The following is a 57,331-nucleotide window of genomic DNA, read 5'->3' as shown; positions in this document are numbered from 1 at the left end:
CCCGACCAACCGACGTTGTTCAGCGCGTCGTTCATCCCGACGATGATGCCGGTCATGAACTCGTCGACAACGTGAGTGACGAACACCATCTCCCGCTCTTCATTGCTCGGATTGGAGAGATCCATCGAATCGGCTGTGGGCGGCGCAACGAGTGGAACTCGAAGTGCAGTCGGGAGTTCATCCGACCCCCCGCCCCCGTTCTGTCCATTTCCGCCATCATCTTGTTCCCCAGGTGTTTCCGTATTTTCAGTTGAACGTAGCCCCCCACACCCAGCTAGACCTGATAGGCCTCCTGCGAGCCCAACCGCGCTGAGCTGTTTCATTAAATTTCGTCGTGAGACGCCAAGCTCAATCGAAGTAACACCATCTCCACGATCTTGATTGCTGTCTGCTGTCATGCGTCTCAACACTTTCGGGAACACGTATATAAAAGTTATCATGCAAATATTACATATTCTGATTCACCTTTGATAGAGGTCCTTCTATACTATGGGATGTTCGCAACATACGAACAGTAATTCCACGCTCCATCCCGTGAGATGTTGATTTAGTCCGAAACGGATGTTCAGTCTGGAAGGCCGTTCGTTAGAAACGAACCATTGTCTGTTAATCGCATAGCGCGTGAGTCGAACTCTGTTCAGTTCACTCTATAACACCGGTACTTCTGTTATGCCACTTCTAGAATTGGCTCTTGTCGGCCTCGGCAATACATTGGACAGCTACGCCAGCTATTGAGTCTCCCTGAGAATACTTGACTGTTTCAAGTTCTAACGATAATTCTTCTTATAATACTGTTCGCAAGAGACGAACAAATTTGCGGAAGTTATGGCAGATAGTTTCGACTCTCTCGGTATTCAAGGATGAATCTGAACTGACTATTCAACTCCGAACTTTGAACGGTGAGAAGAGTGTTTCAGGCGCGCTGCACGTACGTCACCGGACAAGATGCGTTCAAGAGTACCTGTTGTGCATAATCGCCAAACACAGCCTTTCCGGCCGGTGAGCGGCCTGCACCGCCAATGACTATTCTGTCGGCATCCAGTTCGTCAGCAACACGGACAATCTCTTCATCTGGCTTGCCAACGACCCCCCTGATACTGTATTCGATATTGTGTTGCTCAAGATAGTCAGCCGGAGTCCTGATGCTATCGTGGCGTGCTGCGAGTTCGTCCGGTTGCATACTACCGCTCGTTGGCTCGATGTCCATTTGATTCAAGAGCTCATCGTATTCTTCCTGCGGAAAGACATGCAGAAGATATACTGACGCTTTAGCAGGCTTGGCGACGGCTACGGCTTCGGCAAGAAGCGCATCAACGTGCTCTCGATCATTTGGCCCGACTGCGAGTACTACTGTTTCTACTGCTGGTTCCATACTTCTGCTTCCGAAAACAGATACTTAAGACTTCCGCCGATTACGGGTAGGAGCTGTTGCTATCCGGTGTGATGACCAATATCTAACTAACGAGGTATAGGGCGGCTCTTAGCGTTATATCTGTTACAGTGGCTGATTAAATGGTAGTCCCCGGATTATATATATCGGTGTGAACAACGGTTGCATACATGCCCGTAGCCTGGCTGAGTGCAATCAGCACAAGTGACGTAGACACCGCTGGCGGGAAGGGTGCCTCTCTCGGTGAACTTCGAGACGCAGGCTTGCCAGTTCCGTCAGCGTTCGTCGTTACTGCAGACACTTATCGTACGTTCATTGAAGAAGCCGGTATCGCCGAAGAACTATTTGAGGCTACTGACGTCGACGGTGAAGATTCGGCAGCCCTTGCCACTGCCGAACAGCGAGCGCGAGAACTAATCCTTGACACTGACCTCCCAGAGAGTGTCAAGTCCGACATTCTTGATGCGTATAATGATTTCCAGAATGACCCGTTCGTTGCAGTGCGATCGTCGGCCACAGCGGAGGACCTGCCCGATGCCTCCTTTGCTGGGCAACAGGAGACGTTCCTCAACGTCTCTCGCGAGGACCTCCTTGAGAGGGTCAAGCGCTGCTGGGCGTCGTTGTTCACCCAGCGAGCGATCTACTACCGCGATGAACAGGGGTTTGACCACGAAGCTGTTGACATCGCTGTTGTCGTCCAGCGCATGGTCGACGCTGAGAAATCGGGCGTGATGTTCACGAGCCACCCCTCGACCGGCGAACCAGAGATTACGGTCGAAGCCGCATGGGGGCTGGGTGAAGCTGTCGTCTCTGGAGCGGTCTCACCGGACAACTACACCTACGACCGAGAGGCCGAATCCGTCGAGACAGTGACCGTCGCCACTAAGAAGACCATGCATGTCAAGGACGACGAAACAGGTGAGACCATCGAGAAGTCGGTCCCTGACGAGAAACAAACTGAGCGCGTTCTCAATGATGAAGAACTCGCTAGTCTCCACCGACTGGGCGAACTCGTCGAGGACCACTACGACCAACCGCAGGATGTCGAGTGGGCCATTGTCGATGGCGATGTCTTCCTCCTGCAGTCCCGTCCTATCACGACGATCGACGAGCAGACCAATGGAGCCGCCCCGCAAAACGGAGATGATAGTGGGAACTCGGACAATAGCAGTATTCTCGTTGATGGTCTCGGTGCGAGTCCAGGAACTGCAACTGGGTCAGTTCGCATCGTCGGGACGCTGGACCAGCTCGACAAGGTCAATCAGGGCGACATCATCGTTACGGAGATGACCACGCCAGACATGGTGCCGGCGATGAAGCGAGCAAGCGCGCTCGTCACCGACGAAGGCGGGATGACGAGTCACGCCGCCATCGTCTCCCGGGAACTAGGCGTGCCCGCGGTCATCGGTTCGGAGACTGCGACACAGACGCTCACCGACGACCAGGTCGTCTCTATCGACGGAGACCGGGGCGTCGTCGCCGACGGCCACCGCACACCTGCCGACGAAAGCGACACGACTGCTGATTCAGCATCGGAGCCGAGAGCGGGGCGACAGGGCAGCAAGCCCATGACGGCAACTGACATTAAAGTGAATGTCTCCATTCCCGAGGCAGCCGAACGAGCCGCGGTGACGGGCGCGGACGGCGTGGGCTTGCTCCGGATGGAGCACATGGTGCTTTCGACGAACAAGACTCCACAACAGTATGTCGAAGATCACGGTGAAGAGGCGTTCGTGAACACGCTCACCGATTCGATGCGGACCGTCGCTGAAGAGTTCTATCCTCGGCCAGTACGCATCCGCACGCTTGATGCGCCGACCGACGAGTTCCGTCAACTGGAGGGCGGTGAGGACGAACCCAGTGAACATAACCCGATGCTCGGCTATCGCGGCATCCGGCGATCGCTGGCTGAACCCGAAACATTCAGACTCCAGCTTGAAGCGTTCCGGAAACTCTACGAGATGGGCTACGACAGCGTCGAGCTGATGCTCCCACTGGTTAACGACGCTGAGGACGTTGAGCGGGCGAAGTCGTTGATGCGAGAGGCTGGCATCGACCCCGAGAAACGCGACTGGGGCGTGATGGTCGAAACGCCCGCGAGCGCGCTCTGTATCGAAGGGTTGTGTGAGACCGGCGTAGACTTCGTCTCCTTCGGGACGAACGACCTCACACAGTATACACTGGCCGTTGACCGCAACAACGGGACCGTCGCCGACCGCTACGACGAACTCCACCCAGCGGTAATGCACTTACTGCACAGCACCATTGAGACCTGTCGCGACTATGATGTGGCGACAAGTATCTGCGGACAGGCAGCCTCGAAACCCCGAATGATTCGGCAACTTGTCGAGACTGGTATCACATCAATAAGCGTCAACGTTGACGCAGTCGCCGACGCACAACGAGAGGTAAAGCGCGTCGAGCAACAGCTTATCTTAGAATCTGTTCGAGACTGAGGCCTGTTAGTCGTCTGATGACATCACTACAGCGATCCAGTACACGTCATATCTGACCTGGTCCGTTAAGCTTGTCTCGTGACTCTGCGGAGAGACTCTTTATGAGGGACAGAATAGACACTCACACTACAGTCACGCTAACTACGGCTACTAATGCTCGGATAGTGGATTTTAATAGCTGGAGCAATTTTATAGGTGTATGGCAACCTCTGAATCCGTCTCTGAAACTGCGGAGTTTGAAGTCGACAACATCGGTGGCATCGACAGTACGCAGGTTTCGATTCCACCCGGCGTAACCGTCCTGACCGGCAAGAATGCAACCAACCGAACGTCGTTCCTTCAGTCGATCATGGCGGCGATGGGAAGCAATCAGGCAACACTCAAAGGTGACGCCGAAGAAGGGCGTGTTCAGTTGAACCTTCAGGGAGAGACCTACGAACGGACGCTCACCCGAGCGGGCGGTTCAGTTGCGTTCGATGGCGACGGTTACCTCGATGATCCCGAGGTCGCCGACCTCTTCGCATTCCTGCTGGAAACCAACGAAGCACGCCAGTCTGTTGCCCGTGGTGACGACCTTCGCGAAATCATTATGCGCCCCGTCGATATCGAGGACATTAAAAATAGGATTCGCGAATTAGAGGAAGAAAAAGATAATATCAATGACGAACTAGCCAATATCGAAGACAGAAAAACGGACATCCCCGAACTCGAACAACGACGAAACCAGATACAAGAACAAATACAGGAGAAAAAGGACGAACTTGAGGATAAAGAAGCTGAGATAGACGAAAGTAATCAAGATATCGAGTCGAGTCGGGAGGATCAGGAAGAGCTTGAAGCGAAACTCGACGAACTCCGCTCGACACGCTCGGACCTCGAATCAACGCGTCGGCAAATCGAGACGCAGAACCAGAGTATCAGCTCGCTCAAACAAGAGCGGAGTGACCTCGAAGACGAACTCGAGGAACTGCCCGAGACACCGATGGGTGATCACCAGCATCTTGAAGCTGAGATTGAACAGCTCCGCGAGAAACGCCAGACGCTGAATTCCCAGATCTCTGACCTCCAGAGTCTTATCCAGTACAACGAAGAGCGACTGGAAGATGAAGACTACGAGGTTCTCGAAACACTCGACGACACTGACCAGTCCGAATCGAATGACTCACCGACCGACGAACTACTTGGTAATGGTGATGAGTCGGTCACCTGCTGGACGTGTGGCTCGACGGTCGAACGCGACCAGATTGAAGACACTGTCGAACGACTCCAAGAACGCCGGCAGGACTTGGTAGAGGAACTCAACGATGTCAAGTCTGAGCTTGAAGACCTCAAAGCGACCCAGCGCGAGGCCAAACAGCAGCAAAACGAGCGTGAGCAAATCGAGCGTAAGCTCGCGGACATCGAGGATGAACTTGAGAGTCGCAACACGCAGCTCGACTCGCTCAAATCCCAGCGTGAAGAGCTAACCGACGACGTCGAAACGCTCGAAGCCGACGTCGACAAACTCGAATCCGATGACTTCGAGGAGGTGCTCTCGCTCCACAAGGAAGCCAACCAACTCGAATTCGAAATCGATAGTCTCGAATCTGATCTCGAAGACGTCTCCGAGGAAATCGAAGAAATAGAAGACATGCTCGACCGTGCTGACGACCTCCGAGACGAACGCGACGAGTTACTCGAACAGCTGACCGACGAACGGACGAAGATCGATCAGATCGAAGCCGACGCTGTTGAGGAGTTCAACGAGCATATGGACGCGATGCTCGAGATTCTGGACTACGAGAATCTCGACCGCATCTGGATCGAACGCGTCGAACAGACCGTGCGTGAGGGCCGACAGAAAGTCGACAAAACCGTGTTTGATCTCCATATCGTTCGAACGACGGAGAATGGCGCAGCCTACGAAGACACGGTTGAGCATCTCAGTGAGAGTGAGCGCGAAGTCACGGGGCTCATTTTCGCGTTAGCTGGCTACCTCGTCCACGACCTCTACGAGACAGTCCCGTTCATGCTGTTGGATTCACTGGAAGCGATTGACTCGTCCCGAATCGCCCAACTCATCGAGTATTTCGAAGACTACGCTGAGTATCTCGTGGTCGCCTTGCTGCCGGAAGACGCACAGGCGCTGGACGACGACGTAAATCGGGTTACTGCGATCTGAGCGGTAACTCACAGCTCAAATCCTTATATAGGAGACACGAATAGCGCCTACTGGAATGTCTCTGATTGTCAAAGCAGCTGTGAAAGATGCACTGTCGGATCACAATGTCTCGGCGGATTTCTACGAGACACTTGATGCGGAAGTCGCCAACCTGATTGAAGACGCTGCCCAGCGTGCTGAAGCCAACGACCGAAAGACGGTCCAGGCACGCGACCTCTAGGCTCACTCGAACAATTTGGTCTCGTTCGCTCTGAATCAGGCCCTGTTTTAAGAGGACAGTGGGAGCAGGGTATTACAATGAGTCTCTCAGCAGAGTCGATCAAAGTAGAGAATGTTGTTGCATCGAGCGATATCGGCCAGGAGCTTGATCTCGAAACGCTGGCGATGGATCTCGAAGCAACGGACTACGATCCAGAAAATTTTCCCGGCCTCGTCTATCGGATGCAGGATCCGAAGGCCGCGTCCTTGATTTTCCGCTCGGGAAAAGTGGTGTGTACCGGGGCGAAAAGTGTAGACGCTGTCGAGACTGCTCTCGAACAAGTCTTTGATGAACTCCGTAGTTTGGGCGTCGAGGTTGACGACTCACCAACGATCGATATCCAGAATGTCGTCTCGAGCGCTGATTTAAAAGCAAACTTGAATTTGAATGCGATTGCGATCGGGCTCGGTCTCGAGCATATCGAGTACGAACCAGAGCAGTTCCCGGGACTTGTCTATCGACTCGACGAACCGGATGTTGTGGCACTGCTGTTCGGCAGCGGGAAACTCGTCATCACGGGTGGCAAGCGATTGAGCGATGCCGAAGACGCACTCACCGTAATCGAAGACCAGCTGAGCGATCTCGGCTTACTGGACTGAGTTTGTGCGATGAACTGGTCGCTGTGACTGATAGCGGAGAAACAGAACTTCCCGGTCGTCGTTTGACAGTAACTGAGATTTTCTTCATGTCACCACTATTCGCGACTCTGAGTTCACTACCTGCTAGTTCAGCCACTCACAACTTTTGGGGCCTGCTCCGCCTTGCGGTGAGCCCGTTCCCAGTATGTATTGTAGAGGTCAATGCCCCAGTCAACGACTGTCTGATTGGTGCTGACAAGCATCGCAATATGGGTTGCATCACCGGTTTCATTGTACGCTCCAATGGTGACTTTCCGATCATCGTACAGCCCGATGCCGAGCGTTAATTGTTCTTCAAGCCATCCGATATCGAAGTCCGCAAACTCTGAATCGTCAAGAAAATGCTCTAATCCCTGTGCGTGGAGCTTTTCGTAGACGAAGTTGTCGACGATTGCCTCTCCTGGGAGCCCCCACTTGAGCAACCGATTGTAGGCTCTGAAAAGAGGAGGATTGTAAATCGATGTAAGTGCTCGAAATTGGTCGAGTTGTGGATCACAGAGATCAAGCGCGGCTCCAAAGACAATTCCCGGCGAATCTGGACAGGACGTGACGACCTTCGCGTCGGCAAGTGCCTGCACTGGGAGATCCGACCGACACTGGTCGAGTCGCTGCAGCCACGGAGCTTTCTCCACTACTTGTTCGATCGAGAGCGCGAGGTCGTTGTATGCATCTAACACTGTCTGGCCTGCAGGTGTGAGCCGGTGAGTTCCGCCAGTAGTGCTACTCCAGCCCTGCGCTTCACACATGTTGAGCATCCGTTGAACAGTCGAGCGAGAGGGGGCATCTGCTCCAGCCCTAGCGAGTTCATGTGGCCGAGCTGATCCGGCAGCGAGGCTGTTTAACACGTTGAGTGCATGCGTAGAGCGGGTGAGACAGGCCAGCTGATCAGTGTCTAGTACATCAAGGCACGTTTCAATGGCTTCAAGCGTGATTTTTCCACCAGCAGTGAGTTCATATCCGCACTGCTCAGCAACTGGTTTCGTGAGTCCTCGTTCTGTAAACCGGGCCAGATGGTCCGACGCAGTTTGACGTGTGACCACCCCTTGAGCGTTGATAGCCGATGGTGTCTGGGCTTGTTCCGCAAGTGCGCGGAGGACATCTAGTCGGGCCGAATCAACCAGATTGTTGATGGTCTCACGAATAACTACTTGCTCGTCCGTTAGTGGATTCGTCGCCACACGATCATCGCGTGTCACACTTTCGCACCTATAATCAATTATTATCCCTCCCCCTATGAATTTATCGAGAAGTTGACTCTAGAGTTCAAATTTATCTGTCGTGTTAGTGGACGGAGTTGCCATCGCTTGACAACCATCTCGTGTCATTCTAGTAACCGTAGAGTTGTAGGCCGGTAGTATTTACATGGGACCGGCCGAGAGCGGAAGATGTGAGCGGTCAGCTACCACCAGCACCATCCAAGCATCCAGTCCTCCAGCACTCACTTCGCTACGCACGTGATCCATTTGAGTTCGTAGAAGAGGCCACGACAGAGTGTGGAGATCTCTATCGGATGGAGCTTCCGAGCGTTGATGACGTATTCGTGCTTGCCCACCCAGATTATCTCTCTCAGGTCCTTGTCGACGACGTCGAGAAATTTGGGAAAACAGAGGATTTTCGCCGAGCGTTCGGGAGTGGATTACTCTCAGTTGAGGGACAGCAATGGCGACAGCAGCGTGATATTTTGCAACCGCTGTTTTTCCGTGACCGAATCACCGGCTACGTCGATGAGATGGTCACCTGCATCGAACAGCGACTTGCGACATGGGAGGATGGTGAAACCCGAGACATCGAGGAGGAGATGAGTGCGCTCACACTCGAGATTCTCTTTGCGACGTTATTCGGTCGAGAATTGTCTCCAGGCGAGGATTCAGACATCCGCGAGGCTGCTGATGGACTCAACGAATGGTTCGCGCCGACCTCGTGGATTCTTCCACACTGGATGCCGACACCGGCTCGTCGACGCTTCAAGGAGTCCACTAACCGGCTTCAAAAAGAAGTGAGAACACTCTTGGCAAATGGAATGTCGGCTGGTCCCCCACAACAATCCGGCGATTCAGACACTATGGATCTCCTCTCGCGACTCGAACAGACTCGCGATAGCCAAGATGGGAAGCAGCTGACCACTGAGGAAATCGAGGATCAACTCGTCACGATGGTCTTTGCGGGGCATGAAACCACAGCGACTGCACTCGCGTTCACGTGGTATCTGCTCGCCACGCATCCGACCATCCGTAAGGAGTTCCATGACGAACTCGATACAGTCCTCGATGGCACCTCGCCTTCTCTTGAAGAAATTGAGAAACTGGAGGTGACAGACCGTATCCTCACTGAAGTGCTTCGACTCTATCCCCCGATTCATACGATTCCCCGCAAGACGACCACCGATGTCGAGATGGATGGGTATCACATTCCGGAGGGGCACGAACTCCATCTCTCGCTGATTCATATTCATCGAGACGAGCAGTTCTACGACGACCCACTCGAATTCCGTCCTGATCGATGGACGGACGAATTCAGAAAGAGCTTGCCAGACTTTGCGTATGCGCCGTTTGGTGGTGGGCGACGGACCTGTATTGGCCGAGAGTTCGCACTACTCGAAGCGAAAATCGCTCTCGCGATGATCGGGCAGCGGTTCCAGCTTGACTGGACAGCGAATCGAGAGCCCACGCTCGAACCACGGATTACGATTCGCACCGAGAATGGGATGCCAATGCGTCTAAACCGCCGATAACACATCTTTTACTCTCCTCGTTATTTGCTGTCCCTTTTACGTGTTCACGCCCGGTGACACTGTCACCAGGGGTGAGTATATCCGACAACCCTCGGAAAGAGAGGAATGTATGAACCCGGAGTTGATTACACCACGATTCCAACGGTAGATTTCAAATATATCTGACACTGACGTCAGACGAAACAGCCTGTATCCCGGCTGGGTGCGTGTGATGGCGTTCACCCGGCATCGCTGAACAGGGTCATCTGCAGTATCGCCAGCTAACTAGAGCGATCAGTATCCAAGTTCACATGAGTGCAACATCGAACGCATCGGACGACTCGCCATCCAACCAAACTCGCCGTACGACTATTCGTGAGCGTGCCCGGCAGGGCTTGCTCACTGCAATGGGCAAGCCACGGTTTCGATCACTCCTCCAGCTATCGCTTATCGTCGTCCTCTTTAGCGGGTCGGCGATGGCCCAGACCAGCGTCGGTTCGGTGTACTGTGGGACGCCTGTCGAGACGGCAATCAGTCTCGTCTTTGGTGCGATAGCAGCACTAGGGATGCCAGCAGCGATGTTCTTCACGGGTCGGAGTGGGCTCTCGTACATGCGGGCGACAGGGAATCCGAACCAGCAAAATCAGGCACGCCAGGATCTGATTCTCTCGGTGACTGGACTGGCCATCGTGTTCCTGGCCTTGATCGCTCCGGAGATTATCTCGAAGCTGGGCAGCGAGCTCGGCTTTTCATTCTCCAGTTGCGTCAATCCCTTCGGCGGCTAACGACGCTCCCACACCCCTCCATTACTGATGTCACTCATAGGCCGACTCGTCGTGATCGCGGTCGTCGCCAGTAGTCTGGTGACACCAGCGGTAGCTGCCTCAGCTCCAGATAGCACTGCAGCGTCACCGCAGGTATCCAACGAGACTGGCACCCAGACAGTCGGCAGAACAGGACATCAGTGCGTTGCGAACCGCTCGGCCCGATTTGAGCGGCCGGGAACCACTCCACCGAACTACACGCATACGTTCAATTCGTCGTCGTTCCGGGCGTACTGGTCGGGTGACGCAGACTACGCGCGTGTTGACAACACGTCGTCGTTGAGTCCACTGGGCCGCCTGTCCTGCTCGGGGGACATCATGTTCCGCGCACCACCCGCCATCGAAGCGTGGAACGACCGCGAACTCAACCGCTATAACAACAGTAGCGGGTCACAGTATCCAGCACGGGTCGCATCGACCGAGAGCCTCGTGGCAAACACGTCGTACGTCGAGATTTTCGCGATCAATCCCTCGACGGTCGTCCACAACGGGTCCCAGACGACACAGTACGTTCGCCCGAACGGGACGGTTCGAACGATTGGGGCCTACAACGGCTCGGCCCTTGGCTGTGCGAACAAAACGGAGACCGACTCCTGTATTATCGAGTCGGCGAGCGTCAACGCGGTTGGCCTCTACGCCAACGGGACGCGGCAGGACACGGCGACGTCGCCAACGGCAGAACTCCAGTATCGAAATCTCACCGGCCCGACGACGCTGACAGTGCGGTTGTCGCTCTCGGTCACAGTGAACCAGACAGCTGACAGCGGTGAAAGTAACACGACGACGTACAATCGAACGCTACGCGATTCGCGGCAGGTCACTGCCTACGAGGTGACGGCATCGGACGCAACGGTGTCGCTGGCGAATCACCGCAACAGTACGGGGGTCAGTCTGACAGTCCCGAATCTGTGGCGTAGTGTGGCGTTCGAGACGGGCGACGTGGTCTACAGTCGCTGGCGGTTCTACACCCGGAGTCCGCCGGGCTGGGCGCAGTGGAACACATCATCGGGAACGAACGTCTCGTCGACACAGCGGGTTCGCCCGTTGCAGGTCCATGCGATACCCGCTCGGCGAGGCCCACTGGCGAACCTCGATCAGCACTCGCTGGCGGCGGACGCACAGTTCTTCGAAGTCGGCGACGACTACGAGCGTATCCAGCGGGATTTCGTCGTCTCCTACCGGAAAGGGCCGGAAGCGAACAAGGCCCCACTCCCAGTCGACGTGCGACTGAACCAATCTGCGACCCATACCCGAACGGAGCGCTTCGCACTCCGGGCAAACGACACCCATCCACTGAGTGCCTATCGGTCACCGGCAGTACATAGCATTGTTCGTGGAGACACCACGGAGAGCCGGCTCTCGACATCGGCTGTTGTCGATGCGTATCCGGCTAACATGAGCGCGACAGTGGTTAACCGAACTACGAACGGGACAACGCTGGCGGTGACAGTTCGCTCGACGCGGGGGTATCCCGTCGACTTCGGAAACGTAACGGTGACCGCTCTCAACAGCACGCGGACTCATACGCTCGGCCCCGGCGAACGCGGGACGTTCACTATCACGATACCGGAGCGCGGTCTCGATCAGGTGGTCCTGACCTACCAGCCGAAGTATTACTGGTGGGAACAGGGGAACCCGGTCGTCAGTAACGTCGTTGCGACTGAACGGACAACAACGGTGGAATGGCTCGGGTCCAGCGTCCCACAGTTCACCGATATTCTGGACCTGGTGGTAGTAACCGTGCTGTGGTTCCTGCCGCTGGGGCTGTTGCTGTACGGATTCGACGTTTGGACGAACGGACGATTGCTTGGCATCTATTCAGCATGACAGACGAGACTTCACAATCGACGGAATCGAGCTGTATCGACCGACGAACACTCCTTGGTACGATGGGCGGTGGTATGGCGGCACTCGCCGGATGTAGCAACATCGGTGGGTCGTCGAACAGCACCGCTGCAGGACCGACTGCGACGCAGAGTCCCAGTTCGAGGTCAGATGTCCTGGAATCGATGACCTTCAAGCCAAAAGCTGGTGTCAGTCCCCAAGTCAAGGCCCATTTCAAACTTGCAGAGGACTCGAGGATTACCCGGATTGCGTTGATAAACGGGATGGGAAATGAGGTAAACCAAGCATTGATATCTGCCCGTGAGACTGTCGCCAACTTCGTTGTTGCGCGCCTTACTGACGACTCGTCCGAACGGATTACACAGGGAAAGAACACGCTGGTCCTCATCGGCGAACAGACGGAAGTTGAGATCCCGGTGACCTATTCGGCATCACTTGAACTCCGCGATGTCATCAGTCCAGATGACTCCACTGAACTCCCACCGCCAGAACGTGATGGGCGAAGACCGATCGGTCTTCTCGTCGAAAACACTGGGCAACACGCGGACATTGCTCGGCAAGTCATTTCGAAAGATGGGCCGCATCTAGAAGCGTTCGACAGTAAGACGTCGGACTATACCATCGATATGATGGTCAAACCGGGGTCGACAAAGCTGCTACCGGTGCGTACCTACCTCGCAGAAATTTTCGGCTGTCCAGAAAATCACACACGAGAAGCTACGTTGACACTGAAACCGGCGTTCAGTGATCCCGTTACCTTCACTCAGACGTTTAGCTACAGCTCTGATGGAGAGAATTCGTGTCAGATCTCGCTGAAAGGGGAGCAGAGCATCGTTGAACGAACACAGACCGAGGCACAGACAGAGTAACCGATGCCGAGTCAGACTCCGACTCCGGCGCCAACCGGAGGTCAAGGTAATGGGCTAGGAACTCTCAGAGACACGTTCTTCCAGTCACTACTTGATCTCCTCAACTTGTTTCCAGAGGAATTCGAGAGTTGGTTCCGGAAGTACGTGCTGGATGTCCTCATTGAGCCGCTCGTCGGCACTCCAGCGCCAGAGGGAGCTGGCGCGAGTGGACTGAATATTGCATTCAAGAGCGCCGTAAACAGTCCGTGGAATACGCTCATAGACACTCTTTACTTCGAATATATCGTGGGATTGGCGTTCGGAATTCAGCTTATTGTCCTTGCCGCAGTGGGGGTTCGCTATCAAGCGATCAACCCTGCAGTTCGAAAAAAGGTTGGCCGTCGGATGGTCTTGGCGTTCCTTGCTCTCTTCTTCTGGCTTCCAATTGCGTCCCTGTCATTGCAATTTTTTGATGTCCTTGGACAGAGCATCTCGACATTTACCACGGCCGAAAAAGGAGAGATAGTCACGGAACTGTTTGTCTTCGGAAAGTTGTCTCTCTTCTCGCCATCTGTCTCATTCCTTCTGCTATTCGCGTTGCTCTATATTTACGCGAAGGTGCTTGTGGTGTCGATCACCCGATGGATGGCGGTGATTCTCACCACATTAGCGATGCCGTTGGTAGCAACCTTCTGGGCGCTAGAAGTCTGGCCGTTCCAGAGCTTCAGTGGTCTCTCGAAGCAGATTGCAGGGACGTATCCCGGCGCTATCGCAGCGAGTATCCCAACAGCATTGCTCATTCGCCTCTCCATCGAAGTCAACAACTGGGGAGTGCCCGGCATAGGGCTGTTCATCAGCCCGCTCGTTCTGTTGCTTTGTGCGAAACTGCAGAAGGCGATGCTCCAGAAGAGCAGCCCGACACTCGTCAAACTCAGCGACAAAGCAGTCGCAGCGGGCAAGAAACCTGCTAGCGTTGCTGGGACAGTCGGTGGGGCAGGATTGACTGCTGGGGCATATCTAGCAGGTGGGCCTGCTGCTGGCGGGACCGTCCAGGCCGCACAGGGTGTGCTGAAAGGTAATTCTCGGGATGCCGCTACTGGTGCGCGGATGGTTCATCGTGAGATGTCCGGCGCATCGTCCCCACCTTCGGGAAGTGGATCGTCTGGAGGCGGGCCATCTTCACCACCTTCGTCTGGTAGCGGTGGCGGCGGAAGCGGTGGTGGGAGTACAGGCAGCGTTGGCAGTACGGTCACTCCGCCATCCGGACCGAGCCAATCGGGAGCAACTGGTGGCGCATCCGGACGTACCCCGCCGACGAGTAGCAGCACCGGTGCCTCACACAGCGGCAGTGGCTCCACGGCCTCGTCCTCAGCGGGCGGCCGTTCGTCCACGCCGTCACCATCGTCTGGACAGTCAGCACACAGCGGCGCTCCTGCTCGCCCGACGCGAGCCATTCAGGATGGGGAGCCCGTGCCGAACCATACTGATACCGAGGTGTATCACCACGACGAGGAGTCTACACCAGACACCGAGCAAGAATTCGATTCCGTTGGCGACCGGCTGCGTGCGGAGTTGAAAACCGATGCCGACGTGCTCGGCCCCGAAGCCTACCGCCTTGACGACCAAGCAATGAATTCTCCACAGGAGACTACCGATGAGTAACTCGTCCAGCGAATTCAATACGAACATCATCCATGACGACCTCGGTGGCACCACCGAGTTCTGGGGCCAGTACACCTTCGGCGAACTGGTTCTGTTCATCTGTCCCGTCTTTGGCTACTTCGCACTCCTTGGCTTGCCGTTCGTCCCTGCCAGCTTCCTCTTGCCAGCGACAGGATTGCTGCTCGCGACCGAACTGGTACTGTTCGGCCTGCATCGTGCCCGACCCCGGTACTACCGACTGACCGAGTGGCTCGAAGTCCGTCTCCGGTGGGCACTCAAGAAGCCGGAGTACCTCTTCGGTGATGGCGCACAGGATACGCGGACGGTCACACGACTCGACCGCGTCCTCCCCCACGGTGTCAAACGGATCGACGGAGCGCATTGTGGTGCTGTGCAGGTCACGCCCGCCAACATGGCGCTCAAAGATGACGGCCAATGGGAGAAGGCTGTTCGCTCACTCACCGACTTAGCGAACTCCCTAGAGGGCAAGACGAACCTGTACGTCACTACGCGCGAGATTGACCGCGAAGCACACGTCACGGCCCACCAAGAGCGCCTCGACGACGCTGACACACAGCGATTGCCAATGCTTCGAGGCCTGTTGATGGAGTGGCTCAACCGCCACACGGACGGCGACAGTGAGCCCGTCGACGGGACCGAGATGGAGCGGGAATACTACATCATTGTCTCGGTCACCGACGCCGATATTGACGACATCGACCGCGAGTCCGCCTCACTGCTCGGGTCCCTAGAGTCGCTACCGGTCGTCGGCCGTGTCGCCGAGATGATTTCTTCGGATGGCCTCACTGAAAGTGAGCGGGACACGTACAAGGCGAAGAAACTGAAAGACAGAGTCGGCACGACCGCTCGGGCGGTCAACAGCCTCTATCGCTGTAGTGGAGACCCCGTCTCGCCACTGCAACTGGCGACGCTCACGAAGGAATACTGGGCCTGTGAATCACAGTCCTTCGGCAACCTCGACGAAACCACGGGCCTCTCACCGGTCCACTACTCTCGGTCGCAAGAGGCCGACGCACTGGACCTCGACATTGAGGACCTCGAAGGGGGTGAGGTGCCCAACTTCGATGACGACGACGTCGGGGAAGTGCCGTCGGCGTTCAGCCGCCCGGGTAAAGAACAACGGTCGTGGATAGCGCCCTCCGCGATTGACTGGGAAGAAGACTACACGGTCATCGAGAGCGAGACGTACGCTCGAACGTTCTGGGTCGAAACGTTCCCGGAGCACCCGACCAGCGGGATGCTCGAACGACTCTTGCTGGATACAGAGCTGAAAGCCGATGTCTCGATCCATATCGATCCGTACGACGCACAAGACGCGGTCTCGGCTATTTCCGAGTGGGTCTCCTCGCTACGCGTACTCCAAGAGGACGTTGGCGAACTAGACACGGAGGACCTCCAGCAGGACATCGAACGAGCGAAGTACATCCGGCAAGCCGTCCGGCGGAATCATGCCTCGCTCTACAGAGCTGGCGTGTTCATTCGCGTGACCGCCGACGGCAAAGAGGAGTTGCGCGAACAGACCAACCATCTGGAAACGCTGATGCGGGACTCGCCAGCGAACTGTTCGATCAAGCGGGCGACCCGCCGCCAGGAACAGGGACTGGTTACAGTGTCCCCACTGGGCGGAAACGAACTCGGTCATGACCGACTGTCGTCGATGACCGGCGAAGCCCTCGGGGCACTGTTCCCCTTCTCTTCAAATTACCTCCGGATGGCTGACGGAATTCGCTACGGCACGCACGATCACAACGATTCGACGGTGCTGATCGACCCGTGGGAGTTGGAGACTGGTCACTCGGAGCTAGTGACTGGAATGCCGGGCGGCGGGAAGACCCACGGAACACAGGCTCGGGGCTTGCGGATGATGAAGAAGCGGTCAGACGTCAAGCAGGTCTTCATCGACCCAGTCGGAGATATGCGCGGCAGCGCCGAACTGCTGGATGCCAAACGCATCACAGTCAGCGGGGAGACGCCGCTGAACCCATGTGAGATGCATCCGACGCCCCAGCACGTCCTTGATGCGTCGCCGGACATGGAGCCGGTCCTGGCAAAAATGGACGAAGTGTACGGGGTCATCATGAATTTCCTGACCTCACGGGATATCGCCCTCGAAATGCACAGCGGCCTGATCACGTTCCTGATTCAGACCATCTTCGAGCGGTCGGCCATCGACCCCGATGATCCGTCAACGCACACGCCGGCAAACTCGCCGACGATGCAAGACCTGCTGGACCTCATCGACGAGATTCAAGCAGAGCCGGGGATGTTCCCCGGCGCTGAAACGGAGAGTGCCAAGACGACGATTCGGGAGTACGCCGATGAACTCTCGGTGGCACTGCAACCGTTCCGCCGGGGCAGCACCTACGGCAACCTCGCCGAAGAGTCGAATCTGAATCTCATCGATAACGATAGCAAGGCCGTTTATCTCGATCTTCAGCAGGTCGAGGGCTCGGGTGATGGACTGGGCAAGCAGTCGTTCATCATGCAGTTGCTGCTCTCGACGCTGTATCAGCAGGCCAAGAACATGGAGACGAAGGTGGAGGTGATCATCGATGAGGCGCACTATCTCTTCGCCGACGACGCGAACCTCGCCTTCCTGAATCAGATCGCCCGCCATCAGCGCCACGCCGGAATTCGGCTGGTGATGCTCTCACAGACGCTCCAGGAGTTCTACGATGGTGATGCCGCTGAGGAAATTGCGGGGATGTGTCCGATCATGGTCCATCACCGTGAGCCAGAACTAGACGGTGAGACCGCCAAGCGGGCCGGGATGACCAGCGAGCAGCAACACTTTGTGAACAACGCAGAAGCGGGCAAGGAGTCGGTCGGGACTGACCAGGGCTACAGCGAAGCGCTGGTTCGAATTGACGAGCACGGCGACTATCCGGTGCAGGTCCGGACGTCGTGGGAAGAGAAACGGGTCATCGATCTCGATACCCACGAGAAAGACCCAGTAGACATCCTCATCGAGGAGCAGCCAGAGCGAATCGAAGCGTTCGAAGACTTCCTCAGCACCGAGGCGATGAAAGGCGTACTGGCCCACCATGGGCTAACGGTCGACCAAGCCGAGAACGTCCTTTCGGGACTCTCCGAGGAGGAACTGGTCAAAGCGATGTCGGTCGCGTTTGATCAGGCGACTGCCGACGAGACCGAAGAGACACAGGAACAGCGTTCGCCAACCGACGACGGAACTCTTCCAGATTCAATGACCGATACTGAGTCACAACTCCACGTGCAGCGCCAGACAGACAGCCCGTTTACCGGAACAGACGGAGCGCCCCACGAGAACGGAGGTGGATCGCATGAGTGAGCGTATCGCGTTCTATCCGCCGGAAGCCCAGAAGGAGATGATCGAGCGGATGGCCGATAGACAGGGAATGACTGTTTCCGAGTACTGTGTGGCCGCGCTCGATACGCAGGTCGCGCGGGATATCCGCTCCGAACGAGTGGCCGAAACGGCACTGGAACGACAGCTCGATGAGATGCAGCAGGCTCTCCAGGACGAGATAGCGAGCGCACTCTCGCCATCGACTGACGACAGCGAACTCCATGGAGTGGCGCTCTGGAACTTGCTTGGAACGGAGCGGCCCAGCGATGCACAGGCCGATGCCTTGGAGGAAGCATCGACCCGACTCGAAACGGGTGTAGAGAAACTGCGACAACAGGAGGAGGATGCATAATGCCAGAGCAAGCTCGCCTTCAGATCTATACGACCGAAGATGTCAACGAGAAAGTCGAACAGCGTGCCGACCGGGCCGATCTCTCGAAATCGAAATACTGCGAAATGGTGTTGAAAAAGCACCACGGGATGGAGCTGCGCGGTCGCCTCGCTCGCCATTCCGCTGACGAGGATATTATAGCGACCATCGACAACGCCGCCGACGATATCTCCACCTCGATTGAGGAGTTGCAAGTTGAGGCGACGCCGGATCTCGAACACATTCAATCACTGGAGACGATGTACGTCATTGCGCTGTGGGAACTGCTCAAGGAAGACTACAGCCCAGCCGAACGTGAAGCAGCCATCAAACGCGCGGCGCTGCAGATGAACGATGCTGCGGCGGACGCGAGCGCCATCGCCCAGACTGATGATGAGGAACAGCTGTCGCCCCTTGATCCGCTGCTGGCCTCGGATTCATGATCCTGAAAACGGACTTCCAGCGGAGTGGTGCGGGCAAGCTCCTGAAATATATTCGCCGAGACCGAGAGACAGACCAAGAAAAAGTGCCACTGCGGGATCGACTCGGGCGGGAGGCCGACAAACAACGTATCGAGCAGTTCCTTGAGCGAAGCAGCTGGTTCAACTTCCAGCGCCACCTCATTGTCTCTCCGGATCCCAGTGCCGAGTTCACGCCAGATGAAGTCAGCTCCAACACCCGTGAACTGTTGGAAAACGAGTTCGGGGGACAACCGACGACCGACTATGTCTACGCCGTGCATGATGACAGCGATATCGTGCATTCACATGTTGCTGCAACCGGGAACGAATCGGAATTACGGATGGATGCCGAGGAGTTAGAGCGGCTCCGAGGTCGTGCCAAAGAGGTATTCCGTGAACCGGAGCGACTCAAAGGGCGGACACCAGAACGGGACTCGGCACCCCTTCCCGACGATGCAACGCGTGACCAAGCGCAGACGCACAAAGCAGCGGAGTCTACTACGCCGGACCCTGACAGAGACCCAGAAACCACTCGGGAGCGTGACTTCGACTTCGGTGGCGGTCGGTAATGCCTCAGGACTCCCAGTCCTCGACGACACCGCCGGGACAGAAGCCCACCGAGTTGCCGTCGAGTCTGAAATACGACGAACCGGCGATGATTCTCTGGAGTGTGTTCATGCTGTTGGTCCCGCCGATGTGGGTAGATAGCGACAAAGCGCTCCACAGACGCTTCTGGGCGTGGCGATACATCTACTGTGGGTTCGCCATCGTAACGGGGCTGCTCTTCGCTGAGGTGCTGCTCAGCGGCAGCTGGCTGGTGGCTCTGATATTCCCCTTCGCCCACATCGTTGCAGCGGCTTCGGTCATCGGATTGTTCGCCGGCGTGCAGATTCCGGGTGTTGCCCCGCTCGTCGTTTCCTACGAGGTGGGCATCGGAATCTATGCCATCTCGGTGGTGTTGATTGGCGTCATCGATGTCGGCCGCCGTACCTCGCCTCGGTTGCTGACGCGGAACCCGTGGGATTGTGATGATGACGAATTGGCTGTCCCGTACGAGAGTGTCGAGTCCAAACACGACGATGCATCTTCATCGCCGACGCTCAAACAGGACGTTTCGACTGCCGTCCTCGGTGAGACAGGGAGTGGAAAATCCTCAGCGATGCAACTGCTGGCTTACCAGCTTCCCTACAATCGGGACACAGCGATCATCGCTCACGACGCTGGCGAAGAGTTCCAGCAGTTCTACGCGGATCTTGGCTTCGACGTCAAGCGCGTGGGGTTGGATGGTGATGTCACCTGGAACCTCTTCCAAGACGCCGACTCGACACAGGATTTTCGGGAAATTGCGGCAGCGATTTTCGGCAATCCATCGGGACACAATCCGTTCCACACGCCAGCCAAGCAGGTGTTCGAGGATATGCTGCGCTACCTGCATCTGGAAGCCCAGCGCAACAATCGTCGGGAGAATCTCTCGCATCTGGACATCGTCTCGTTGCTCGAAGAGGGGCGGGTTGGAATCTACGAAGCACTCGACAGCTATGACCAACTCGAAGCCGGGCACATAGATACCGACCAGGGAAAAGCCGCACAGAACGTCTACCAGACGCTCATCGAGTACACACGCCCGGTTTTCGTCGAGGACTTCGCTGAGCATGGCTCGTTCTCGCTGCGAGAGTATATCCGGAACCCGGACGGTCGGGTATTGATTGTTGATTCGATGCCGTCTCGGATGGCGACCCTCGGCCCAATGTTCCAGTTGCTGTTGGACTGGTCGATTCGCTTCGCGATGGAATCACCGAATCCGACGGTCCATGTTCTCGACGAAATCGACCAACTTCCGCCGCTCAACCAGATCACGAATCTCACGGCGCGGGGCCGGAAAGAGAAAGCACGGGCGCTGGTCGGTGTCCAGACCATCGGCCAACTCTCGGACACCTACAGCGACATCTCCGGAATCTTAGGCAACTGTCCGCAGGGCCTGTATTTCGGTCCGGGTGATACACAGTCAACGGAGTTCATTCGCAACGAGATTGGCGAGCGGCGAGTGCTGGATCGGACAGAAACCCACTCGATGTCTCGAAGTACCGGGTCGAAAACGCAGCGTTCGCAATCCCGTGAGAGCTTTCGAGAGACTGAGAAAGCGCCCATCACGCCGGGACAGTTACGTGACTTCGAACCTGGTGAATGTGTGACCGTCACGCGAACAAACTGGTGGTACGGACAGACACACGAACTGCACGAGGTTCGCTCTGGCCTACCCGAACGAGGTGCTGAATCTCCCGAGACGCCACGGCAAGAAGACCCCGACGGAGATGTCATCGAGACGGATAGCTGGCTGACCATGCTCAGACAGTTCATCGAGCACACGGGGGGTTCCACGGAAAGTGTGGATACTCAACCGGCCGCAACTGACGCTGATCCAGATGTCTGGGCTGCCAACGTTGAGGAGACACCATCGATTACGTATAGCGACCGCCGCTGGCAAGACGCCCTCTCTCGTCTGGATGTTGAGAGTGCCCCAGTTACGCGAGGACAGAACATCGACGCGCTCTCAGACCTCTGTGAGATGCTGGACCGGCGTGTGCTCGACTTGCCCGAAGGAGAAGGGACAACTCTTGAGATTCGCGAAATGCTCGTCGAACTTTATGCGGAAACTGGGCTGACACCAACCGAGACGCTTGACGCAGTCGAGCAACGAACGATGGTGCTCCAACTGAGCAACTCGTTCCGCGAGACCTATCGATCTGCTGCGGTGGAAAGTGACTCGGCTGCTAGCACGCCGGCGGGTGGCGAAACGGATGACTCCGAGACTCGCTTCGAAGCACACCCGGAGTCGCCACGACCGGCTGAGACAGATGAGACTCCCTCGCCAGCTGAAAGCGATGGGAGCGAAAAACATCAGTCTGCGGATACATCAGCAACTGGTGCAGCGACCCCGTCTGTAGCCGGCGGTGAGACCGAGGAAATAGACTCGAAGAGTGATGGTGACAACCAGTCCGCAGAGCCTGATTCAGGGACTTCATCTGCGGCTGAATCTAGCTCTGAGTCCGAGGCTTCGGACGACGATTTCGACGCGGCTGACTTCATGTAGCGCCCACCGTTCTTTGGTCGGTTGCGTTTTGTTGCACTCCAATTTTGTAGCCAGCTTTGTCTCGCTGTCCGGTTCGTAATTTGTGGTTCTACCATTCTAGCTAGCTTACTATTCTGTGTGTATCAGTAATGGCCTCGGTCTCCAGTGACCAGTGTCCGTTCCTCACACTGAGGCAGTTGGCTCTCAATTGGTAACATTCTCAGTAAAATCGTTTCTTCGGATGGTTATTTGATTGAAATCGCAAGACGACGCCGCTGGTAGTTACATCTATACAAGAAAATGTTGCCTGTGACTTGCCCTAATCGCCCGACGGCGGCCGGATAAGTCACAAGTAGCATGACCGTTTATCTTGCCCCACGAATTCGGCGGATAGTCGCGATAGTATTCGAACAAACATATCGAGATTAGGAGTGTTTTGTTGAGGGCGGTCGTCACACAGATCTCCCCCCGTCATCGATTTGTATTCCGGTGACTACTGAACCTCTCACAGATCAGAGATGAAGCCACCGCACACCGATGCGCCTAACCGGGAAGCACCTCGACAGATTAACCACTCCCGCTAGCGCCGGTACTGTGGACCACCCCCTGCCTCGGCTGGCTGGCAGACCCACGGGTGTCGCGCTTCGCTTGGTCCTAGAACGATGCCGCCCATCACCGTGAAACCGAGATACATCGTGCAGCGAAAATCAGTCTCACACCCTTAATCTTGGAGCTGTTGTCAGCACGCTCGTAGAGAATTCTCATCCCTATCTCGCCGACCTTCTCGGCGTCGAACTATCTGAATACCAATACTTTATTTCGGACCGACTGGAGAGTTCTCGCAGTCGTGAGATTCAGAGACTTCTCGTTCGGCTGCGCACTTCGCCACGATGTGAAGCACCGGCCTATGAGGAGGCTCCATCTTCCCTCTACTAGATGTAGACCACATCAACTGACCAGTGATACGAGTCTAGCGCTAACCAACACTAGCCAGCAAAAGATGAATTTGTTGGTTAGCGATGAGCCCCTCTCCCAGCGAAAAGGAGTCCGTCGCTATCGATGCACGCACTCCAGCAACAATTCATTCAGATACCCGGAGCTGCTGCTGGCCAAAATACGTAAGCCAATTCATATACTAGGCGGCCATAGCACTGAATTAATGTCGAGTGAGACAGTCTGGATCAAGAAACGTGGACCAGTCGGCGTCGGGACAACTATCCATATTCACACGGACCCAGACTGCCAGCCGCTGCAGCAGGCCACAGAAATTCGGGAAACAACGCGAGAGAAACTCCCCGACCACTGGCCCGACTGTTCGCTCTGTGCGGGCACCGCTGCTACGGGCGGCGTCCCAGAAGGTGAAAGCACCCACACGCGCCGGGACCGATTGGAAGAACTTGACCCAGACGATCTCTAATCTAGCTGGGACTCAGTTCTCACGGCTTGAATTATTGGCCACCCAACATTTACTATGGCAGCCACCACAACACGAGATAGCGCAACGACCGATCTCTAAGGGACTTCCCTGTGCATGACTCGTGATACGTCGATACTTGGCCGATGCCCGAATTGTGATGCGGATATTACTCCAGCGTGGCTCTTAGTCGAGTACGAGCAAGACGATGGGACGACAGGCATCTGGGCCGAGTGTCCAGCCTGTGAAGACGTCGTGAAACCCGAATAGCGGCCAGTCTCCGAGTAGCTTGCCGAGAAGCGCTAAACGGCATCACCTTTGTACGAATCGGGAACGGCTGTTCAGGGGTCGGACTTCGTACTTGAGAGTCGCTATGCAGACGAGGTCTCTGCAGACTCGAGGTACTTCTGCTCCCACTCTTGGCGGTCCTCGAGTTCACGGCGGCCGCGGCGAGTAAGCGTGTAGATGTTTGTTCGCCGATCTTGCGCACTTTTCTCGATGAGTCCTTTCTCAACGAGCGTATCGAGATTTGGATACAGTCGGCCGTGGTTGACCTCGCTCTCGTAGTACTCTTCGAGTTCTTCTTTGAGAGCAAGCCCGTGGGGCTCATCGCCACCGGCGATTACGTAGAGGAGGTCTCGTTGAAAGCCAGTCAAGTCGTACATATCTGTATCTAACTGGCACATAGCGCTCTCGCATATGTCTGTTGCCACCTCCTGCCCGCAGACGGGGCACCAGAGGAACTCGAACAGTGCCTCACTGTGTCGGTCAAGTACTTCGAGGGTCATAGGTTGACTAACCCAGCCGTCCCGGGCCACTACCTCGTGCCCGGCCGAAAAACAGCGTCCAGCGCTCACTCACTCCCGCTCAGCGCCGTAGACGATGCGTGAGGGAGCTTCGTACTCACAGTCGGGGCAGTCGTACCACCGCTGGACTTTCGCCCCGTCTGCCGCCTTCTCGCCGATGAGGACGTCGTCGTTCGGACACTCCGGGCAGTTGAGGTCCGGAGCCTGCCGCTTCCGGAGCTCGTCACGGAATGATTTCGCGTCCTTCGTCTCGTACCCCCGTGACCACACCGGATAGCCGTCGACGAGGATTGCCCCACGCCATTTGTACCGGTAGGAATCCGGCGCTCGGTGCAGGACAGCTCGCGCACCGGTCTCGGTGTTCCGATACGCGAGTGTCGGCGAGCGGCTCTCTCGTCGCCAGTTGGTGATGCGAGGCATTATTCAGTAGTGGACGTCAGCGGGTACGATCCAGAGCTCTTCACTCTCTTCGAGGAGTCGATCCAGCTGTCCACGGTGGCGAATGCCGGTTCCGTGTTCGGTGTACAGGAAGATCGTCGGGCCATCATAGGCGCCCACTTGGTGGAAGGCGTGCCGGGCGAGGTCCTCGTCGCGCATTATCTCCTCGTCGGAGAGTTCGTCGATGGCCTCTTTCACCCGGTCGAGATTGCGCTCGAACTCTTCCTTCGTCGCCTCCCAGCCACGCTCGACCAAGTCTTGGCCGTCATCGGAGTCGACGGGGGCTGCAGTCGGCAACTCTCCCCATCGCGCCTTCCCCGCAGCGGACGTGTCCCCCTCGTCGAAGGTCACGTAGTAATCGAAGACGACGCCGGCGTGTGGGTCCGCGCCGACCAGGCGGTCGAACACCGACTTTCCGGTGGCCAGGGCGTCGTCGTGCGTCGATGCCTCTACCAGTGCGTAAATCACCATGTGCATCTCGAACACCTCGGAACGCCGACGCTCCGGAGCTCGTTGCTCGCTCTCCCCGACTGCGCCGGCACCCATCGCCGGCGCTCGAAAAACATCTCCAAAAGAGGTGCTCACTGGCTATCGTTCTAGTACCAGATAGGAGGATGGGCAACTCAGTGGGCCCAAGTTATAGCAGGAACTATTACTTGTCCACCAACATCTACGTCATAAACAACTCACTATGGGTACTTTCTCCTCTATTCGGTCTATTCCATTTTCTGAATTCCTCATCTTTGGTCGATCCGAGACTAAGATTTTTGCTATCGTAGCTTGCGAGACAGTCTTCCTCGGGGCCACCTTCTTCGTCGCCACGCCTCCGTTCCTACCGATCCCCTTCAGTGACAGTGCAGCACTCCTTATAACAGGGCTTCTCACCGTTGTCCTCGCCGTTGCACTCTACGTCCTGCTTTCAGGCCTCGGATACCAGACCTACTCAGCCAAGTTCCACAGTCCCGACCACATCCTCAAATGCTGGGCAGCACACCTCGCTCTCTCAACCGTGGTCATCTACATCGGTTACCTGCTCCTCGTCTACCCGTACACAGGAAGCATCGTCCCCCAGCCAATCGACATCGGTATCGGAGCCGTATTCTCAACCGGTTACGCCATCTCGATAGCCGGGATCATCTACGGCGAGGACTATTTCTCCGACAACACCAACACGAAACCGGAAGACATCGACCAGTTCCTCACAGCAGCAGAAGACCTCAAAGAAAAACCGGAGCCAGAGATCGTCGACGAACCCGGCCAGCTGAGCCAGGCAGGTGACTCACTTCTTACAGGCCTCCAGACATCTAACCTGGAAGGAACCGGAGACCTCGCTTCAGACCTACAGGACTGGCTGGAGACGTTCAAGCAACGGGAACTGCAGGGGCAGAAAAAGATGGTAGGCGACCTCCCCAACAGCGATGCCCAGTTCTCCGTATGGGAGGACCGGTACAATGCTTTCCAAGACCTTGAAAAAGAGCTTAGGGAAATGGATAACTCGGCTTCACGTAGGGTAGTATTATCTGTCAGGGGTAAATAATCGTAGCATAACATGGAAAAGTACGCTGAAGACCGGGAATTTGGGCCTCCGGATAAGAAACCTCACAACGAGGGAATCTGCCTATTCAGCGACTCCAAAAGCTGCTACGGAGACGATCTAGAATCTATCCTAAACGAGATCACTCCCAAGATATCAGGCTACGAGGAGACTATCGTCGCAGATCCTCACGGAGAAGGCCTTGACTTGATGCGGGACGACCCTGTAGAGGCAGAAACAACGATCCTCAAGAGCAGTCTCTGGCTTGTCCACCACGAATGCATCATAGAAGACGGTCTCAAGGACGACTTCAGACGTGCGATAAACGCCACACCTCCTCGAACCCATGTCTGCATCCTGATCGATGCCCCGGAATCAGAGCATGAAGAGATCGAGGAAGACCTTGATGAGGTGACGGACAGTCAGAATGTCTTCACGGTCAAATCGAAGCCTGTCCTCAGGAACAGTATCAGGCAGTACCTCGATATGAACGCGAATCCGAAGAGAGGAAAAGAAGAGGTCATTGAATGGAACAACAACGTCTGTGACCTAATCGATGCAAGGAGCTGACCCCGGATGGTGAACGAAACACTCGCCCTGAAACGGATCGGAGAATGGGCGGACTTGTCCGGCGAAGAGTTCCATCTCTACTTGGATATCGCTGCGGATGTGCAAAGCGAGAAACTAGACGAACAGGAAGGTTCGGAGCGGCTTTCTGGAGAGCAGTATTTCGATTTCCTGAACGAACAGGTTCTACCTGACGAGCGTGTTATCGACGAGCTTGAGCTAGCAGGTCTTTCCGAAGAGAAACTGCAGAGATTCCGGGACGGCCAAGTGCCGATTCTGGAGTTGTACTCGGAACAGTACAAACTTGACTACGGCCTGGATCAGGTTGCGGACTTCGTGATGATGCTGAAGTTCGTCCGGGATTATATGAAGCTGACCGGAGAGGACAGTGTTGCACCTCGGAACCGGCTTCAGTATCTGCTGTACCTGGTGAACCTCGATCTGTCACAGGAGGATACTCTTCCAAACAGGTCGAATCGGACGGCTCTCGGAAACCTGGAGCACACCGGCTACCGATACAACTTTTCGAAGGGAAGCGGCCCGTATTCCCAGAAACTGTACCAGGACAAGAACCGGCTTTTCGCCCAATCTCTGCTTCATGAAGAGGTGATGGAGGAGCCGATTTCGGAGGGTGATGAACCCTATGAGATCTCGTTAGGAGAGAACGGTGAACGGTTGATAGCCAAGTACGGAAAGAAGCTGGATAACCTTGACAGTGTCTTACTGAAAGAATGGGATCTCCAGCAGAGAGACGTGATCAGGGAGCACGGTACGAAATCGATGGAGGAGCTGAAGGAACTGGTCAGGTCCATGCCCCAGTTCCAGGCCACCCCAAAGAACGAGGAATTGTTGAAGGCACGTCAACGGGACTTCGATGAGCCCGTGGATCCGATTCAGGAGTTGATGCTGAATGTCTAGTGAAGACCAGATCATCAAGGACATCTTGAACGAGGTAGAGAACAAGCCCAAGTTTACCGAAGAGGACAAAAAAGAATGCCGCCAGCTCCTTGAAAACCACTACAAGGACGTTTCTCTCGACGAGGAACTGCTCCATCTTGATAAGGCATCGGTACAGGATTTCGAGGCAGTAGAGAACAAGGAGATCCCATTCGGGGAGCAGGGAACGGTGTTGTATGGGGAGAATCTGACGGGGAAAACCAGTTTCATAGAGGCCTTAGAATACAATCTGATCGGGCTCCCTGATAGCGATCCGAAGAGTTCAGAGTTCGAGCTAACGAACTTGATCAGCAACGGAAAGTCCACCGCTCACACCAACACGTACTGGAACGTCAACGGAGACAAGTACAAGATCTACCGCACACTGAAGTGGGAGGGCAATTCGCTTACCGGCTACCCTCGTGTTACGAAGTCTCCTGAAGAGGGCGGTGAGGAGGAAGACCGGCGAGATAGTCAGGCCAAGGTTTCCGATATTCTCGGGATTCTGCCGTTAGAAGAGCGTCTCAGTGAACGCAGATGGGATCTCTATCGTATCATGGGACTCTTCTTCATCACCTCCAAGGACTGGCGGCTGTTCATGGACTGGAACAAGGCCTCCGACATGCTGGACATCCTCTTCCGGGTGAATCTTACGAACGTCATCAACGCCAGCGAGAACCGGATGGAGGAACAGTACAGTGTCTCCGAGGAAGCCAGGCAGGCCTCGATGTACGTTGAGGACCGTAGGAAAGAACTCAAGCAGGAAAGGAGAGAACTCGATGATCTGGAGAATGAACGGGATCGGATCAGTGCGACTCTCACCGATAAGCAGGATCAATTAGAGTCGGTTCGCCATACTCTCCGGGAGGAGACTGAGGAAGGTGTTGACACCGACGAGCTTCAATCCCAGAAGAGTTCCTTGGAGTCTAAAGAGGCTAATCTCCAACGGCAGCTCACGGACAAGGTCAATGAGTTAGCGAAAGTTCGCCGCCTCATCAACCGGTACGAAGATACAGATCTGAAGGAGGATATGGATGTTGTCGGGGACGAGGTTCGGAATCTGATGAGCGTCCCTGAGAAGTGCCCTATCTGTACTAACAAGGTAGAGAGCGAGGACCGTGCCCGTCTTCTGGAAGACCATCACTGTCCTCTGTGTCGCAAGGAAGTGCCCGATAAGCGGCTGCGGGTGGAGAAGGAGCACCAAGCTGAAGAATCTATTACGGCGATCCAGGAGAAGCAGCAGGAGCGATTAGAGGATCTGGAAGGTCAAAAAGAGGATATCCAGTTCGAGATCCAGTCACTGGAAGAACGGATTGAGGCCACGAACGAGCAAATTGAACAGTTGGAGGAGACGCTTGAGGAGGGTGAGGTTGCTGATCTTATCGATGAGCGTGAGGAGCTTGACCGAGAGGTCAGAGAACGGAAGGAGAAGCTGACGACGATCCAGGCCGAGATCGATACGAAGGAAGATCGGATAGAGGAGTTGGAGGAAGAGGTCGAGGAGCTGGAAATGCTGTACGAGGAGTACGAGCAGAATAATCGGAAGCGGCAGATGCTTTCCAGCTTCAATACGATCGTTCAGAGAAAACGGGACCAAGAGCGGCGGAGGCTGAAGAACAAGTTGTCCGATGTAATGCTTGAATTGACAGACTACTTCACTGATGGAACGTTCAGTGATGTCGACGACGTTGTGTTCCAGGACAAGGGGAAGTACACTTACGAGGTCCACCTGGAGGACGGCACTGTTCTTGATTCAACTGATCCTCAGGGAAGTACGTCGGAGGTTGTGCTTCACGCTCTCCTGTTCCACACAGCAATTTTGAAAGAGCTGAGCCAGTCAGATCGGAATCTGCCTCTTCGGCTGTTCGTTATTGACTCTGCCTTCGGGAAGGAGCAGGACAAGTACAATACGAGGGCGATAGCGAACTTCCTAAGCGAGCTTTCGAATATCTTGTCGGATTACCAGGTCATCATTTCGATGGCGGAGATCGGTATTGACACGAGTCCTTTCGAGGAGAATTACCGGTTTGAGCGATTCGACTAATTTGCTTTATCGGCTTCTTTAACGGTGATAGTTAGATCGCCCGACGCGTAGTCGGCCTTGAAGTCGACGGTGAACGTGTTTGACTCGTAGGCAGCGTGGTAGGCGCGGTGACGTTCGATCGAGCCAGTCGCCTTGAAGTGGAAGAACGCGGCCGCTGTGAAGGGCTTGCTCCGTGTTTCGACCTGCGACTCGACGGATGCGGGGAGCGCGATCTGGGGCGTCTCCGTGTCTATACTCGCAGCGAACTCCTTCGCTTCCTCGACGGTTGCTTGCGAATGTGCCGATGTCTCGCCGGTCAGCACGTTCACCGGGGTTTCTGTCTCGTCGGTGAACAGGACATTTTCGAAGGTGTGTGTCCCGAGGATCGCCTCGGGATCCAACTCGCAGTCGTGAAACGGGTCGTCCTCTGAGGTCATCGAATCACGAGCCTACGGCGGGGCTCACCCACTCCGACCCCTGAAAAACAGGACCTGCCACGAAGCAGATCGACCTAGGAGTGGTTCAGGCTCGCCTTCTCGAAGGGTGACTCTCCGGTCGGAATAAGCAGTTCCTGTCGGTCTCCGACCCGCTCGGCCAGCTTCCGTTTCAGGTACTGCCTCGCCGTCGACGGCGTGAAGACGCCCTTGTCGATCATGTCGCCGACGACGTCTTTGAGGGCCGCGAACTGTCCCTGCAGGTGGCCGTCGCCCACCGGCTCGCCGTCGTACCAGCGCACCGTCGCGAGCGCGTCGTTCCCGACCGTCTCTCCCTGTTCGACTGTCTCCGAGTCGTACTGTAGCCTGAACCACAGAGTCCGGTAGGCGGTCACCTCGAACGTCGTCGACACCACGAAGAACGCCTCGTGGTGGAGGTAGTCGAGATGGTCAGCGACGATCTCGTCGAGGGTGAGCCCGGTGGCGCGGGGCTTCGGCTCGACGACCGTCGACGGCCGATCCTCGCCGGTGAGGTAGCCGTCGACCGCATCTGCTTCGAGGCCATCGGCCAGTTCAGCCAGCAGCTGTTTCGCCCACTTGGAGTCGGTGTCGTCGAGGCGCGACGCGTCGCGGATGCCGTCCCCACGCTGGTCGTAGAGCCGCGTCGGGGCCTGCTCCTGACCCTCCGAGGCTTCCTGCCCGTGCCACCCAGTCCGGTCACGGGTGGCACTGAGAAGCCGCTCTCCCTCCTCTGACGCCACCTGTACCGCGTCGGGGAGTGAGGGCCATTGCTCGGCCAGCTGGCGCGCCGGCGCCTCGTCGAGATCGTAGATGAGCGTGTAGTCGTCGACGGCCGGCTCCGCCTCGTTGGCAGAGAGGAGGTTCGCCGCAGCACCGCCCTTCGCCACGGCGCCGTAGAACGTGGTCGACTCGACAACCAGGTGGCGATGCCGAGGACCGTCGTCGCCGCTGAATCGTCCGTGCTAGTCGCGTCACCCCCGAGATGGTTGGTGAGACAGAACCGGCATTTCGTCTGGCCGTCCGGGACTGAGGCCCCACAGCACCGGCACTCGCCGTCGGTGGCCGTCGGTGAATTGGGGTAGCCACCAGAGCTCGTCGCAACGCGTTGCCGCTGGGGGTCACCTTCACACCCGTCGTCCAGCCTCGTGTCCGGAATGTGGGACGTCTCGCCGGTCGGCCGCAGTTCTGCAAAGCCAGAATATCGGTTGTGAATCGGCTGGTTCATCGCTTCTGTCGGTATCGCATTTCAACGTCCGGCGCCCTTACTCGCAACGTACTCTCGATTATACAAGAGAGTACAAATATATATGAGAGTTCAGCGCCAACACTATCGTAAGAGGTGCCACACATGTCCGAATCTTCGCAAGATGGGGTCCAGTCGTGGACTGAGTCGATGAGCGCCCGCGACCGTATTCGAGCGGTCGCCGAGACGCTTCGCGAACCGCGGTCGGTCAACTGGATCAGCGAGCAGGCTGACGCCGCTTGGAGCACGACCAACGAGGAACTCCAGGATCTCGTCGACCAGGGCCAGCTGCGTCGCGTCGAGTCTGGAGAGACGACGCGATATCTGCCGGACTACACGCGACTGCTCTTCGAAGAGATTCGCACGCTCATCGAGGAAAACACTCGCGAGGAGCTACGCAACGAACTGGCTGCGATCACCGAAGAGATCGAGGAGTGGCAGGCGACCTACGACGTCGAGACATGGGAAGAGCTCGAACAGTCGCTCGCCGACGGTGACCTCGCAAGTGCCGAGCTCCGCGAGCGCCGCGACGTCATCGCGTTCTGGCGTGAGAACGAGGAGGATCGCCGCCTCATCAAGCACGCACTGGAACTCTACTCTGATGTCGAAGCCGCCCGCGAACAGATGACCGACGTAGCCAACCACGCCACGAGCTAATCCTCCTCTCTCACAGAATGATCTTTCTCGCCGGTCGCGACCGCTATACACAGCGGACTCTCCTCCGCGACGTTCACGACCGATTGACGAGACAGGCTGGCTGTGAGGACGTACGCTACCGCCCGTCTCGACGACGACCCCGGTACGTCATCGCGGATGTCGGTCCGACGACGTTCCTGAGTGACTCCTACGATGCGTCGACCGCACGACTCGAGATTCGCTTCTGGTACCCCGCTGGTGTCGACCACGAATACTACCGCATCAACTGGGTCGAACCGGACCGGAACCTGATGCTCGGTTTCCACCAGGACGCCGATCATCCGGACCTTGGGCCCTGTCACATCCAACTCAACCACGAAGACACGCCCGTCGCTCGGCATAGCGCGACGTTTCTCGATGCGCACCCCCTCGCTGTCCTCGATGACCGACTTCAGCAGTTCACGGCGGCGGTAGAGGCGATTCGCTGGGAGAATGGGGCGCCTTCGCTCCCTACCTGGCCCGTCTAGACTGTGAGTTCATCGAGCGTTTTGTGATGCGTCCGGATGGTCGTTGGCGTGACGTTCCCTGTCTCCGCGACGTCGCTTTGCGTCATCCACTTCCCCTGTTCCTGCCCCGCTTTGTAGAGGCAGGCCGCGGCGATGGCCTCGATGGATCTGCCACGAAGCAAATCCTCGTTCTGGGTGCTCCGGAAGAGCTGACACGCCTGGTCGCGGACCGAATCGGAGAGTTCGAGGGCACTCGCCAACCGACGCACTTCGCCCAGTCCGTGCGCGAGATTCCGTTCCGCTTTCGACCGCCAACGACCACGGGTCTGCTCACGGCGCATCCGCGCGAGTCGCCGCCGCTTCTGCCCGGAGAGTTCGTCCCCCTTCGCGTCGGTGCCGCGACCGATCTCTGTCGACAGGCCGCGATCGTGGCGAGCCGCAGTGAGTGGGGCGCCCGTTCGTTCCCGCTTCTCGTCGTCGTACGCCCGCCACTCCGGCCCGTGATCGATGCGCTGTTCGTCGATGACCAGGCCACAGTCCTCGCAGACCGTTTCGACCGCGTTCGTGGTGACTCGGCCGTCGCACTCGGGGCATTGGTTCGCACTCGATTCCGTTCGGACGTCTTCGTCGAATCCGCTCTCGTAGATTTCTCTGGTTGCCATCGTTCTCACCGTGTTCAGGAACCCGCCAGTTCGGCGCGCCCCTCACCCACTGAGGGGTCAAAAGAAACTACTCGAATTCGACGTTTGGATTAATATGCTGGGTGCTCTGCTGAACATTAGATGATCTCTCGAAGGGAATTTCTCCAGCAATCCGGCAGTGGAGCTGTTGCATTCAGTTTCCATGAAGATTGGTTCGAAACCGACCCTTCGGAGTATCCTCCACACCCATCGATTCCAACGAGCGTTCTCAAGGAACAAGGGTGGAGTTTGCGGGACGAAAAGCCGAGAAATCGGTTCAAACGGGAAGATGCGAAGTGGAGTACCAGCATCTACCAGTGGGATAGCCTACGAGAGAAAGTCCGTGAGGCAACTGGCGGTCAGATTGATATTCCTCCGGGTGGGCTCGTTGCATACCGAATAGGAGATACCTCGTCGGTCTTTGATAGCGACAATACATTCAACCTCCCATGGTTGGCTAAAAGAGAATTAGACGATCCCATCAAGAACCATTTCAAAAACTATCTCCACGAATTCTCTAAAACTGGGTTTACTACTGTCGGGGATATCGACTGGAGCCTCGCTCCGTTATTCGGGGTTCCTTCCAGTAGTGTAATGCAGGAATGCCTACCGAGTGGAACGCTTACTACAGAAAGTGTGGGATCTGTCCAGATACATCAATTCAACCTTGACTATGAACTGAATGATAGGAGTTCGAACACGAGCACCACGGTTGATATTCATACGGTAGATCTCGAATTCTTTGGATGGCTGGCTGGGTGGAGTCACAAACAGCACATCTTCGCCGTTGGGGGGATTCATCCTAACGCAACGGGGGACTACTGTGGTCTCGACAACCCGCATATCGAGGAGGCGTTAACGGAGGCACTTGATGAGCAAGTGCACCTGAACCTCGATGAGACACTCTACGGACGAATGCACACAGTAATGGGGAGTCTAGAGTGAATAGATTACTCCAGTCCTCCTACCCCTTCCCCGTCAATTCTCTCGAATGTGCAGTAGATTCTATCGCTTCCATTCGTCCCTGAACCAGTCGGTTGGCAGAGGCATAACCGGATCCTCAAGTTCGGCTTCCTTCATTCTCTCTTCGAAATGGACAGCCAGCGAGAGGTAAATTAAACCGGCCCGGGCGATCTTGAGCATCTCTATCCCAGACTCCATTAGCTCATCGTCGGTTATGGATTCTTTTAGCGAATCTTCAATTCCTCGTGTTTCCGACCCTGTGACTGGCTGTCGATGTACTTTCAGGTATCGGTGTTCGAGACCGTTTCGTATGCGTTCAATAGTGCTCGGAGCTATGTCAAGCGATTCCTCGACCTCGAATGGGCCTCCATAGAAGTCCTTCTTCAACCAGTAAAGTCCGTTCAACAACCAGTTTTCGGAGCCTTCGAACCGCTCGTGGAGGCCATCACTCCAGGATGTGTTCTCGTACCAGAGATTTCCGAATGAGACTGCTTCTTCGTGGTGTCCGAGATCAAGGTAATCATTTAGGAAGAACGCGATTTTATCGAAGATTGAATACGCAAGTCGGAGACCGGCCTTCATTTGCTCGGTGCCATATCCATAGGCCGGATAGTCCAACGTGTTCGCCAACGTAACTTCATGGTCAGAGAAATGGTCTTCACTGGCTTGGAGACCTTCATAGAACATGTACCTAGCCGAGACGTACTCCTGTTTCATCTGGTTATAGAGCCCAGGATAAGGAAGCTGCTCGTCGATTTCGGTGATGATCGATGGGAGATGGAACGTATCTTCTGCAACGGACGTATGTGTAGAGATGTCGTTGAGCGGATTCAAGAAGAGGCGGTTCGAAAGTACCCACTCTCGATATCTTCTTTCTTCGTCTTTGTCTCCGAGTGATTCCTCTTCGATTCTGTCGAAGCCAAGCCATTCAACATCGAATTCCTTGACACTCTGTTTGGTTTCGCGGAACCGATGAATCGCTTCGGGATGTAGCCTATCAGATGAGAGTGCGGCAGCCAAATCCTGATTTGCGGAGTGTAAAAATAATGCTGTCTCTCCTTCGTTATACAGAGCAGAGCCGTACCACACTTTGGTCATTCCTCGGTTTCCCAAAGCTTGCGGGTGATTTGGGTTCAGTGAGAGAGCAGATTCATATTTATCGAGGGCTTCTACTGCTCGCCCTGTAGAGTCAAGCGCGTTTCCTAGATTCACGAATCGCTTACGGACCTCTGCATCAGGAGTGGCTTGTATTCCATTTTCTTCTAAGGATTTTCTCAGAGCGACAATTTGTTCCCGGATATACTCGTTATCGGTGAACGCTGGCTCATTCTGAGTTTCCGGGTCTAGGATGTTCTGATACTGCTCGCCATTCGCTAACTGATAATGTGCGCGTGTCCGATTTCGAGGGCTGAGGTCGCGATTGAGGAACTTTTGGACTAAGTCAACACCCTCGACAACTGCATCCTGATAGCCAAGATCCCACGCTGTGTCAATGTAGTGGCCAGTCAGGTTTAGGTAGACTCTCCTATGAATTCGGTCCCATTCTTCAGAATCGCGGAGAAATTCTAGCCTCTCAGTTTTATTTGATTCTGGATCCCGCCGTAGAAGTTCGTGAAATTCATAGAGTGATTCGATTCCGTCTAGTGTCATATTGAGTGGAGTCGTACCGCTGACTTCTGAGCGTTTCGGGGTGGAGTAAGAAATCCACACTCAATGCGATACCGCCTAGAAATGGTAACCGGTCGTGGCCGCGGGCCGACTAGCGGGAGGCCGGGAGCGGTGGGTGGGGCGGAGGGGCTTGGGCTGGTCTGGCAATAAACGATCAACCAGTCACCGTCTGTCCTAACGGTATTCAGTCAGCTCCCCGTTCGAATGGCCGGCGTTTGCGAGACTCATCGCGTATCGAGTCGGAGCGGTGATGCCTGCTCCCAGAGATGATGGTGCTCGGCGCATACGGTAACGAGGTTATCCAGCCGGTTGGCCTGCTCGAAATCCACCTCACTCTCGTCATCGCCGAAGGCGCTTAGCGGTCGGATATGATGCACGTGGAGTCCTCTCGTGAATGTCTCGAGATGCGCCTCCTGCGTCCACTCACAGCCCGGCGTTTGACAGGTATAGTCGTCGCGTTCAAGCGCTTTCTGACGTTGTTCATCCCAGTTGTCCCCGTACTCGCGCCACTTGTGGACTGGCTGTTCTTTCCAGTTGTGATGGTTTGGGCCGTCTGGACGGCCGACCGGTTCGTAGCCAGCTGCTCGGATCGCAGCTTGCCAGCCCTCCCAGCGAGTAAAGTAGGGTCGATGCGAGAACTCTCCGTGGTCTTTCATCTCCTGCGCTGTGGGGATCTTCCCTAGTTCGTCGGCCAGTCGATGGATCTCTTCGAGTAATTCTGCATCCGAAATCCGATGCCGAGGGTTGGGGTCGTACCCAGCTGCCTCCAGCGCTTCGTTCCAGCTCCCGAAGCGATTCTGCGCGATTGTGACCGTGAACTCGCCCTCCGAGCGCATGTCGGCCGCCGTTGGCGGCGTCCCGTCCTCCGTTGCGAGCCGCCTGATTTCGTCGATGAGTGCGTCTTTGGATACCCGGTGTTGCTTCACCGGTTCGTATCCCGCTTCCTGGAGTGCCTCTGCCCAGCTGCCAAATCGGTTTTTGTATGTTCCAGCTGAATATGCTCCCAGCTCATTCATCTCTATAGTTGTTGGAGAACGACCCAGGTCGTCGACGAGCCGGTCTATCTCGGTCAGTAACTGGGTGTCTGAGATACGGCGGCTGTGGCTACTGTTGTGGCTGCCCAGCGCGTCCTTGGTGTCGAAGGACTTTCCACAGACATCGCAGGTTAGGTCACGTTCACCCGTCATCTGTCCTACCCGGAGCGCTCGTACGCCCGCACCCTTCTGGGGGCCAGATTAACTCGCCCGAGTCGCACACTCCTTCCCCCGGTTTGCCGGATAAATGTTGGACTGGTGAGCGAGGTCGTGGCTGCGCGCGCAGCGAAGCGAGCACGGAGCGGTGGGTGGGGCGGTGGGATCTGGGTCGGTCCGGCACACAGCAAAAAAGAAGGCTGCGTCAGCTGGCTACTCTTCCCACCACCGACCGCGCTCTGGGAACTCGATCCGCGACCACCCGGTCAGCGCGATTGAGCACCGACCTTCGTACCAGTTCTTGGCTGCTGCCCGGAACCGCACTGTCTGACCTTCACGCACCACCGTCTGCACGGATTTCTCCCAGCAGGTGAACTTGATTTTCCCGCTATCATCTGCTATCAACCCGACTTGCTGGATGCTTGAGGAGGAAGGCTCCCAGAGGGTCTCGATGGTTCCTTCGACCGTCACCTCACCGACCGGGACGTCCGGCACGTCCGCGATGGGCACGATCGCCCCCGGCGCCGCCTTCAACTCCTCGAGGGTCTCCAGCACCGCCTTCGTGACGTCGTTCTGGCGGGCGAATCGTCGCACTGCCTGGTACCGGCTGTTCGAGGGCTGCCCCATCGCGACGAACAGCCCAGTATCAGCGATGTGGAGCCGACTCACGCGTCGTCGCCGTCGTCTATATCCAGCCCCTCGACCGACGCATCCGCTTCCTCGATGTCGTAGTGCTCGTGGACGACGGGCCGGAGCGCCTGGAGGATCATCTCCGAAGCAAGCGGGGAGATATCGAGGTCATCCGCCATCAGTCGGTGGGTCACCTCACCGCGTTCGCGAGCGACGGCGTATGTGAGCGCGGTCGCGAGGCCGGCGACGCCGTGGCGGTCTATGTAGGTGTCAATATCGGCGTTCGTCTCCCGACGACCAACCGCGTCGATCAGTGCCGGCGTGATCGTGTACTCGCGGTCGCCAGCGGCCGTCGTCACAGTCAGGTCGATCTCGCGGGCGGCGTACCGCCGGGGCTGCTCGTCCTGTGCAACTTCGACGACGCCGGCGTCGACGAGCCGGTTCACGTAGTTGTAGGCGGTCCCCTGGGCGAGCTCGAGATCGTCCATCACGTTCTGGACAGTCGCTTCCCCCTCCCGAGCGAGATACGCGTACAACTGGGCCAGCTGTGGCTCCTCCAGCAAGTCTGCGACCGAGAGGAAATCCCGGACGATGTCGCCGTCGGCGTGATTTGAGGTACGTGACACGGGTCGGTCTTGATTACAGTTTACAGCGAAACAGTAAAGAGTGTTTGGGTCACGATGAGATGCTCCTCAAGGCCGCACGCACGTTTCATGGCAAATAGTCGTCGAAGAGCTACTTTTCCCGGTTGGCTCCGTAGCATCTCAAATGACTACTATCACTGGCGTGTGGTCCGAGACAGAACTCGAAGACTTTCTCGAGGAATCACGGATCCCGATTCGCATCGCTACACAACGGGGAGACGGCACCTTGTGGATGGTCGCATTGTGGTATCAATATCGGAACGATTCATTCGAGTGTGCCACGTGGTCGAACGCTCATATCGTCCGGTTTCTCGAGAGCGATCCCGAAGTTGCATTTGACGTCTCGACGAACCAGCCACCGTATCGCGGGGTCAGAGGCAATGGAACCGCCACGATGTCGTCTGACAAAACAAAGACGACCCTCAAGGCACTCATTGAGCGCTACCTCGAAGACACTGAATCTGCCCTGGCCGAGTGGCTACTGAGTGACACACGCGACGAGATACGAATCCGAATCCAACCGAACGAAATGTACAGTTGGGATTACACCAACCGGATGGCGGCCAAAGAGAACTCAAGTCCATGATACTGTATCCAGCGCAGTATCTCTGTATACAGAGCCGTCGCACTTGTGCACGAAGAGACCGAGTGCTACGACGCATCGTACTCTGTACAGCAATTAGTCCGAGCTGTCGAGAATCCTCTCACCATTCGGATGGGACCGAACAGACATCGAACGGGAGTTGGCCAAAACGCGAGAGACGACGCTGTCGCGGTATCAGGCAATGAATACCGAATCAAAGCGCTAAGCAGGGATATGTTCCTTCGGTAGCGATTATTCTACTTGTCAGCTCTGTCTTGCCGTATGCGGCAAGTTGGGACCGCGCGCAACGGCGTGAGCACGGTGGACCGCCGTGAGGCGCGCGTTGCGCCGAGCGCAGCGCTCCGTCGTCCTCGTGAGCGCCAGCGAACGAGGGCTCGGAAGACGAACAGGGTGAGTCTTCCGGTGGCGCCGCGCGCCGTCGAAAACACTAGCCCGAGATGTCCCATCGCCCCACTGGCTGGCCTACGCGAACGTCCCACCAGAGAGCCGATCACGCTGGATACCCGGCCTGACTGACCCACGATAGCGCCGTTTGCGGCCACAGCCCCAGTCCGTGCGCGTGGTTGGCTCGTCGCCGCCCCGCTGTGCCGGTGGGCGGCGACGAGGCCGCGTGCGCGAGGTAGCTCCGCGCCGACCGGACGGCCCGTCTCGACGGCGAAACCGCCGACCGAGGTCGGGGTTAGTCGGCCAGCGTCACCTCGACAGCCTTCGCCATGTCCATCTGGTTGACCCACGCGTGAGCGTCTGACTCTACGTCCCACGGAGCGAGTCGGGGACTCTCACCAGAACACCCAAACGAAGCGCGACAGTCGCCGGTCGGGGCGGGACCGTCGCCGCGTTCGAGGATGCACATGGCCGTCTTGCTCGTCACGGCGAGCGTCTTCAGCCCGTTGTACTCGCCGGGCTTCCCAGCGCAGATACGCACGCGGTCGCCTTCGTGGAGCGTGCGCACCATCGCACCACCGTGGACCGATTTCACCCAGACCGTCACCTTCGCCGTATCGCCGTCGGCATCCTCGACGTAGGCGACCTGATACTGGTTCGGCGCGGCGGGGTCGTCGATCAGATGCGTGACCGTTCCCTCGATGGTTGCCTCGTAACCGTGGGGATTCATGTCTGCGACGGGCACCGGCGCGTTCATCGCAGCGCGAGCGGCCGTGAGTGCACCGAAGACGCCGTCGAAGCGTGAGTCACTCTCGGTCGTGTGACCGGCGACGAGACGGCTGGCGGCGGCGTGACTGATGCCTGTCTCGTCACTGACCGTAGTGGCGTCTTGATTCACGTCGGCCAGCGCGTCGGCGTCCATCTCCGCGCGTGGATCCGATTTTGCCTCAAAGGTCTCCGGTCGCTCTTGTTCGCTGGTGGTGAGCTGGCGGGCCGAGGCTTCGCGGTCGATTTCGCCGTGGGCATCGCGGGCCTGCTTGGAGTGGCGGGCTTGTTCGGCGTTTTCGCCGTGGCGTTGTTCTTGAGCGGCCAGCGTTTCGCCGTGGCGGCGATCCGGGGCGACATCCGTTGAGCGGGTCCAGTCGTAGTCGTTCTGTCGAGCGTAGTAGTTCCCGCGGGAGTCACTGCCGCGGTTGGGGCGGTAATCGAGTTCGTCGCCGTTTGCGGTCTCGGCGACTTCCTCTAGGAGCTGCTCGGGACCGCCGTCGACGTGCGCGCCGAGTTGCAACTGCTGATCAATATCGGACGATGCTTTCTTACTGCCGGAGTCGTTAGCGTACATTGTCTTTCGCAGTCCTACAGAAAGACACTTGTCGGGTGCTACAACACCCGATTTCCTGCGGCGTGAAACTGCCTTCGTGAGCGCCGCGTGTCGTGTCTTTCCGTATATAAGGACACGGGTGCATGGTACTTAAAACCAACGACTAGGTGGGGTTGCTTCAAGTGGAATAAGATAGGTATAGAGTTGCTCAAAGGGAGTTTTACGACTCCGAGTTTAGACGGAGTTAGTATATAAATGCAGGTGGGTGGGATACCCTCGACGGCGGGGGACATCTTGAGCGGTTGCGGTTCCGTGAGCATCCCGCGGGGCCGCCCGAGTGCCGGATGGGTGAAAGCCCGGCACGGCTTCGCCGCGCCCGGAACACAGTGAGCGAAGCGAACGTCCTCGTTCCGGCGAGGGAGGGCGGCCCCAAGGGTTCTGCTGGTGTGGTCGGGTGGGACTGAAAGGGGCACGGCGCTGGCGCGCTGCGTGGTCGGGTCAGCGACCCCTCTCCGAGCGCAGTGAGGAGATGTCGCTGAGCGACCGCCAGCGGCGTGGGGCTTTCAAGGTGTGCTGGTCATGCCTCACCGTTATCGTCAATCCGAATCTAGTTATTCCGATTCGCTATCTCTAGAAAATTTCAGCGGTACGCGTGTTAGTGCTGTCAATTATCACCGAAATAGCGTTGCTCGCCTTTCTCCGAACAATCTCTGTTAATCTGTAGGAACTTGACTCTCTACAGCAGAATCTAGTCAGAGTCTCGTCGCTCTTCTCGTCTGGAAATGAGGTACACGCTCATAGAAATTTTCTCGTATCCGCATCTCAATCGGTGCACCATTCGGGACTACTGTTCCCGGCATCTCTCCAACTCTCATAGCCGCCCAGCAGCGGCTGCTGCCGTTGCATACGATAACACGAGGAAACTACACAAATCAAGCCAGTCTGTCAGTCCCACGCCGCTCACACACCAATTTCTCGACGTTTGCGCCTGGCCGCCAGCCCTTCGGTGTCGTTCACCGGAAACCCGGTGTCTCCCGCCTTCTTGTCTGCCCTACGCCTTGAGTCGCTCTGGGCTCTGATCAGCAGACAGTGGAAGCGCGCCAACGAAATCCGAAGAATGTTAGCTGAGGCTTCTACTAGTCAGCCAGGTGTCGGTGCTCCCGGGTCAGTTGGATTATCCTCGGATTCCGGATCTTTGCGGTTGAGTATCGCATCACGGACACGCTCGAAGGCCGACCGATCGGTTTTTGAGGTATATGGTAGCATACTACATGCTCAACTAAACCGCTGAGATACATAGAACTGGCGGACGTCTGCACCGCTCAGTAGGATCCCGGTGAGATGGTCTGAATGCATCTGCTGCAATCGTGATTCTATCGTCGAGAATTCTAACTTGCCCTGCCTACGTAGGACGGCCAATCTGTCCCTATCCTTATGCGTCAATGGGTGCTTCAATTAGATATGTACGACGAAATTCTGATTCCGACAGATGGCAGCAGCGGGATGGAGCAGGTTACAGACCAGGCCCTTGGTATTGCGGAGGGGTCTGGGGGACGGGTGCATTCACTGTATGTTGTGGACGAGCGTGCGTATATGTCAGTCCCCGACGATGCACGAGACCAAGTGAACTCGGCATTGGAAAGCGACGGGTATGACGCTACTCGGGCAGTTGCGGAACAGGTTACCGAGGCGGAGTGTGAAGCCGTCCAAGAGGTCCGGTGGGGCGACCCCGCCGTCGTCATCATTACCTACGCGATGGAGAACGATATCGATCTCATCGTGATGGGCACCCGTGGGAAGACCGGATTCGAACGCTATCTACTCGGGAGTGTGGCAGAAAAAGTGGTTCGCCTCTCACCAATTCCCGTTCTGACCGTGCATATCGGCGATCAAGAGGCACTGACGGAGGAAATTGAGGAACTGATTGGTTTCGATCGGTGATGCTCTACTGTTCCAGGGCGGAATAGGCGTCCAAGACGAGATCTCTCTGTGAGCCGTCTCCCCACGTTGACGTTGACTTGGGCTTGTCGTCGTCCCTCTCGCCGTCAAGAGTGAAAGGAGCGTCCCGGTTGTGACCACGGGACGCGGTGGTCTGCGCCCTCTCTCGCATGTAGGCGACGCGGACCATCGCTAGCTGAGACAGCATGCCTGAAAAGCGTATGGGTCGGTTACTCGAGACCGATGAGACGGCGGCCGACCCACCGTGAGAACAGAATCGCCACGATAAGCCCGACAAATTTGGGCGTCAAGGTTTCGAAGGCGAACAACGGAATAGCGACCGAAACGAGGAGTACGCCGATGAATAGAATGAATCCGACGACTCTCCGAGCTGCGAGTTCAACGACGTCGGCGGCGGACATTCAACCCTCACCTCTCTTTGCTTGGTCGCCGAAGAGGTCGTCAAACACGGCGGCGAGGTCGTTCTCGCCTGGGCGTGGCTGGTACCCGGTACTCCCATCGAGAGCGACGAGGAGGCGAGCGGCCAGGTCGTATGCCTCGTAGACTTCGATCTCTCGCCGACCAGCGACGTCTTTGATCGCGCCATGCAGCGCGTAGTCGATGTAATAGTGTGGTCGGATGCCGTCGTGTCTCGCCGTCATTGGTAAATTACTATTCAATTTGAATGCTCATAGTAGTTTGGACTAACTAGGTAGTTTTCGGACCAAACTTTATTGCTAGTGAGTGTGTCGCCTAGAATAGGCGCAGGAGATGTTGTGACCACCGATGATTCTGCGCCCTCTCTCGCACCATGTTCGAGCTATCGCTCCCCGGGAGACTTGGGGACACGACAGCGCAGTTCGTCGACCGTCTTGATGCGGTCGAACGAAGTATTCTCGATCGGCTGTCCTTCCAGCAGGTGCGCTCTGTCGCGATCCTGCTGGGCACAGCTGCAACGACATCAGGAGTAGCGGCCGCACAGAGCGTGAGCGAAGTGGGAAGTGCCATGTGCGGGTCGGGCGTCGGCCAGCTCGTCGGTTTCGGGTTCATCGCCGGGTCGCTGTACTTCGTGCTGAAAGGCGTCGAGAAGGCCATGACCGCCATGGACAAGATGGGGTCGACGAAACAGCAGTCGGCCCGTGAGGGCAAAACACATGTGCCAGAGACGCCACAGGAGGTGTCGCAGTGGTACTCACGAGTCTGCCTGTGGCCCCTCCTCGGTAGTATGCGTCCTAAATTCAACATTCTCTAAGCAGACAGCTCCGCAACGGCCCAATGTGCAGAGATGAGACGACTCAATCGAGTCAGTGAAACGAGAGACTGCCACACTCACATTTACCATCATTACCGACTGCGCGGAGTTCCCCATCTGGCCAAGCGCGGACCATGCATGCCGCTCCGCAGTCGTCACACAGACCATTTCTTGTTGGCATTTTTTCGAGAGTTCCCATACTCCCTACAGAGAAGAACTTGCATCGGATAAGCCTTGGTACCAGACACCATGATATGGACTGATAGCGCATACCTCCGTCTTCAGGCGGAGGTCAAGCGGTAGTCTGGGTGGTGCAACCGCCGTCGATGGCCGGTCAGGATTTCGGCCGAAATCGTTTTTCTATGGCTCCACGTAACATGGGGTGCTACGGAATCGGTGAGATGCCGCCCCCGAACCACAAGGGGTAGCGGACCAGCGGTGGGTCGCACGGCGATGACACGGATTCCGATGGGGCCTCTTTGGCCGGGCCACAGCCCTACGAGGGAGGTAAACGAGAGTTCCCCTAGTGTGTCGCTGGTTCCCTCTGAGTGCGGGTTGGAACCTCGAACGCTATGCTCAGCGGAAATCCGATGGTCGGATTCCACGTCCTTCAGGGCGTGGAGGAGGTCAATGGCAGAACCTTGCTGAAATGCCGCTTCCGCAATAACCTGCTCGTGGCGACCGAGGCTGAAGTCGGCAAAAGGTGAGACGATGTTCACCACTATTGGTCAGTGCAAATCTAATCAACAGATACCGGTAATTGACCGAATATTGGTTAGTCTGCTATCTGATCTTCTATACGCGGTTTGTTGCTTATGATAGAGTCTAGGACAACCACTCCGTAAATGTGTGTACTGAACAACTGATTCAGTCCTAATCAGTAGTGTTCAACTCGTCGTCCAGACGAGCATCCTAGCTTCGCGTTTCCGATTGTGTGAACCCAGGGGCGAATTCTCCACTTGCAATCTCCAGAGCAGTATCCGGATAGCGATCAGCTTTAGGCCCAGCAAGTGACGCCTACACTGACTGGTTTGCGGTGAGAAACTCGCGCTGAGACTGGCACGACAGCGGTTCAAGTGCCCACACAGCAATCTAATCGGAATCAAAACCCAGTTACAGGGGCCGCGTCGGCCTTCGGCTCCCTGCTCACCATGTGTCAATCCAAGGCAAACTAATTAGCGGATTCGACCCGTGGGTACTTCTAGCATCCATGTACGATGATATCCTGCTCCCATTCGATGGCACCGACGAGGCAGCGAACATCCTCCATCATGCCGGCGAAATTGCTCACTGGGCCGACGCAACGATCCATGTCCTCTATGTGGCCGACACCACCCGTGATAGTGTCACCGTCGTTGAAGGAAATACCGTAGACGCACTAGTTCAGGGAGGCGAGGAGATCATCGAAGAAGCTGAAGAAACGTTGCGTACACTCGGCGTCGACTATGAGTCCGACATCGTACAGGGAAATCCAGCGCCGACAATTGTCGAGTACGCTGAACGCTACGATCACGATGTGATCGTGATGCCGACGCATGGCCGGACGGGGATCTCACGACATCTCATCGGGAGTGTCTCCGAGAAGGTCGTTCGGCTGTCGTCAGTCCCTGTCCTCACCGCTCGGATGCAACCCGACGAGCAGCTCACGTTTCCCTATGAGAACATCCTTATCCCGACCGATGGCAGCGCGAGCGCTACCCATGCCGCCCAGCATGGGTTGTCCCTTGCGGCAGCCCTCGATGCGACTGTCCACGTCTTGTCCGTCGTTGACGACGTCTTACTCAGTCTGGATGTTCGGGCGATTACGTCAAGCCAAGAGCTCGAGCAGGCCGCGACCGAAGCCGTCGACGACCTCGTCTCGGAAGCGGAGACATACGGCGTTACAGATACTGTCCGACACGTCGAACATGGACCAATCATCTCGGAAATGCTCGACTGTATCGAAGCGAACGACATCCACGTCGTCACCATGGGCACGACAGGGAGACGTGGGACCGATCGCATACTGCTCGGCAGCGTCGCTGAAAAGACCGTCCGATCTGCTCCGATCCCCGTTATTACGGTTAGGGAGACAGAATAGTAGCTCATCAGAACCTCTCTCGCCCCAACGACAGCGTATCCTGAATTCTCTGCGCTCGCTGAGAGACCCAAACTCGGGCCACTATCTCCCACTCACCGAGATCTCTCCTTATCATACGGGGAAGAGACGAGTAGTCGATGATAGTTCACAGTCGGCGAGGAATTAGGGGCGTCCGGTTCGACTGGCCCGCTCGCAGTCCCCTCGATCTACTGACGGTCTTCGCCCCGTCTGCCAATGGGGGCACGGAGGTAGTAGCCGCACCAGCGGAGTTCGACGCCCGCCCATACCGTCACTGTACAGGCCAACACAAGCGTAGCGGCTAGTTCCTGCACACCGAACCACGGTGGCAAAACGTATAGGAGTCCGTTGACGACAACGCTCGGCAGAATCCCTTCAAGCACGGCGAGAGAGCCCTTTGGTATGGCACGGGGAGCTGGGATTACGTCTCGGGCACCATCACTCCCCCGGTACTGCTCAATGTGAGACGTCATCCCCTAGAGAACGAACGGTTATTATAAAACCGCGTGTATATATACCATGGGTTCGGATAACAAGGGCTCACCGATCGACGACATTGGATATCTGGCGCGATCGGAACACCGGGCCCCGACACTTGTGGCACTGACCGTCCGTCCCCGGAGCCGATCCGAACTCTGGGAGATGGCTGGTGTCTCGTCGTCGACGATTCGACGGACACTACGGGAGTTCGAAGGCCGCAACTGGATTTACAGAGACGGCTACCAATACGAGGCGACACCCCTCGGTGCATACATTGCAGCCGCCGTCGCGGAGCTAATCGAGCGAGTCGAAATCGAACGGACAGTCCGCGACGTCTGGCAGTGGCTCCCGGACGAGGAGAGCGGATTCACCATCGAAATGTGTGCCGCTGCGGTTGTGACGGTCGCTGAAGCCGACAATCCGTACGCACCAATCAACCGATTTCGCACCCTTATCGGGGACACTGACCGATTCCGTTTCGTCGGGTCCGATATCGCACTCCTCGAGCCGTGTCGAGATGAGTTCTGCCAGCGAGTCATCGATGGTATGCAAACGGAGATCATCGATCCCCCGAGCGTCGCCACATATATTCGATCGACCTATCCAGACCTGTCTGCTGAAACCCTGGCGAGTGGCAACCTTACCATCCGGTTGCACGACGATCTCCCGCCGTATGGAATCGGGATCTTCGACCACCGAATCGCCATCTGCGGCCATGACCCCGATAGCGTCACGGTCCGCGTGTTACTCGATACCGACTCGGAGGACGCTCGCGAGTGGGCGGAATCAAAATTCGAGTTCTATCGGCACCAGACCCCAACTCTTCCGCTCGAAACGGTCGTTGAGTGACGACCCGGATTTGCCAGACTCGCATTCCGCCACACGACTGGCACTCACTGTTCGAGGACGAATGGAGCCCAGAAGCGATTCCGCCAGCGGTGGCTCTCGCTTCCACTAGGTGACGACTGTGCAGTATCTGCGCAGATGTCAGTGACTGCCGGATGGTCACAACGTGGACACAGCGTCACCAACCGCCGGTGCACCACTAGTTAGCTTCCTAACATTTGAGCGCGTATTAGCTCCTGCCGGAAGGCAACTGAACCACCATGGCACAAGCACACAAACTCGACTGTGAATCGGCGGCAGCTGATTGCCGATTCATCATTCAGTCGGAGAACGAAGCTGAAGCGATCGAGCTGGCTAGAAATCACATGAAAGAGGTGCACGGAAAAGAGTACACGGACGACGAACTTCGGACGGACCACCTGCAGGTGGTGTAACGATGGCGGCTGATCAGCAGGTCACCCACGGCGTTGATCTCGAGACACTCGAAGAGTTCGCTGAATTCGCGGGCGAAAACCCCGACGAGGTACAGCTCGGACTCGGTGCCCGGTCGACCTACGAAGGAACATGCGCGCACAGCCTCGCGAAGGTCGACAGCTACGAACTTGGCGGCGAGACAATTGCACGCGAGACTCGCGAGTACACGATTCCGTACGGCGCGTGGAAAGAAGTGTTAGACGCGGGCGGCTGGGTCGGCGGAACCGACCGACTGGAGCCAATCGAAGCAGCGCTCTCCGCGCTGGCTTCGTGTATCAATGTCGGCATCACCGTCAACGCCGTCGCGAGCGGCGTCGACATCGAGTATCTCCAGACCCGCATCCGAACCGAGTTCGACCCGCGCGTCCTCTTCAGCCTCAAGGATCTCGGAGAAGCAGACACTGTCTTCGAGAACCTGACCGCTGAAGTCGAGATCGAAAGTCCCGATCTCGATAAAGACCAGATCGACGAGTGGGCGCGGCGTGCACCAGTATATACGCTTGTCTCGCTCGCCCAAGACGTCCAGCTCACGGTGACCACCCCGGCCGAGGTGGCGGCCGACGACTAATTGAGGTATCGACGAATGCAAGAGTCACTCGACGTCGACCGCCTCGAACGAGCCGTCAAGAGCGTCTATCGGGACGTTGCGAAGGCACCGACCGAGGAGTATCACTTCGAGATGGGCCGTCCGCTGGCGGAACAGCTCGGCTACCCAGCGGGCGATCTCGACACGACCCCCGAAGAAGTGCTGGAGTCCTTCGCCGGCGTCGGCTATCACTTTGACTTGGCTGCCCTCGAAGAAGGGGACGACGTCCTCGACCTCGGAAGCGGGTCGGGCACGGATGTCTTCGTCGCAGCGAGACACGTCGGTGATACCGGAAGCGTGACCGGTCTCGACATGACCGACGAACAGCTCGCGAAGGCGCGACAGCTGCGCGATGAGGCGGGGATAGAGAACGTCTTTTTCGAACGGGGCTACATTGAAGAGCTTCCGTTCGACGACGAGACGTTCGACGTCGTCCTCTCGAACGGGGTCATCAACCTCTCACCGGACAAGCAGCAGGTGTTCACGGAGGCCAAGCGCGTCCTCACCGCTGGGGGACGGCTCGCCATCTCGGACATCATCAGCGAGAAACTGATGCCCGAGAGCATCAAGAACAACGAGGATCTGTGGGCGGCCTGTATCGGCGGGGCCGAACAGATCGACCGTTATACGGCGCTCATCGAAGGGACCGGATTCGACGTAGATGATGTCCGGGACAACACACAGTATGAGTTCCTCTCGGAGCAGGCAGCAACCGCCTGCCAGAAGTACGGCGTGAAGAGTATCTCGCTTGGCGCCCACACGTGATTACTATGGCAACCCAACAATCCATCGCGGACGAACAGCAAGAACAGACCGAACTCGGGTCGCAACTCCGGAACGGCTCGTTGCTGATGGCGCTCGCCGGCGTCGCGTTCATCGGCTACGGGCTCGTCTTCCTCGTGTTGAACTTCGTCGGCAGTGGCTTCGAACTCGGCGTCAGTACGCTTGACGGAATGACAAAAGCCGATCTGAATCCGACGGTGGCGTACTACATTAGCCACCTGCATGTCGCCACTGCCGCGTTCATCATCTCGACCGGCATCGCCATCACCGCTCTGTCGTGGTATGGTGTCCGCCAGCGGCTCACCTGGGCGTGGGCGACGGCAGTCGTCACTGCTGTTGTCGGTCTCGCGCTCGCGTTACCGATGCACTACACGGCGGATGCGTTCGCTCACGATTGGATAACCCATCTCGGCCCGATCTACTTGGCGACGATCGTCTTCATCGTTGGCGTCGTGATGGCGTACCGTGGCTTGAGTACACCGTGACGGTGGACGCTCCAGCCATGGATATTTGTACGGCCCCCATTATTTTGCACGGCGGAGCGGGCCTTGAGATCACCCTATTTGAATACCTGTTCCGTGTCGGTCTCTATCTGCTCGCCTTCAGTAGTATCGCTGGCATTGTCTTCTGGGGAATTGATGTGATTCGCTCAACCCACCCCGAACTTGTAGACGCAGGGGGCGACGGAAAGAACGACTCGTGAATATGTTTTACTGGACTAAGAGTACTCAAAATCAGTGATAGGTCCGTGTCTCATCAAGTCGTGTCCGTCCCCCTCAGAGAGGAGGTGTTGGCTCGGCTATCGCTGTGAATCCCGCAAGATTAGCGGCTCGATCGCCAGCGTCCGCTTCGCAACCGTGACGATTCGCAGCACATAGGACGTAAAGAGCAGAAACGGGACCAGCGTTATCGTGAAGGCAGCCCCGATGAGCACCGTGATATGAGCGATCCCGAATGTGCTTCCTGGAAGCGTCGCTCCCTCGACAACGGTGAGCATAACGCCGGCAACGACCAGTGCTGGGATCGCTGCGTATAGAATCAACTGCGAAAGGGTGACCAGCGCCCACTCGAAGTACAGCGTTTTCACGTGTTCTCTGGCCGGCCCGAACAGAGAGAGCGCTGTCTTTAACTCGGTGAGCAGCGTATCTTCCGGCTCGCCGAGGTCTTCTGCGTGATCGTTGGCGATGCGCTCGACCTGGTAGATCTTCCAGCCGTAGTTGTAGTTGAGCGCCGCGAAGAGGACGTCGAAGGTCCCGAACTTGGCGCCCTCAAGTTGCTCGCGCACTGTCTGGGAATTGCCGATGAGACTCTCGGTGAACTCGTCGATTTCCCACTGGAGCTGGTCGCTCTCGATGTCGCGCAACCCATCCTGCACCGCCTCCGCACGCTGTTCTGCGACGTCGACGAGATTACGGAGAAATGCCGACGGATCGGCTGGACTCGGTGCGCCGATGAGTTCCTCGGTGTACTCCCGAAAGTCCATCGAGTTCTCCATGCGGTCGCGTTGCTCGCCCAATGGGCCGTTCTCCTGGGAGAGCACCAACTGACCAATCGTTACGACGAGCGTGACGCCGGTGATAATCGCGCCAATCATCGCCGAGAACATCGTCTCGATCGTGTCACCGGAGCTGAGCTGTGGAAGCAGTGCCGGCGGGAGAACTGTCACGAGCCCCACGAAAAGAACGAACACTACGAGTGCCAACACGGCAGTGACATACCAGCGGTTCGCGGCGAGCAATAGCCAGATCTTGAGCCTGCTCTCCCCAGCGCGCTCACGCATCGTGTTGGCAGTGCTGACATCAAGATCCGTATCGACGTTCGGGTTCGTCTCGCCATCGATAGTATCAGAGCTCACGACGAGTCGTCCTCACTATCGGCGGTCGGCTGCGTCGCCCGCTCGAACACGAGAAACTTAGTTCCACCACCGGTGTAATCGACCGTCTCAACGAGTCGCCATCCCTCAGCGCCGAGCTCATTCAATTCCGTCTTCGGATCTTCCGATTCCTTCTTCGTCTCCCCGCGGGGGACTCTGAGCGTCTCGTACTCCCAGCGCTTGTGCTTAGTCTCACTCATCATCGACTCGTTGCTCCCGAAGTCGGATAACGGTGGTCGCTTTCGGAAGGAGTCATCGCTGTCGCCTCGCGAGCGGCGGCTCGCCATCAGCGGATACACACCCGGTTACGGGCATACACGCTAGTTCCGAAGCAGATCCCTAGTGCTCACTGATTCAGCCGGTTCGACAGTGGGGGAGCTAGTATAGTGAGATATCGTCCGGGAAACTGGCTACGACCGCTCTGACACTGCTGTGCACGGCAACGGCAGAAACAGCCACTCAGGAGGAATGCGTACTATTCAGTCCATTTTGACGATATGGTCGTTTTCTAGCCACTTATCAATATGAGTGTCACAGAAGGCTACGCCATGGTTTACGTTGCTATCGTAACATCGGTTGGTCGCGTTTTCAGCGCATGATGGATCAAAGCAGGGAATCTGTGTCCTCCCGTCTGCCAGAGTGATCGGTTCGTTTTGTAGAGTATTTTTATTTACTATTTATAGTTGCTCGCTGTCTGCCTTCTGGTGAGTAGTACTGTATCTCAGTTATGGGTGACAAGAGTGGATAAACCTTCACCATTATCTATCACACTTAGACTCGAGAAGTAGACATGGACCGATTCTCGCTGGGGCACTCCCGCCGATACTGGCGTGGCATCTTCTCTAACGCCCACACGTCGATCTGGTCGGGGTCAAACAGCCGCGGAAACCCCTCAATTTGAGCCACACCATTCGAACGAAGAGCTGACGACAGCAGCTCCATATCCCAATATCCCTCAACCAACAAATTCTGGATGCACCATCTCGGAGATGAATCCAGCGTCGTGACTGATGAGATTCATCGTCGACCCCTGCTGAACGAGAGCCGCCAAGAGCAACAGTAGGACACCGACGAGACCAGCGATCAGGACCGCTAGAATCACGTCCAATCCAGATACAACCGCTAGAAGCCGTGCCTGGTCACGCCCGCCTCTCGAGGTGAATAACACGGCGATGGGTGACGCCAGAATGGACGAAGTAGTTGACATAGATAGCTACCAAACCAATAGCAAGGCGTCGAATCTGAGGGATAGCTATTTGCCGCCCCCGCCTGTAACGAAAATCTGAGTGACAGCATGAGTATGTGTTTGAAAACACTGCTTCCGGGAGAGCGCCGATGACTACGGTAGTTAGAGCATCCATCCCTGTTCAGGAGCTTGCCCTGTCTCAGACATTTGCTTCACTTCCAGACTTGGCGGTTAAAGCGGAACGGGTCGTTCAATCTGGTCGAGACGTGGTGATGCCACTCATGTGGGTTCGGAATACCGAACCCGAGCAGTTCGGTGCAGCGTGTGAGCAAGATCCTACAGTCGAGAACGTGGAGTTATTAGCCGAGTTTGAGGACGAATTCCTCTACCGAATGGAATGGACTGATCAGATCGAGCTCCTCCTTCAGATGTTGACGAATAGCGAAGCAAGCATTTTGGCTATCTATGGGGAAGGCGAGTGTTGGCATCTCAGACTCCTCTGTCCGTCGCGTGATCATCTATCTGAAATAAAGACATTCTGCTCCGAGCACGAACTACAGTTTGCGATTGATGCTATCCATGAAATGGACGGGGAGCCCGCCTCCCGGTATGGGCTAACGACGACACAATACGAAGCACTCGTCACAGCGGTTCAAATGGGACATTTCCAAGTCCCGAAGGAAGTCGATTTAGATGTGGTTGCTGAAGAGTTGGGGATATCTCATCAGGCACTGTCAGAATGTCTCCGTAGAGGGACTCAAACGCTCATAGAAGATACATTAATGGTTGGGCTTTCTGAAACAGATGAGCCATCTGATAAAACGGCCCCCCAGAGCGATAGCGGCATAGGCACATAGCAAAGGGTTGTCCAGCCATCAACGGTCATGATGAATGCAAGGCGAAAACCCGCGCCTGAAGGCGCGGGATATACATCGTCACAAACGGTTCTGCGGTTGAAGCAGACGTTCGCTAGGTAGAACACACGAGACTGAGAGAGATACTCACGTTTTTTGACGGTGGAAGATGAACCCCATAATTAGGAGCATGGGCTTACGAAACGCAGTAGCAACACTCACCCGTCGACGGCAGTCGGATACGCGCATTCGTGAATGCCGGCAGTGTGGGACGACGCTTGACGAGGAGGCGACTGTCTGTCCGGACTGTGGGTCAACCGAGATCGCGCAGTACCAATTCGCCTGACTAGCCGCATACACCCGAGAATTGTTGGGGTAGTCCACAGAGGGACATATATCATGGCACCAGATGCAGACAGAGGCCTCTATGTGCTTCCCCGCGCTCCCCCGTACCGCGATAATGACTGCAGCCCCTCGTTATATTGTGACCCCGTCTATTCAAGGAGGTCAGAGTCCTCCGCAAGCTGATCCCAGACATCGCGGGTTTCTGCTAGCGATTCAACGCCCCACAATCGCTCCCTTAATTGGGCCGCTTCCTCAGGGTCTACAGAACCTTCTATGACCGCCTGTTGAATCGTATCTGCGAGCAGCCCAATTTGATAGTCGAGGCTGCTGACCATCTTATGTCTGATACGTTCGTTTGCTAGTGCATCGGAGGTTGTGTCGTTCATACTGTCGAGGGGGGTCCCAAGCGAAAACCGACCAAGTGAACTGACCGGTTTCACTTCCTCTTCATAAAAGAGGAATTGACCCCAGAAAACGGTGTTGTGAACGCTAGCAGACCAATACGGGACTCCACAACATCTGGGCCCAATACTGTGTATCTGTGATTGGTGAGTGTGGTATATCCTGTTTAGTCGTATGTATTCTGTGGATTCCCGAAATCCTGTCAGATCTGGACGAAGTCTATGACTCTTTTTCAGCGCCTGCTTCCGCGTGCGCGTCCGTCTCTTCTGTCCCCTGCAAAAAGAAATGGTTGAAGGGTTGGACGTGTCGCCGTCGCATCATCTCCGAACTCTCGATTTCGACGCCGATATCGTGGATTGCGTCGGTGATTCTAGTAATATCGCTCGTACTCGTCCCGACGACGTCAACGTGGATGTTGCGCCGACCAGTGAGCATTTCACGAACGTCGATAACGCCCTGGATCGCCCTGATGTCCTCCGAGTACTGTTTAAGTTCGGCGGGCGGTGCAGAGATGACAAACGTCACTTGCAGCGGGAGGTTGGCCGCCTCGTAATTGATCTCGGGATGGTACCCTCTGATAATGCCATCTTCTTCGAGTTGATCGATTCGGTTCCGAACGGTACTGGCCGAGACGCCAGCCGTGTCGCCGATTTCCTGTGCCGTCTTGTTGCGGGCATCTTGCTGGAGCAAATAGAGAATACTCCGATCTACATCGTCCAGATTTCGACCCATAGGATGGAGTACGGCGTGAAGGCACTAACATATTCTTGCCGTGCATCCCAAGAGAGTCCAGTTTCACTGCCGCACGAGTAGCCTGCGTCTCATCGCGCTCGTGGCAAGACTCACAGTGCTTGGGGGATCAGAATGTCGGAAGAGAACGACTGATCGATAGCGCCTCTGTATTGATTACATCAAGTCAGAGTATATCATCTACTGCGGATTTCACCAAAGCCTCGAACCAGAAACGCTTGGAACCCGCACGAAATGCAAGCCCGGAGTTATTATACAGAATCAAAGAGAATAGCTGCGGCTGTAGCCGCAGGATGAATCTGACACTACTCGAGACAATCTACCGCTCGATAGCGCTCCAGAGTTTCCACTCCGCACTGTCCAAGTAGTGCCACTTTGTCGCAGGGAGCAAGGTCAGGTTAGAACGGAGCGGATTCCGAACGACCTTCGGAGGCGGTCTACCCGCCACTAATGAGACAATATCCGAAACGCCGACGCGGTGAACACGAATCCTCGAAGGATTCGTCTTTCGTGCCCGTCAGTTACGCAAAGCCTTGAAGATACCTCCGAGTCCGTTGCAGTCTGCCGGGCTCTCCGTGGCAAAAATAACACGAAGAGTCCGAACACGATGAAGGATAGGAGTACCGGCGGGTTGGCACCGCCAGACAGCCACCGACCACGACGACTGGGTGAAACGAGTTCGCGTAAAGTGGCGGCGTCCCTGGTTGCAGACCTGAAACTCCCACCGCTCGGGATTCCTCCGTCTGAAGGCGGAGGAGGATGTCAATCAGCTGTAGTGCTACGACTAACGTGGTTCTGTTGAGACCGTTGTTGATAATGAGTTCCAGCAACTGCGCTGTAGCGGGGCGTATATCCCTTCTCACGAAGTGTTCAGCTGAAGAGAGCGAGAATTGTCGGTATATATTGAAGAGTGGTTGACAATGGCAAGCACATATCTTACCTCTCTTACAAACGAAGCGCGTCTGTAGCTATGAGAGAGACAACGTCACCGACCGAAGGAAACGAACTGTTCGATCTCGACAGCGACTCGCGCCGGTCGTTTCTGAAGAAGGGCGCGTTGGCATCGAGTGTGCTTGCTCTAGGCGTGTCCGGGACCGCAGCTGCCCAAGAGACCGATGGGGGCGTCGGCGACCTCGATGACAACTGGAAGGCGCTGACGTTTATCGACAACTTCCACCCCAACGCCCGGTTTACGTTCGTCTCGGGAGTCGTCGAATGGGCCCCCAACTATGGGGATGTTCAAGATAGCTACTTTTCGGACTATAACACGTATATGATCCGGTGGTTGAACACCGACAACGTCGTCCCGCTGTTCGTTGCTCAGGGAGCAAACATCGGCGAATACGACGCCGATCTCGGGTTTATTCCTGATGATGACGATGACCAGAACCAGCCCCAACTGTTCGAGATGAACCGCGAGTGGACACCCTTCGGTGACAATGAGCGGCTCATCACTGTCAATGCGAGCCCTGTGGGCGAAGAAACTGAAGATGAGATTCTCGCTAACGATGACTGGTGGCAGGGCACTCAGGATAGCGGAACAACGCCTGCCGGCAACGGGAGCTAAGAGAGCGTCTGAATCCGGTGTAAAACAGACCTAATGCGCCGGACTCCAAGATGCAAATCCGGCTCTACATTTGCTGTTCGTTGTGAGTCCCCTCTACTGAGACGTTGATGTCTTTCTTCGCGGTGCCAGGCCGGACACCGTGGCCGTACTTCAGGAGGCCCACAAAGATGGTGCCGCCGATGACGTTGCCGATGGTACTCCAGACGAGGAACGTGAGAAACTCAGAGATAGCGATCCCGTCCTCGACGAACACACCCATGAGGACCTCGATGCTGCCCGCGATCGAGTGAGGGAGATGACTCAAGCCGATGGCAACTGCGACGATCCAGACGAACACAGCCTGACTGATGGTGTTCTGGCCGGCTGCCACCAGCCACGTCATCAAGCCCATCAGCCAACCCGCCAGAATGCCGGCGAGAAGTGTGACTGACCACGGGTACGCCACGAGTTTACGGCCAAGTTCCAGAAACGCCGCCCGATGGGCTGTCCCCAACTCTACCCCGATATGAACCGCGAGACCCGCGAAGATCGCACCGCCGACGAGATTAGCTACGTAGATGACGCCCCACAGCCGCGCGAGGTCCGTGAGCGACCCCTGTCCGTTGAGCACTGGTACGACTGCCAACGTGGTGTGCTCGGTGAACAGTTCCGACCGCCCCACCACGACGAAGATGAACCCCACGGCATAGGCGTTCGCCAGCAAAATCCCAGTGACGGGCTCGGAGAACACTCCCTGGCTCATTGTGAGCACGACCGCCATCAGGAACGGGCCGAAGCCAATATCCAACCCTGCCGACAATCCCGAGAGTAACAGCCCCGAGGTTGGCCGATTGAGTTCGCTCAACCCTTCCTCGATTTCCCTCCTCAGTATCTCTCGATATGAAGACGTTGACTCGGGAGTCATAGTTCGCGATTCCGTCACATTTTGAGAGACTCGATGAAAGAATCTGGCGGACTAGAATGTGCTGACTATCTCTACTCGCAGTGAAGCGTGCTATGCAGTACTGTTCTTTCGGCGGTTATGCGGAGTACCAAGGCGCGAGCACAGGGAGTAGGGCAGACGCTACCTATATCGCGCTGCGAAACCACCAGTGATGACCCGAGGAACGACGAAATTCAATCCCCGATACGACCACCAACCCTAGAATACAGCATAACTGAACTACACGCAGCCCGGAAGCACCAGTCGTCCTGCTGAAAGAACACTACCTC

Annotated in this window: 56 protein-coding genes and 1 pseudogene (1 of these 57 cut by a window edge); 35 read left to right on the top strand and 22 right to left on the bottom strand. The window is 56.4% G+C overall.

From position 1 onward, the window contains the following. Both EGH23_RS18500 and EGH23_RS18495 read right to left on the bottom strand, forming a co-directional pair. A protein-coding gene (locus tag EGH23_RS18500) for a substrate-binding domain-containing protein (protein ID WP_220581462.1) crosses the window boundary here: on the bottom strand, nt 1-398 show its start. 850 nt of this gene lie to the left of the window's left edge; the window shows 398 of its 1,248 coding nt (coding positions 1-398); it begins with the start codon at nt 396-398; its stop codon lies beyond the left edge, outside the window. Nucleotides 399-913: 515 nt separating this feature from the next. Further along, nucleotides 914-1,372, bottom strand: coding sequence for a universal stress protein (locus EGH23_RS18495; protein WP_220581461.1), 459 nt, complete (start codon nt 1,370-1,372; stop codon nt 914-916). Nucleotides 1,373-1,560: 188 nt separating this feature from the next. On the opposite strand from EGH23_RS18495, the gene ppsA reads away from it, so the two are divergent. The 4 genes from ppsA (at nt 1,561) to EGH23_RS18475 (ending at nt 6,865) form a co-directional block, all read left to right on the top strand. Then, a complete protein-coding gene (ppsA, locus tag EGH23_RS18490) occupies nt 1,561-3,846 on the top strand; it encodes a pyruvate, water dikinase (protein ID WP_220581460.1) in 2,286 nt (761 codons plus the stop codon). A 199-nt stretch (nt 3,847-4,045) separates the two neighbouring features. Next, complete coding sequence (locus EGH23_RS18485) at nt 4,046-6,007, top strand: archaea-specific SMC-related protein (protein WP_220581459.1); 1,962 nt, start codon at nt 4,046-4,048, stop codon at nt 6,005-6,007. Between the two features lie 55 nt (nt 6,008-6,062). Beyond that, entirely contained in the window at nt 6,063-6,227 is a 165-nt protein-coding gene (locus tag EGH23_RS18480; protein WP_220581458.1) for a DUF1931 domain-containing protein, read from the top strand. Nucleotides 6,228-6,304: 77 nt separating this feature from the next. Continuing rightward, the gene (locus EGH23_RS18475; protein ID WP_220581457.1) at nt 6,305-6,865 is read left to right on the top strand and encodes a TATA-box-binding protein; all 561 of its coding nucleotides are present in this window, start codon (nt 6,305-6,307) and stop codon (nt 6,863-6,865) included. Between the two features lie 128 nt (nt 6,866-6,993). Here EGH23_RS18475 and EGH23_RS27080 read toward each other — a convergent pair whose 3' ends face one another. Continuing rightward, nucleotides 6,994-8,082: a transcriptional regulator FilR1 domain-containing protein gene (locus EGH23_RS27080; protein WP_220581456.1), complete on the bottom strand. Its 1,089-nt coding sequence runs from the start codon at nt 8,080-8,082 to the stop codon at nt 6,994-6,996. 209 nt (nt 8,083-8,291) lie between these two features. Here EGH23_RS27080 and EGH23_RS18465 point away from each other — a divergent pair, with 209 nt between their 5' ends. From EGH23_RS18465 to EGH23_RS27505, 12 genes are all read left to right on the top strand, one after another. Continuing rightward, nucleotides 8,292-9,635 carry a cytochrome P450 gene (locus EGH23_RS18465; protein WP_220581455.1) on the top strand — a complete coding sequence of 448 codons (1,344 nt, stop codon included), beginning with the start codon at nt 8,292-8,294 and terminating at the stop codon, nt 9,633-9,635. Nucleotides 9,636-10,090: 455 nt separating this feature from the next. Beyond that, entirely contained in the window at nt 10,091-10,399 is a 309-nt protein-coding gene (locus EGH23_RS18460) for a pilin (RefSeq protein WP_135306074.1), read from the top strand. 357 nt (nt 10,400-10,756) lie between these two features. Beyond that, nucleotides 10,757-12,265 (top strand): DUF8186 domain-containing protein, encoded by a 1,509-nt coding sequence (locus EGH23_RS18455; RefSeq protein WP_220581453.1) that lies wholly within the window; start codon nt 10,757-10,759, stop codon nt 12,263-12,265. A 74-nt stretch (nt 12,266-12,339) separates the two neighbouring features. Continuing rightward, nucleotides 12,340-13,152 carry a hypothetical protein gene (locus EGH23_RS18450; protein ID WP_220581452.1) on the top strand — a complete coding sequence of 271 codons (813 nt, stop codon included), beginning with the start codon at nt 12,340-12,342 and terminating at the stop codon, nt 13,150-13,152. A gap of 3 nt (nt 13,153-13,155) precedes the next feature. Beyond that, entirely contained in the window at nt 13,156-14,793 is a 1,638-nt protein-coding gene (locus tag EGH23_RS18445; RefSeq protein ID WP_483867122.1) for a TrbL/VirB6 family protein, read from the top strand. Next, the gene (locus EGH23_RS18440; protein ID WP_220581450.1) at nt 14,786-18,124 is read left to right on the top strand and encodes a VirB4 family type IV secretion system protein; all 3,339 of its coding nucleotides are present in this window, start codon (nt 14,786-14,788) and stop codon (nt 18,122-18,124) included. Before EGH23_RS18445 ends, EGH23_RS18440 begins: the two co-directional genes overlap by 8 nt. After that, entirely contained in the window at nt 18,117-18,494 is a 378-nt protein-coding gene (locus EGH23_RS18435) for a hypothetical protein (RefSeq protein ID WP_220581449.1), read from the top strand. Before EGH23_RS18440 ends, EGH23_RS18435 begins: the two co-directional genes overlap by 8 nt. Then, a complete protein-coding gene (locus EGH23_RS18430) occupies nt 18,494-18,955 on the top strand; it encodes a hypothetical protein (RefSeq protein ID WP_220581448.1) in 462 nt (153 codons plus the stop codon). The genes EGH23_RS18435 and EGH23_RS18430 overlap by 1 nt, the downstream gene beginning before the upstream one ends. Continuing rightward, complete coding sequence (locus tag EGH23_RS18425; protein ID WP_220581447.1) at nt 18,952-19,542, top strand: relaxase/mobilization nuclease domain-containing protein; 591 nt, start codon at nt 18,952-18,954, stop codon at nt 19,540-19,542. Before EGH23_RS18430 ends, EGH23_RS18425 begins: the two co-directional genes overlap by 4 nt. Nucleotides 19,543-19,766: 224 nt before the next feature. After that, nucleotides 19,767-22,064, top strand: a complete 2,298-nt coding sequence (locus EGH23_RS18420) for a type IV secretion system DNA-binding domain-containing protein (protein ID WP_328766434.1) — start codon at nt 19,767-19,769, stop codon at nt 22,062-22,064. A 1,138-nt stretch (nt 22,065-23,202) separates the two neighbouring features. Beyond that, complete coding sequence (locus EGH23_RS18415) at nt 23,203-23,460, top strand: hypothetical protein (protein ID WP_220581445.1); 258 nt, start codon at nt 23,203-23,205, stop codon at nt 23,458-23,460. A 114-nt stretch (nt 23,461-23,574) separates the two neighbouring features. After that, on the top strand, nt 23,575-23,727 hold the full coding sequence (locus tag EGH23_RS27505) for a DUF7837 family putative zinc-binding protein (protein WP_483867121.1): 153 nt from the start codon (nt 23,575-23,577) through the stop codon (nt 23,725-23,727). Between the two features lie 101 nt (nt 23,728-23,828). On the opposite strand, the gene EGH23_RS18410 is transcribed toward EGH23_RS27505, so the two are convergent. The 4 genes and pseudogenes from EGH23_RS18410 to EGH23_RS18400 all read right to left on the bottom strand — a co-directional run bounded on the left by EGH23_RS18410 (nt 23,829) and on the right by EGH23_RS18400 (nt 25,178). Further along, the gene (locus EGH23_RS18410; protein WP_220581500.1) at nt 23,829-24,122 is read right to left on the bottom strand and encodes a PadR family transcriptional regulator; all 294 of its coding nucleotides are present in this window, start codon (nt 24,120-24,122) and stop codon (nt 23,829-23,831) included. Nucleotides 24,123-24,194: 72 nt separating this feature from the next. Next, nucleotides 24,195-24,245: pseudogene (locus EGH23_RS27250) on the bottom strand (DUF7567 family protein); the annotation flags it as partial. A 69-nt stretch (nt 24,246-24,314) separates the two neighbouring features. Continuing rightward, complete coding sequence (locus tag EGH23_RS18405) at nt 24,315-24,683, bottom strand: DUF7568 family protein (RefSeq protein ID WP_220581444.1); 369 nt, start codon at nt 24,681-24,683, stop codon at nt 24,315-24,317. A 3-nt stretch (nt 24,684-24,686) separates the two neighbouring features. After that, entirely contained in the window at nt 24,687-25,178 is a 492-nt protein-coding gene (locus EGH23_RS18400; protein ID WP_220581499.1) for a DUF7995 family protein, read from the bottom strand. Between the two features lie 214 nt (nt 25,179-25,392). Here EGH23_RS18400 and EGH23_RS18395 point away from each other — a divergent pair, with 214 nt between their 5' ends. From EGH23_RS18395 to EGH23_RS18380, 4 genes are read left to right on the top strand one after another with little or no spacing between them, the layout of a single operon-like run. Further along, entirely contained in the window at nt 25,393-26,238 is an 846-nt protein-coding gene (locus EGH23_RS18395; RefSeq protein ID WP_220581443.1) for a hypothetical protein, read from the top strand. Between the two features lie 12 nt (nt 26,239-26,250). After that, entirely contained in the window at nt 26,251-26,805 is a 555-nt protein-coding gene (locus tag EGH23_RS18390) for a hypothetical protein (RefSeq protein ID WP_220581442.1), read from the top strand. Between the two features lie 6 nt (nt 26,806-26,811). Beyond that, entirely contained in the window at nt 26,812-27,720 is a 909-nt protein-coding gene (locus EGH23_RS18385) for a hypothetical protein (protein ID WP_220581441.1), read from the top strand. Continuing rightward, a complete protein-coding gene (locus EGH23_RS18380; RefSeq protein ID WP_220581440.1) occupies nt 27,713-29,782 on the top strand; it encodes an SMC family protein in 2,070 nt (689 codons plus the stop codon). The genes EGH23_RS18385 and EGH23_RS18380 overlap by 8 nt, the downstream gene beginning before the upstream one ends. On the opposite strand, the gene EGH23_RS18375 is transcribed toward EGH23_RS18380, so the two are convergent. Both EGH23_RS18375 and EGH23_RS18370 read right to left on the bottom strand, forming a co-directional pair. After that, nucleotides 29,779-30,198: a DUF8025 family protein gene (locus EGH23_RS18375; protein WP_220581439.1), complete on the bottom strand. Its 420-nt coding sequence runs from the start codon at nt 30,196-30,198 to the stop codon at nt 29,779-29,781. The two genes, EGH23_RS18380 and EGH23_RS18375, sit on opposite strands and share 4 nt — an antisense overlap. Nucleotides 30,199-30,272: 74 nt before the next feature. Then, nucleotides 30,273-31,103 carry a DUF6735 family protein gene (locus tag EGH23_RS18370; RefSeq protein ID WP_328766428.1) on the bottom strand — a complete coding sequence of 277 codons (831 nt, stop codon included), beginning with the start codon at nt 31,101-31,103 and terminating at the stop codon, nt 30,273-30,275. Nucleotides 31,104-31,564: 461 nt separating this feature from the next. Between EGH23_RS18370 and EGH23_RS18360 the strand changes: the two genes are divergently transcribed. Together EGH23_RS18360 and EGH23_RS18355 are read left to right on the top strand one after the other, a co-directional pair. Further along, nucleotides 31,565-32,116 (top strand): DUF7342 family protein, encoded by a 552-nt coding sequence (locus tag EGH23_RS18360; protein ID WP_220581438.1) that lies wholly within the window; start codon nt 31,565-31,567, stop codon nt 32,114-32,116. A 17-nt stretch (nt 32,117-32,133) separates the two neighbouring features. Continuing rightward, nucleotides 32,134-32,622, top strand: coding sequence for a hypothetical protein (locus EGH23_RS18355; RefSeq protein WP_220581437.1), 489 nt, complete (start codon nt 32,134-32,136; stop codon nt 32,620-32,622). Here EGH23_RS18355 and EGH23_RS18350 read toward each other — a convergent pair. Next, the gene (locus EGH23_RS18350) at nt 32,619-33,263 is read right to left on the bottom strand and encodes a transcription initiation factor IIB (protein ID WP_220581436.1); all 645 of its coding nucleotides are present in this window, start codon (nt 33,261-33,263) and stop codon (nt 32,619-32,621) included. The two genes, EGH23_RS18355 and EGH23_RS18350, sit on opposite strands and share 4 nt — an antisense overlap. Before the next feature lie 120 nt (nt 33,264-33,383). Here EGH23_RS18350 and EGH23_RS18345 point away from each other — a divergent pair, with 120 nt between their 5' ends. Beyond that, nucleotides 33,384-34,226, top strand: coding sequence for a hypothetical protein (locus EGH23_RS18345; RefSeq protein WP_220581435.1), 843 nt, complete (start codon nt 33,384-33,386; stop codon nt 34,224-34,226). Nucleotides 34,227-34,286: 60 nt separating this feature from the next. Here the strand turns inward: EGH23_RS18345 and EGH23_RS18340 are convergent, their stop codons facing one another. From EGH23_RS18340 to EGH23_RS18325, 4 genes are all read right to left on the bottom strand, one after another. Then, nucleotides 34,287-35,894 carry an LA2681 family HEPN domain-containing protein gene (locus EGH23_RS18340; RefSeq protein ID WP_220581434.1) on the bottom strand — a complete coding sequence of 536 codons (1,608 nt, stop codon included), beginning with the start codon at nt 35,892-35,894 and terminating at the stop codon, nt 34,287-34,289. 242 nt (nt 35,895-36,136) lie between these two features. Further along, a complete protein-coding gene (locus EGH23_RS18335; RefSeq protein ID WP_220581433.1) occupies nt 36,137-37,099 on the bottom strand; it encodes a homing endonuclease associated repeat-containing protein in 963 nt (320 codons plus the stop codon). 216 nt (nt 37,100-37,315) lie between these two features. Next, a complete protein-coding gene (locus EGH23_RS18330; protein ID WP_220581501.1) occupies nt 37,316-37,771 on the bottom strand; it encodes a PIN domain-containing protein in 456 nt (151 codons plus the stop codon). Next, nucleotides 37,768-38,358, bottom strand: coding sequence for a helix-turn-helix domain-containing protein (locus EGH23_RS18325; RefSeq protein ID WP_220581432.1), 591 nt, complete (start codon nt 38,356-38,358; stop codon nt 37,768-37,770). Before EGH23_RS18325 ends, EGH23_RS18330 begins: the two co-directional genes overlap by 4 nt. 142 nt (nt 38,359-38,500) lie before the next feature. Between EGH23_RS18325 and EGH23_RS18320 the strand changes: the two genes are divergently transcribed. After that, a complete protein-coding gene (locus EGH23_RS18320; protein ID WP_220581431.1) occupies nt 38,501-38,962 on the top strand; it encodes a pyridoxamine 5'-phosphate oxidase family protein in 462 nt (153 codons plus the stop codon). A 697-nt stretch (nt 38,963-39,659) separates the two neighbouring features. On the opposite strand, the gene EGH23_RS18315 is transcribed toward EGH23_RS18320, so the two are convergent. Then, nucleotides 39,660-40,706, bottom strand: a complete 1,047-nt coding sequence (locus EGH23_RS18315; RefSeq protein WP_220581430.1) for a single stranded DNA-binding domain-containing protein — start codon at nt 40,704-40,706, stop codon at nt 39,660-39,662. 1,440 nt (nt 40,707-42,146) lie between these two features. Here EGH23_RS18315 and EGH23_RS18310 point away from each other — a divergent pair. Next, the gene (locus tag EGH23_RS18310) at nt 42,147-42,626 is read left to right on the top strand and encodes a universal stress protein (protein ID WP_220581429.1); all 480 of its coding nucleotides are present in this window, start codon (nt 42,147-42,149) and stop codon (nt 42,624-42,626) included. Between the two features lie 227 nt (nt 42,627-42,853). On the opposite strand, the gene EGH23_RS18305 is transcribed toward EGH23_RS18310, so the two are convergent. Both EGH23_RS18305 and EGH23_RS18300 read right to left on the bottom strand, forming a co-directional pair. Then, on the bottom strand, nt 42,854-43,045 hold the full coding sequence (locus tag EGH23_RS18305; RefSeq protein WP_220581428.1) for a hypothetical protein: 192 nt from the start codon (nt 43,043-43,045) through the stop codon (nt 42,854-42,856). Next, on the bottom strand, nt 43,046-43,285 hold the full coding sequence (locus EGH23_RS18300) for a hypothetical protein (protein ID WP_220581427.1): 240 nt from the start codon (nt 43,283-43,285) through the stop codon (nt 43,046-43,048). It lies immediately after the preceding gene. Between the two features lie 149 nt (nt 43,286-43,434). On the opposite strand from EGH23_RS18300, the gene EGH23_RS18295 reads away from it, so the two are divergent. The 8 genes from EGH23_RS18295 to EGH23_RS18260 all read left to right on the top strand — a co-directional run bounded on the left by EGH23_RS18295 (nt 43,435) and on the right by EGH23_RS18260 (nt 49,845). Continuing rightward, nucleotides 43,435-43,875, top strand: a complete 441-nt coding sequence (locus EGH23_RS18295; RefSeq protein WP_220581426.1) for a hypothetical protein — start codon at nt 43,435-43,437, stop codon at nt 43,873-43,875. Between the two features lie 1,210 nt (nt 43,876-45,085). Next, complete coding sequence (locus EGH23_RS18290; protein WP_220581425.1) at nt 45,086-45,955, top strand: universal stress protein; 870 nt, start codon at nt 45,086-45,088, stop codon at nt 45,953-45,955. A 537-nt stretch (nt 45,956-46,492) separates the two neighbouring features. Next, complete coding sequence (locus EGH23_RS18285; protein ID WP_220581424.1) at nt 46,493-47,302, top strand: helix-turn-helix transcriptional regulator; 810 nt, start codon at nt 46,493-46,495, stop codon at nt 47,300-47,302. Nucleotides 47,303-47,559: 257 nt separating this feature from the next. Further along, nucleotides 47,560-47,733, top strand: coding sequence for a DUF1059 domain-containing protein (locus EGH23_RS18280; protein ID WP_135305178.1), 174 nt, complete (start codon nt 47,560-47,562; stop codon nt 47,731-47,733). Nucleotides 47,734-47,735: 2 nt separating this feature from the next. Further along, entirely contained in the window at nt 47,736-48,341 is a 606-nt protein-coding gene (locus EGH23_RS18275; RefSeq protein ID WP_220581423.1) for an OsmC family protein, read from the top strand. Nucleotides 48,342-48,356: 15 nt separating this feature from the next. Next, nucleotides 48,357-49,124 (top strand): methyltransferase domain-containing protein, encoded by a 768-nt coding sequence (locus EGH23_RS18270; protein ID WP_220581422.1) that lies wholly within the window; start codon nt 48,357-48,359, stop codon nt 49,122-49,124. 5 nt (nt 49,125-49,129) lie between these two features. After that, complete coding sequence (locus tag EGH23_RS18265) at nt 49,130-49,627, top strand: hypothetical protein (protein ID WP_220581421.1); 498 nt, start codon at nt 49,130-49,132, stop codon at nt 49,625-49,627. Nucleotides 49,628-49,644: 17 nt separating this feature from the next. Beyond that, nucleotides 49,645-49,845: a hypothetical protein gene (locus EGH23_RS18260; protein WP_220581420.1), complete on the top strand. Its 201-nt coding sequence runs from the start codon at nt 49,645-49,647 to the stop codon at nt 49,843-49,845. A gap of 96 nt (nt 49,846-49,941) precedes the next feature. On the opposite strand, the gene EGH23_RS18255 is transcribed toward EGH23_RS18260, so the two are convergent. Then, complete coding sequence (locus EGH23_RS18255; RefSeq protein ID WP_220581419.1) at nt 49,942-50,997, bottom strand: DUF7972 family membrane protein; 1,056 nt, start codon at nt 50,995-50,997, stop codon at nt 49,942-49,944. Next, nucleotides 50,994-51,215 (bottom strand): Sp36 family protein, encoded by a 222-nt coding sequence (sp36, locus tag EGH23_RS18250; RefSeq protein WP_220581418.1) that lies wholly within the window; start codon nt 51,213-51,215, stop codon nt 50,994-50,996. Before sp36 ends, EGH23_RS18255 begins: the two co-directional genes overlap by 4 nt. A gap of 1,135 nt (nt 51,216-52,350) precedes the next feature. Here sp36 and EGH23_RS18245 point away from each other — a divergent pair. Further along, entirely contained in the window at nt 52,351-53,058 is a 708-nt protein-coding gene (locus EGH23_RS18245) for a helix-turn-helix domain-containing protein (protein WP_220581417.1), read from the top strand. A 491-nt stretch (nt 53,059-53,549) separates the two neighbouring features. Here the strand turns inward: EGH23_RS18245 and EGH23_RS18240 are convergent, their stop codons facing one another. Further along, entirely contained in the window at nt 53,550-53,786 is a 237-nt protein-coding gene (locus EGH23_RS18240) for a hypothetical protein (RefSeq protein ID WP_220581416.1), read from the bottom strand. 235 nt (nt 53,787-54,021) lie between these two features. Then, on the bottom strand, nt 54,022-54,534 hold the full coding sequence (locus EGH23_RS18235) for an Lrp/AsnC family transcriptional regulator (RefSeq protein WP_220581415.1): 513 nt from the start codon (nt 54,532-54,534) through the stop codon (nt 54,022-54,024). Between the two features lie 988 nt (nt 54,535-55,522). Between EGH23_RS18235 and EGH23_RS18230 the strand changes: the two genes are divergently transcribed. Beyond that, on the top strand, nt 55,523-56,119 hold the full coding sequence (locus EGH23_RS18230) for a hypothetical protein (RefSeq protein WP_220581414.1): 597 nt from the start codon (nt 55,523-55,525) through the stop codon (nt 56,117-56,119). A 64-nt stretch (nt 56,120-56,183) separates the two neighbouring features. Here EGH23_RS18230 and EGH23_RS18225 read toward each other — a convergent pair whose 3' ends face one another. Further along, nucleotides 56,184-57,023, bottom strand: a complete 840-nt coding sequence (locus EGH23_RS18225; RefSeq protein WP_220581413.1) for a formate/nitrite transporter family protein — start codon at nt 57,021-57,023, stop codon at nt 56,184-56,186. Nucleotides 57,024-57,331 lie beyond the last annotated feature (308 nt).

The organism is Haloarcula nitratireducens (assembly GCF_019599505.1).
The sequence above is the reverse complement of the archived record's forward strand: the minus strand, read 5'-3'. Positions and strand labels throughout refer to the sequence as shown.

Excerpts from the sequence above, each read along its gene's own strand:
- EGH23_RS18425 (WP_220581447.1), top strand. The coding sequence starts at position 18,952 with ATGATCCTGAAAACGGACTTCCAGCGGAGTGGTGCGGGCAAGCTCCTG.
- EGH23_RS18445 (WP_483867122.1), top strand. The coding sequence starts at position 13,156 with ATGCCGAGTCAGACTCCGACTCCGGCGCCAACCGGAGGTCAAGGTAAT.
- EGH23_RS18345 (WP_220581435.1), top strand. The coding sequence starts at position 33,384 with ATGATCTCTCGAAGGGAATTTCTCCAGCAATCCGGCAGTGGAGCTGTT.
- EGH23_RS18390 (WP_220581442.1), top strand. The coding sequence starts at position 26,251 with ATGGAAAAGTACGCTGAAGACCGGGAATTTGGGCCTCCGGATAAGAAA.
- EGH23_RS18300 (WP_220581427.1), bottom strand. The coding sequence starts at position 43,285 with ATGACGGCGAGACACGACGGCATCCGACCACACTATTACATCGACTAC.
- EGH23_RS18235 (WP_220581415.1), bottom strand. The coding sequence starts at position 54,534 with ATGGGTCGAAATCTGGACGATGTAGATCGGAGTATTCTCTATTTGCTC.
- EGH23_RS18335 (WP_220581433.1), bottom strand. The coding sequence starts at position 37,099 with ATGACGGGTGAACGTGACCTAACCTGCGATGTCTGTGGAAAGTCCTTC.
- EGH23_RS18270 (WP_220581422.1), top strand. The coding sequence starts at position 48,357 with ATGCAAGAGTCACTCGACGTCGACCGCCTCGAACGAGCCGTCAAGAGC.
- EGH23_RS18240 (WP_220581416.1), bottom strand. The coding sequence starts at position 53,786 with ATGAACGACACAACCTCCGATGCACTAGCAAACGAACGTATCAGACAT.
- EGH23_RS18385 (WP_220581441.1), top strand. The coding sequence starts at position 26,812 with ATGGTGAACGAAACACTCGCCCTGAAACGGATCGGAGAATGGGCGGAC.
- ppsA (WP_220581460.1), top strand. The coding sequence starts at position 1,561 with ATGCCCGTAGCCTGGCTGAGTGCAATCAGCACAAGTGACGTAGACACC.
- EGH23_RS18285 (WP_220581424.1), top strand. The coding sequence starts at position 46,493 with ATGGGTTCGGATAACAAGGGCTCACCGATCGACGACATTGGATATCTG.
- EGH23_RS18480 (WP_220581458.1), top strand. The coding sequence starts at position 6,063 with ATGTCTCTGATTGTCAAAGCAGCTGTGAAAGATGCACTGTCGGATCAC.
- EGH23_RS18310 (WP_220581429.1), top strand. The coding sequence starts at position 42,147 with ATGTACGACGAAATTCTGATTCCGACAGATGGCAGCAGCGGGATGGAG.
- EGH23_RS18405 (WP_220581444.1), bottom strand. The coding sequence starts at position 24,683 with ATGCCTCGCATCACCAACTGGCGACGAGAGAGCCGCTCGCCGACACTC.
- EGH23_RS18305 (WP_220581428.1), bottom strand. The coding sequence starts at position 43,045 with ATGTCCGCCGCCGACGTCGTTGAACTCGCAGCTCGGAGAGTCGTCGGA.
- EGH23_RS18395 (WP_220581443.1), top strand. The coding sequence starts at position 25,393 with ATGGGTACTTTCTCCTCTATTCGGTCTATTCCATTTTCTGAATTCCTC.
- EGH23_RS18265 (WP_220581421.1), top strand. The coding sequence starts at position 49,130 with ATGGCAACCCAACAATCCATCGCGGACGAACAGCAAGAACAGACCGAA.
- EGH23_RS18495 (WP_220581461.1), bottom strand. The coding sequence starts at position 1,372 with ATGGAACCAGCAGTAGAAACAGTAGTACTCGCAGTCGGGCCAAATGAT.
- EGH23_RS18315 (WP_220581430.1), bottom strand. The coding sequence starts at position 40,706 with ATGTACGCTAACGACTCCGGCAGTAAGAAAGCATCGTCCGATATTGAT.
- EGH23_RS18350 (WP_220581436.1), bottom strand. The coding sequence starts at position 33,263 with ATGGCAACCAGAGAAATCTACGAGAGCGGATTCGACGAAGACGTCCGA.
- EGH23_RS18375 (WP_220581439.1), bottom strand. The coding sequence starts at position 30,198 with ATGACCTCAGAGGACGACCCGTTTCACGACTGCGAGTTGGATCCCGAG.
- EGH23_RS18400 (WP_220581499.1), bottom strand. The coding sequence starts at position 25,178 with ATGCACATGGTGATTTACGCACTGGTAGAGGCATCGACGCACGACGAC.
- EGH23_RS18380 (WP_220581440.1), top strand. The coding sequence starts at position 27,713 with ATGTCTAGTGAAGACCAGATCATCAAGGACATCTTGAACGAGGTAGAG.
- EGH23_RS18225 (WP_220581413.1), bottom strand. The coding sequence starts at position 57,023 with ATGACTCCCGAGTCAACGTCTTCATATCGAGAGATACTGAGGAGGGAA.
- EGH23_RS18430 (WP_220581448.1), top strand. The coding sequence starts at position 18,494 with ATGCCAGAGCAAGCTCGCCTTCAGATCTATACGACCGAAGATGTCAAC.
- EGH23_RS18290 (WP_220581425.1), top strand. The coding sequence starts at position 45,086 with ATGTACGATGATATCCTGCTCCCATTCGATGGCACCGACGAGGCAGCG.
- EGH23_RS18450 (WP_220581452.1), top strand. The coding sequence starts at position 12,340 with ATGGCGGCACTCGCCGGATGTAGCAACATCGGTGGGTCGTCGAACAGC.
- EGH23_RS18440 (WP_220581450.1), top strand. The coding sequence starts at position 14,786 with ATGAGTAACTCGTCCAGCGAATTCAATACGAACATCATCCATGACGAC.
- EGH23_RS18280 (WP_135305178.1), top strand. The coding sequence starts at position 47,560 with ATGGCACAAGCACACAAACTCGACTGTGAATCGGCGGCAGCTGATTGC.
- EGH23_RS18415 (WP_220581445.1), top strand. The coding sequence starts at position 23,203 with ATGTCGAGTGAGACAGTCTGGATCAAGAAACGTGGACCAGTCGGCGTC.
- EGH23_RS18260 (WP_220581420.1), top strand. The coding sequence starts at position 49,645 with ATGGATATTTGTACGGCCCCCATTATTTTGCACGGCGGAGCGGGCCTT.
- EGH23_RS18460 (WP_135306074.1), top strand. The coding sequence starts at position 10,091 with ATGGCCCAGACCAGCGTCGGTTCGGTGTACTGTGGGACGCCTGTCGAG.
- EGH23_RS18320 (WP_220581431.1), top strand. The coding sequence starts at position 38,501 with ATGACTACTATCACTGGCGTGTGGTCCGAGACAGAACTCGAAGACTTT.
- EGH23_RS18455 (WP_220581453.1), top strand. The coding sequence starts at position 10,757 with ATGTTCCGCGCACCACCCGCCATCGAAGCGTGGAACGACCGCGAACTC.
- EGH23_RS18275 (WP_220581423.1), top strand. The coding sequence starts at position 47,736 with ATGGCGGCTGATCAGCAGGTCACCCACGGCGTTGATCTCGAGACACTC.
- EGH23_RS18340 (WP_220581434.1), bottom strand. The coding sequence starts at position 35,894 with ATGACACTAGACGGAATCGAATCACTCTATGAATTTCACGAACTTCTA.
- EGH23_RS18295 (WP_220581426.1), top strand. The coding sequence starts at position 43,435 with ATGTTCGAGCTATCGCTCCCCGGGAGACTTGGGGACACGACAGCGCAG.
- EGH23_RS18485 (WP_220581459.1), top strand. The coding sequence starts at position 4,046 with ATGGCAACCTCTGAATCCGTCTCTGAAACTGCGGAGTTTGAAGTCGAC.
- EGH23_RS18435 (WP_220581449.1), top strand. The coding sequence starts at position 18,117 with ATGAGTGAGCGTATCGCGTTCTATCCGCCGGAAGCCCAGAAGGAGATG.
- sp36 (WP_220581418.1), bottom strand. The coding sequence starts at position 51,215 with ATGAGTGAGACTAAGCACAAGCGCTGGGAGTACGAGACGCTCAGAGTC.
- EGH23_RS18230 (WP_220581414.1), top strand. The coding sequence starts at position 55,523 with ATGAGAGAGACAACGTCACCGACCGAAGGAAACGAACTGTTCGATCTC.
- EGH23_RS18355 (WP_220581437.1), top strand. The coding sequence starts at position 32,134 with ATGATCTTTCTCGCCGGTCGCGACCGCTATACACAGCGGACTCTCCTC.
- EGH23_RS18245 (WP_220581417.1), top strand. The coding sequence starts at position 52,351 with ATGACTACGGTAGTTAGAGCATCCATCCCTGTTCAGGAGCTTGCCCTG.
- EGH23_RS18410 (WP_220581500.1), bottom strand. The coding sequence starts at position 24,122 with ATGTACGACTTGACTGGCTTTCAACGAGACCTCCTCTACGTAATCGCC.
- EGH23_RS18360 (WP_220581438.1), top strand. The coding sequence starts at position 31,565 with ATGTCCGAATCTTCGCAAGATGGGGTCCAGTCGTGGACTGAGTCGATG.
- EGH23_RS27505 (WP_483867121.1), top strand. The coding sequence starts at position 23,575 with ATGACTCGTGATACGTCGATACTTGGCCGATGCCCGAATTGTGATGCG.
- EGH23_RS18475 (WP_220581457.1), top strand. The coding sequence starts at position 6,305 with ATGAGTCTCTCAGCAGAGTCGATCAAAGTAGAGAATGTTGTTGCATCG.